The following is a 57003-nucleotide window of genomic DNA, read 5'->3' as shown; positions in this document are numbered from 1 at the left end:
ACGAGCCGAATCGGCCCTGGCTACGGTGGCGGTGCGGCCACGGTGGCCGTGTGGTCGAAGGCGATCAGCGGGTCGCCGGTCAGGGGGTGCCCGATCACCGCCGCCCGCACTCCGAAGACGTCCGCGATCAGTGCGGGGGTGAGTACCTCCAGCGGGGTGCCGGAGGCGACGACCTCACCGGCGCGCAGCACATGGAGCCGGTCGCAGACCGAGGCGGCCGCGTTCAGGTCGTGCAGGGACACCAGCGTCGTGCGGTGCTGGGCCCGTAGCAGGGCCAGCAGTTCCACCTGGTGGCGTACGTCGAGGTGGTTGGTGGGCTCGTCCAGGACGAGCACGTCCGGGTCCTGGGCCAGGGTGCGGGCCAGCAGCACCCGCTGGCGTTCCCCGCCCGACAGGGCCGAGAACGCGCGGGTGCCGTGGCGCGCCATGCCCACCCGGTCCAGGGCGTCGGCGACGATCGCCCGGTCACCGTCGTCCTCGCCGGCGAAGGCCCGCTTGTACGGGGTGCGGCCCATCGCCACCACCTCGCGCACGGTCAACTCGAAGTCGCCGCCCCGCTCCTGGGGCAGCGCGGCGACATGACGGGCGGACCGTGCCGGGGACAGCGTCGCCAGGTCGGTGCCGTCGAGCAGGACCCGTCCGGAGGCGGGACGCAGATGCCGGTAGACCGTGCGCAGCACACTCGACTTGCCGCTGCCGTTCGGGCCGATCAGCCCGGTGATCTCCCCGGGTGCGGCGAACAGGTCCACCCCGCACACCACCGTACGGCCGTCGTAGGCGACCCGCAGGCCCTCCACGTCGATCCTCATCGGGCGCGCTCCAGTCGGCGGTCCAGCAGGAACAGCAGCACGGGGGCTCCGACGAAGGCGGTGACCACGCCCACCGGCAGCTCCGTCGACGGCAGTGCCGTACGGCAGACGATGTCGACGACGACCAGCAGGACGGCACCGGTCAGCGCGGAGACGGGCAGCAGCCTGCGGTGGTCGCCGCCGACGACGAGCCGGCACAGGTGCGGCACCATCAGCCCCACGAAGCCGACGGCACCGGACACCGACACCAGGACGCCCGTCAGGACACTGGTCACGACGAACAGTTCCCGGCGCAGCGCGGCCACGTCCACGCCCAGACCCGCGGCGGTCTCGTCGCCCAGCAGCAGGGCGTTCAGGGCCCTGGCCCGTGCCTGGAGGGCGAGCAGACCGAGGAGCACCGCGGCGGCCGGCAGGGCGAGGGTGCTCCACTGGGCCCCGCCGAGGCTGCCCAGCAGCCAGAACAGCACGCCCTGGGTCTGCTGTTCGTCGCCCACCCGCAGGACCAGGTAGCTGGTGAACCCGGACAGGAACTGGCCGATCGCCACTCCCGCCAGCACGAGTCTCAGCGGGGAGAACGCGCCGCCGCGCCGGGCCACGGCCCAGACCAGGGCGAAGGAGAGCAGCGCGCCGAGGAAGGCGGCGCCGGAGACTCCGAGCCCGAGCAGGCCCCCGGTGCCGGCGCCGAGCACGATGGCGGCGACGGCTCCCAGCGAGGCCCCGTTGGAGATGCCCAGCAGGTAGGGGTCGGCCAGCGGATTGCGCACCAGTGCCTGGACGGCGGTGCCGACGACGCCCAGTCCGGCCCCGACGACGGCGGCGAGCAGCGCACGGGGCACCCGCAGCTGCCAGACGATCAGGTCCTGGGTGCCCGGCCGCGGCTGCCCGCCGGTCAACCGGTGCAGCACCGTGGACCACACGTCGGTGAACGGGACGCCGGAGGAGCCCCACGACACGGCCGCGGTGAGCGCCAGCAGCAGCGTCACGGCGAGCCCGGCGAGCAGCAGGCCGACGGGGACGGTCCTGGTGTCCCGGTCGCCGGGCTCCGGTGCCCTTGGTGCTTTCCCGCGTGCCTCGTCGACGTCCGCCGACGGAGCCGTCCGCATCTACCGCACGTCCTGGAACTCGTCCGGATACAGGGTGCGGGCGATGCGCTCGACCGTCTCCGCGTTGGCGACCGACGGGGTCGTCATCCGTTCCGACCGGATCCGCAGGAACCGCCCCTTCTTGACGGCGGTCAGCCCGCGGGTGGCGGGGAAGGACGTGAGAAACCGCTCGGCCTCGTCGAAGGCCTTCTCGTCCGCTTCGGCGCTGCCCCGGTTGCGTACCGTCAGCTGGATCCAGTCGGGGTTCTTGGCGACGACGTCCTCCCAGCCGGTCTTCTCGAAGGTGCCCTCGCAGTCGCGGAAGACGTTGCGGGCCCCGGCGAGAGTGATCACCGCGTTGGCCACCTGACCGCCGCACACCGCGCTGGGCTGTCTGGTGCCCGCGTCGAAGTCGAAGACGAAATACGTGGGCCGGTCCGCCTCGGGCACGGCCGCCACCCGCTCCCCCACCGCATCCACCTTCTCGCGCATCCCGGCCACGATCTCGTCGGCCCGCTCGGACGTTCCGGTGAGGGTCCCGAGCCGCTCGATGTCGCCCATGACCGCAGACAGGTCCTTCTGAGGTCCGGGGTGTTCGGCGGCACAGGCGGTCGAGAGCAGCTCCACCACCTTGATACCGGCCGCGTCGAACTCCTCGGGGCGGGGTCCGGTGGAGGTGCCGTTCGCGGGCCGGAACGTCTGCACGTAGACGTCCGCACCCGAACCGAGCAGCTTCTCCTTGGGGATGACCGTCCGGCCGAGGACCGGCACGCCGGCGGCCTGGCCGGCGAGCTCGGCGGGCAACGCCCCCTTGCCCGGCGGGAATCCGGTGCCGATCACCTTGGGCCCCGCCCCGAGCCGCAGCAGCATTTCCAGCGCCGACGCGTTGCTCGTGACGATCCTGCCGGGGGGCGAGTCGAAGGCGACTTTCTCACCGTCGCAGTTCTCCACCGACACCCGCGGACCGGCGCCCTGCGCGTCCGGTGACGCGCTCCCGCCGCCGCCCCCGCCGCAGGCGGTGGTGAGCAGCCCCGCGGCGAGCACGGCACCACTGACCGGGCGCCACATTCCGGACACGTTCAACCTCCATGGTCGCGTGCGATCGAGGAGCCCTGTCAGCCGGCTCCGCACAAGGGGTCGTGGTGGCGGGGCGCCGGGTTCCCGGCCGTTCGGGATTTCTGGCACCCGTGCGGGCCCGGCGCTCAGGCACCGGCGAGCGCCGACGCCTCCGCCTCCGCCTCCCCGACCAGTCCGGCCAGCGCGGTCCGGGCCCGCGCGACGCGGGAGCGGACCGTGCCGACGCGACAGCCGAGGATGGCGGCGGCCTCGGCGTAGGGGAAGCCGAGGAGCTGGGTGACGACGAAGGCCTCGCGTCCGTCCGCGCGGATGGTCGCAAGCAACTCCCTGAGCGCGACGCCCTCTTCGAAGCCGGGCAGGTCACGGGGCTGGGCCTCCTCGGCCGCCCGGCACCAGTCCTCCCGGTCGGCGCGCCGGGGCCGGGCCGCGGCGTACCGGAAGCTGTCCACCACGGTGCGCCGGGCGATGGTCAGCAGCCAGACGCGGGCGGCCGAACGTCCCTCGAACCGGGGAAGACCGACCAGGGCCCGTACGAAGACCTCCTGGGTGAGGTCGTCGACGTCCTGCGGGTCGGGGCCGAGGTGGGCCACGAAGGTGCGCACGTCGTGGTGGAGCGCCCGGACGAACAGGTCGGCCGTGTGGGCGTCGCCGTCCCTGGCGGCCAGCGCGAGCCGGGTCGCCTCCGCGTCGGAGGCCGCCGTGTGCCGCCTCCCGGAGCGGCCGACGGCGGAACACCGGCCGGGGTGGGGCCGTTCAGGGGTCATCGCCACCAGCTCCTCGCACCGGGCACCTGCTGTCTGCGGGGGTCTCCTCCCGCCCGGGAGCGCGGCCCCGGGTGTCGTTCGGGTTTACGCGCCCTTGCGGCGAAACGTTGAAGCGGACCGGCCCGCATGCCGCCCGTACGCCGCGCTGTGACACCACCCTGTGACACCACCCTGTGACGCGCGCCACGCGCTCGCCCCGGAACTCACGCCCCGAGCTCCCCGACTCCTCAGGAAACGCGGCTCGATCCCTTCGACGCCGCGCACCGCGAGCGACCTGGAGAACCCGTGACGGCCGAATCCCGACCCAAGTCCCCGGAGGCGGGCGCGTCGGCCCGAGCGCTCGCTCCGCCCCCGGTGCTGTACGGCTTCCTCCTGCTGCTGGCGCTGATGTTCGCGGTGTCGTACGCCGTCGGGTCGGTCGCCGGTCCGGTGTCGCCCGGCATGTCGGGCTCGTCGGACGGTGGAGCCGTGTCCCCGGGGGACGGCGGCGGGGGCGGGTCCGGAGGGGGCCAGGACGGCATGGACGGGATGGGCTGAGGAGAGCACCGATGGACACCGAACCCACTGCCCCGGATCCCGTCACCATGACCACCGACCTGACCGTCGGCGGCATGACCTGCGCGGCCTGTGTGAACCGCGTCGAGAAGAAGCTCGGCAAGCTGGCAGGGGTCACGGCCAGCGTCAACCTGGCGACCGGCCGGGCCCGGGTGGAGCACCCCGCGGACATCGGCGCCGAGGAACTCGTCGCGGCCGTGGAGCGGGCCGGTTACACCGCCGCGGTCCCCGAGCCGCCCGGCGGGGCGCGCCCCGCGGACGACGCGGGCGAGGCCGCGGGACCGGACGGCGGGACCGAGGGCGGGGCCGACCGGGAAGAACGCCACCGGCTCGTGGTCACCGCCCTGCTCTCGCTGCCCGTGCTCGCCGTGTCCATGGTGCCCGCGCTGCAGTTCGTGAACTGGCAGTGGCTGTGCTTCACCCTCACCGCCCCCGTCGTCTTCTGGAGCGCGTGGCCGTTCCACGTACGGGCCCTGCGCGGGCTGCGGCACGCGGCGGCGACCATGGACACCCTGGTGTCCCTGGGTGTGGTCGCCTCCTTCGCGTGGTCCACGTACGCGCTGTTCCTGGGCGGTGCGGGCGAGCCGGGCATGGAGATGGCCTTCTCGCTCCTGCCCGGCGCGGCCACCGACGCCCCGGCGATCTACCTCGAGGCGACCGTCAGCGTCCCGCTGTTCGTGCTCGCGGGCCGCTACCTGGAGGCACGGGCCAGGCGCGGGACCGGGGAGGCGCTGCGCTCGCTGGCACGGCTGACGGCCAAGGAGGTGGCGGTCCGCGAGAACGGCACCGAGCGGCTCGTCCCCGTGGAGGAACTGACCGTCGGGCAGGTCTTCGTGGTCCGCCCCGGTGAACGGGCGGCCACCGACGGCCAGGTCGTGAAGGGCAGTTCCGCCGTGGACCTGTCCCTGGTCACCGGCGAGAGCGAACCGGTCGAGGTGGGCCCGGGCTCGGCCGTGGTCGGCGGAGCGGTCAACGCCGGCGGGCTGCTGCTCGTGCGGGCGACCGCCGTCGGCGCCGACACCCAGCTCGCCCGGATCGCACAGCTGGTGACCGACGCCCAGGCCGGCAAGGCGAAGGCGCAGCGGCTGGCCGACCGGGTCGCCGGGTTCTTCGTCCCGGTGGTGCTGGCGCTGGCCGTGACCACGCTGGGCTTCTGGCTGGGTGCGGGGGCCGACGCGCAGCCGGCCGTCACCGCGTGCGTCGCCGTCCTGGTCGTCGCCTGCCCCTGCGCCCTCGGTCTGGCCACGCCCACCGCGCTCATGGCCGCCACCGGCCGCGGCGCCCAGATCGGCGTGCTCGTGAAGGGGCCGCAGTCCCTGGAGGGCCTCCAGCACCTCGACGCGGTCGTCCTGGACAAGACCGGCACGCTCACCTCCGGGCACATGAGCGTCGCCCGGGTGACGGCGGTCCCCGACGGACTGGGCGAGGACGCCGTACTGCGGCTGGCCGGTGCGGTGGAGCAGGGCTCGGAGCATCCGCTGGGCCGCGCCGTCGCCGCGCACGCGCGCCGGGAGCTGCCCGGCGAGGACCTGCCCGAGGTGCACGGGTTCCGGGCGCTGACCGGGCGCGGGGTGTCCGGGCGGGTGGAGGACCGGCGGGTGGAGGTCCTGGCACCCGGCGACGACCTGTCCGGCCCGCTGGCCGAGGCGCTGGCGGCGGCCGAGAAGGCCGCGCACACCCCGGTACTGGTGTGCGTGGACGGGGTGGAGCAGGCCCTGATCGAGGTCGGTGACGTCGTACGGCCCGGCAGCTACCGGGCCGTGGAGCGGCTTCGGCGGCTGGGCGTGCGCCCGGTGCTCGCCACCGGGGACCGCGAGGCGCCCGCACAGGCCGTCGCCGACGCTCTCGGTGTCACCGACGTGTACGCGCGCCGCAGCCCCGAGGACAAGGCGGATCTGGTGCGGCAGCTGCGGGAGCAGGGTTACCGGGTCGCGGTCGTCGGCGACGGTGTGAACGACGCCGCCGCACTCGCCGGCGCCGACCTCGGCATCGCCATGGGCAGCGGCACGGACGTGGCCATCGGAGCCGCCGACGTGACCCTGTCCCGCGGCAGCATCGAGGCCCTGGCCGACGCGGTGCAACTCGCGCGGCACACCCTGCGCACCATCCGGACCAACCTGGTGTGGGCCTTCGGCTACAACGTGGTGACCGTGCCGCTGGCCATGGTCGGCCTGCTGAACCCCATGCTGGCCGCCGCGGCGATGTCGCTCAGCTCCCTGCTGGTGGTCGGCAACAGTCTGCGGCTGCGCGCCTGGCAGCCCGCGCCCGCACGCAGGAGGATCCGATGACCGTCCCGATGAACACACTCCTGCGGCGCCTGTCCCGGCGCCGGCTGACCGACACCGCGCTGGCCGCCCTCGCCCCCGTCGTCGCGTGCGGCGTCGCCCTCGGCGGCCTGACCGCCTGGGCCGGTGCGGGCGGGGCCGGCCGTCCCACCGTGCGGATCGACGTCGCCTACGGCCGGGTCTTCCTGCCGTTCGGCGAGACGACGGAGACGTCCGCGTACTTCGACGTCACCAACACCGGTGACACCGACGACCGGCTGGTGGCGGTGACCTACTCCGGCCGGGAGGCCGGCCTCAGCCGGCACTTCATGACGCCCAGTGGTGCCGCGTCCAAGGAGTCCCTGGATTCCGTCGGCGTCCCGGCCGGCGACCGCCTGTCCATGTCCCCGCACGGCGTGGACGTGACCCTGACGGCACGGCCCGGCTGGCGCACCGGCGACCTCGTGCGCTTCACCCTGCGCTTCGAACGCCGCGGCAAGGTCGACGCCCTCGCGGTGGTCACACCGCCGGGAGCCGCACCGGCATGAACCGCCCGCCGCCACAGGCGTGTTCCGCCCCCTCAGCGTCCGCCGCGCAACCGGCGCACCGCCAGCACGGTGGCGCACACCGCGGTCACGACACCCGCGACCAGGTGCACCCAGGTGCCGGCCCCGGCGTAGGAGGCCACCGTGTTGCCCACGACGCTGACCACGAGGACCACCCAGAGCACGGTGCGGACCACTCCCCCGTCGGCGCCCTCCTGCGGTGTCCCGCCACGGACAGAGACCGGCGGAAGCTGTGCGGGGTCCGGGTAGGTCATGGCTGCTCCGTGAGGGGTGAGGAGAAACGGTGCGAGGCCTTCGACGCTACGGTCCGTCACACCGGGTGCCGATCCCTCAGGCCGCCGGATCGGTGGTACAGCAGGCTGTACCTTTTCCCGCCGCCCCTCCGCACAGGCCATGACGGCACATAGGGTGACGGCGTACTTGGAGGGCCGGTGAAAGGCGAAACGTGACCGCCCGGCACAAACACAGACCGGCGGCCCCGAGCGGGACCGGCCCGGATCAGTCCTGGAAGTCGGCCGTCCTCGGCAGTCTGTCCGCCGCGCTCGCCGCGCTCAGGCAGCTCGTGGGCGGCTTCGGCACGGCCGTCCTCGCCCTGGCGCTCCTCGGCCTGCTCGCGCTGACGGCCGTCGCCTGTCTGGCGGGCGTCGGGCTGCTGCTCGCGCCCACCCTGCTGCGGGCCGTGCACGCGCTCGCCCGCCGCGAACGCGGGCGCCTGTCCCGCCACGGCGTCGAGATCGTCGCCCCGGATCCGGCGCCCGTGCGGCTGCGGCTCGCCCTGGCCGACGACACCACCCGGCGTGAGCTGCGCTGGCTGGCGGTCCACGCCACGTTCGGTCTGCTCGCCGGTCTGCTCGGGCTGCTGCTGCCGGTCTTCGCCGTCCGCGACACCCTCTTCCCGCTGGTGTGGCCGCTCGCCCCGTCGGGTGCCACGAGCACGTCGCTGGGCTTCGGCACCGCCGACTCGTGGGCGCAGGCCAGTGTGGTGTCCCTGCTGGGTGTGGGGTGGATCGCCATCGTCCTGGGGCTGGGTCCCGGGCTGGCCCGCCTTCAGGCCCGGCCCGCGGTGCGCCTCCTGGCGGCCGGTCCGGGCACCGACCTCTCCCTGCGGATCGCCGAGCTGACCGCGACCCGGGCCGCCGCGCTGGACGCCCACGCCGTCGAACTGCGCCGGATCGAGCGGTCCCTGCACGACGGCACGCAGAACCGCCTGGTCAGCGTCACCGTGCTGCTCGGAGCGGCCCGCCGCATGGTGGCCCGCGACCCGGCGGGCGCGGAGGAGCTCCTCGAACGCGCCCAGTCGGCCGCCGAACAGGCACTGTCCGAGCTGCGGGCCGTCGCACGCGGCATCCTGCCGCCCGTCCTCGCCGACCGCGGGCTGGCCGGCGCGCTCTCCGGTCTCGCGGCGAACAGCGGGGTGCCCTGCCGCACGGACGTCGACCTCCCGGAGCGGTGCCCCGCCTCGGTCGAGGCCAGCGCCTACTTCGTGGTGGCCGAGGCCCTCACCAACGTCGCCAAGCACAGTGGCGCCACCGGCGTCGCCGTCACCGTGCGCAGCCGGGGCGGACGGCTCCTGCTGCGCGTCGAGGACGACGGCCACGGCGGTGCCGACGAGGCGGGCGGGTCCGGACTGACCGGTATCCGGCGCCGTATCGCGGCACACGACGGTGTGCTGCGCCTGACCAGTCCGCACGGCGGACCGACTGTTCTCGAGGTGGATTTCCCATGCGGATCGTGATGGCGGAGGACGACCCCCTGCTGCGGGAGGGGCTGGCGCTGCTGCTGCGCGCGGAGGCGCTGGACGTGGTCGCCAAGGTGGGCTCGGCCGACGAGGTGCTGGACGCCATCGACGCCCACCGGCCCGACGTCGCGATCCTGGACGTGCGGATGCCGCCGACCCACACCGACGAGGGCATCCGGGCGGCCGTCGAGGCGCGCCGCCGTCACCCGGGGCTCGCCGTGCTCGTCCTGTCCGCGTACGTGGAGCAGAGCTTCGCCACCGATCTGCTCACCGACGGCGTCGGCGGCATCGGCTATCTCCTCAAGGAGCGGGTCGGGCGGGTGGAGGAGTTCCTCGACGCGCTGCACCGGGTGGCCGCCGGAGGTACCGCCATCGACCCCGAGGTCGTCTCGCAGCTGTTCACCCGCTCGCGTCAGGACGTACGCCTGGAGCGCCTGACACCGCGTGAGCGGGACGTGCTGGCGCTGATGGCGGAGGGGCTCGGCAACATCGCCATCGCCCAGCGCCTCGTCGTCACGGACGGGGCCGTGCACAAGCACATCCGCAACATCTTCGCCAAGCTGGACCTGACACCCAACCAGCAGGTCGACCGGCGGGTCGCCGCGATCCTGCACTACCTGGAGAACGCCCGCCGCCCCTGACCCGTCCGCCGCCCTCGGGGCGTCATCCGGCCGGACCCGGGCCGCCGACGCCGATCACGGCGCTCACCCGTCGTCCCCAGGGATGCCGGACCGTCTCGGTCCGGTCGGCCAGGCAGCCGACGATGTCCAGGCCACGCCCGCATTCGCCGGGCGCGGGCGGCCGGGGCGGCGCGGACGGCTCGCCGTGGTCGGTGACGTCGATGCGCAGGGTGTCCCCGGCCAGGGCGAGTGCGACCGTCAGGTCGGACCGGCCGTGGCGCACCGCGTTGGTGGCGAGTTCGCTCACGATGAGCACGGCCGCCTCGCCGTGCTCCCCGTGCACTCCCCAGCGGGCCAGGACGGCCGCGGTGAAGCGGCGGGCGGCGCGGACGCCCTGCTCGCGTGCCCGCATGTCCACCACGGCCCGCCTGGGGACCGGGGTGGACGGCGGGTCGGCGTCGCCGCTCTTCGGTAACAGTGCCGGGTGGGACATCGGGTCGCCTTCTCGGAGTCGGGGCAAGACCGTGGCCGAGTGTCCTGGTGGGCCGGACGGGGTGTTACGCGTGCGAGCCGTCCCGCGCGCCGCGCCGTCGCAGTACGGCGACGGCGAGCCCGGCGGCCACGGCGACTCCCGCTGCGATCACCGCGATCAGCGGGCCGGACGAGCCGGAGTCGGACTCCTCGGCGGCGGCCGGTGCGGACGTCGCCGCGTCGACGGAAGGAGCACCGGCGGAGGGAGCCGGGGCGGACGCGGAGGTGCCCGGCTGCTGCGCGCCGTCGGCGGAGCCGGGCGGCGGGCTGGCCTCGGGATCCACGACGAGCACCGGTGCGGGGAACTCCGGTTCCTCGTCGCCGGTCTTGGGCTGGTTCCACGCGACGGAGGTGCCGTTGGAGTAGGTCTGTTCGGTGTTGAAGGTCAGGGAGTACCGGTCCGGAACGGGGCCGACGTTCGCCTGGAAGGTCTCGCTCTGGGCGGGCTGGATCTCGTGCCCCTGCTCCGCCGTCCAGACCAGCTGCGTGCCCTTGCCGCCCGTCCCGGGGAGTGTCTCCTGGTTCCAGCCGTCGAGCTTCGGCACCGAGGTGATCATCAGGTCCGTGGGGACCTCGACCGTGATGCGGACGGTGGTGGCTTCGGCGAGTTCGCTGGGCACGCGGAACTGAAGGGTGGCGGGCTTGCCGGGGATGACGTCGCCGATGACCCGGACGTGGGCCGTGGCGGCGCCGGCCGAGAGCAGGACCGCGCCCGCCGCCCCGGCGACAGTGATCAGTGGGGTGATGCGCCGTCGAGTGCGGCGGGACATGGCAACGTCCTCTCAGGTCGGTGTCGGTGTTGGTGTCGGGAGCGGGGTCAGCAGCAGTCGCAGTACAGGAGGTCGGCGGTCTTCACACCGTGGGTGTGGCCGTTGGCCTGGGAGGCGAAGGCCGCCTTCTGGACGGGGCTCACCGCGCCCTTGACCTCGACGGCGATGCTCTCGCCGTTGAAGCTGCCGAAGGACAGCGCCATGGGCGTCTTGCCCTCCTTGTCGGTGGGGAACGTCCGCAGGAGGGTCTTCTTGCCGTCGGCGGCCACGGAGTAGGCCTGGTAGACGGTGTCCGCCTTGAGCCCGCGCGCCTGGAGCTGGATCATGTCCAGTCCGGCCACGGGGCGGATGGTGGCCTCCAGGACACGTCCCTTGACCGGGTCCAGGGTGTCGCCGCGCTTGCCGTCGGGCAGGGTGGTCGGCACGTTGTGGGCCTGCTGGCCCAGCCCCTGGTGGCCGAGGTTGGGAGCGCCGCCGGGCCGGTTGGTGGCCCGGGGGGCGTAGACGATGGCCTGCGGTTCCTGGCCGGAGGCGAGGGTGTCGACCACCTTGTTGGTGGCCGTGTCGATGACGTCCACCGCGTCGGACTTCTCCAGGCCGATGTAGAGACGGGAACCGTCACCGCTGCCCCAGGCACCGTGCGGGGCGTGACCGCCGTTCTTGATCTTGGTGAGGAGCTTGGGGGCACCGTCGGTCCGCTTGTACACCCAGGTCTCGTCGAGCCCGCCCATCGTCAGGTAGACGAACTTCCCCTTGCGGTTGTCGACGAACTGCGGGTGGTTGGTGTCCGGGCCGGTGTTCAGCACGGTGACGAGCTCATTGCGCCTGAGGTCGAGCACGCTGATCTTGCCGTCGCGCTTGTGCGAGACCCAGATCTGCTTTCCGTCCTGGGAGATGGCCTGGTCCGAGGAGAAGGTGGAACCGAGCCCGGTGATGCGCTTGACGATCTTGTGAGAGCGCACGTTGATGACGTCGACTTCGGCCTTGGTGGTGAAGTTGACGTACGCGTACTTGCCGTCGGGGCTCATGAGCACCTTCGAGGGCCCGTCGCCGACGCGCACGGTGCCGGTGACGCCGCCGTGCTTGGTGTCGACGATGGAGATCGTGTCGCGGCCGCGGTTGGCGACCCAGAACTCCTTGCCGTCGGCGGTGAAGCTGCCCTCGTGGGCGGCGCGGCCCACATCGGTGGTGTTGAGGACCTTGTTGGTCCTGGTGTCCACCATGTGCACCGTGTTGCTCGTGACACTCACCACGGCCAGCAGATGACGGTCCGGCGAGTAGGCCAGTCCGTGCACCCCGGAGTCACCGGTGTACTGCGGGCTGAAGGTGCTGCCGACTCGCTGGTCGCCCAGGGCGATGGTGCCCAGCGTCTTGTTGGTCGAGGGGTCGATCACCGTCACCGTGTTGGACGACTGGTCGGCGGTGTAGATCCGGTCCCGGCCCGAGACCGGGATCGGGCGGTGCTTGTCCGTGGCACTGGCCTTGGCCACCGCCTGCTCGGGGCTTGCCTGCGCCATGGAGGCGGCCGCGACACCGCCGCCGCCCACTCCCAGCGTGGCGATGAGCATCCATGTTGCGCGACGCGCAGTAGACATCTGTGGTCTCCGTTGTCTGTCGACTGTTGATTTCGGGCAGGGCGAACCGCCGGGGCTCCGGGTACGACGAGTCGCCCGAGCGCCCGGTGAACGCGGCGTCAGTTGGTCTGTGGGTGCGGTCCCGGCCGGGCGGTCAGGCCTGCCGGGAGGCGGACGGGGAGGGGTCGGGCGGCGACACGCGGACGTGGGTCACCACGCGCCCCGACTCGTCCTCGACCAGCAGCGCGGTGATGGTGTCCCGGCGCATGGCCGTCATCATGCGGGTGGACACCTCGTCGTCGGAATCGGCCCGTACGCTGCCGCCCGGCATGCGCGTGCCCTCGGCGTTGACGGTCACCATCCGGTAGGTCTCGCCCTTCTTGAGCCCGGACAGCACCACCGGCACCTCGGTGCCTCCGGGGCGCTCGACCATCCCTCCGTCACGGACGAGCTCCACGGACGCCGTCGTCGCGGGCGGCGGCTGGTCCTGGTCCAGCGTGAGCGGGACGACCGCCGCGGCCGCCGTGACGAACGCGGCGGACACACCGAGGGCGATGCGTCGCCGGTAGCGGGGCCTGGGGGCGGGCTCCGGCTCGGCCACGATCCGGCGGATACGGTCACCCAGGTCGCTGGAGGGCCCGGTGCGCGCCGCCGGTGTCCGCGCCCCCGTCCAGTCGGCGAAGGGGTCGACCCGCCGCATCGTGCGGACCACGTCCTCGGCCTCGGCGGCCTCGCGGGCGCAGTCGGGACACTGGTCGACGTGCCGGGAGAGTTCCTCCGGCAGAGGCGTCCCGAGCAGCAGGTGTTCGGTCAGGAGCGGCCGGAAGGGTACGCATTCCTTGTTCATGGTGCCAGCCACCCGTTCTCCTCGAGGATGAGCCGCAACGACCGCACGCCGTAGTACAGCCGGCTGCGCATGGTGGACGCCGGGACTCCCAGCTCCTCACCCAGTTCGGCGCAGGTACGACCGCCGAAGTACACCTCCACCACCGCCTCCCTGTGCTGCGGGCTCAGCCGCTCCAGCGCCTCCCCCAGCTGGATCCGCTCCAGGAGCTGATCGACGGGGTCGAACGCCGAGGACGACTCGGACACGGCGTCCCACGAGGAGAAGCCGGTCCCTTCGCGGACCTTGCGCCGCCGGATGGCGTCCACCACCGCGTTCCGGGCGATGGCGAACAGCCAGGTCCGCATGGATCCCTGACTCGGGTCGTAGCCGCGGGGCGACTTCCAGGCGCGGACGAAGGTCTCCTGGACGACGTCCTCGGCGAGCTGCCGGTCGTCCAGCGCCTTGAACGCGAACCCGAAGAGTTCACCGCCGTAGAGATCGTAGGCGGCCTGCACCTCGCGGTCGGTGCGCAGTGCGGTCGGCTCCGTGTCCTTCGACGCGAACCGTCCGCGCAGCCACTTCACGGGGCTACCGCTCACCGACACGGCCGTCCGTGTCCGATCCGTGCCAGGGGGCCATGATGCCGTCCATTTCCGCAGACGATGTGGTCACCAGGGGATACGCGGCCTTCGACATCCGTGTTGAAAGAGCTTGAAATTTTGTTGGTACGACGGAAAACACGCAGGTCACATCCTTGCATTCGCTGATCCCGGGTGCACCGGGACACGTGAGAGGCCCGAGCACCGCGGGAAGCGGTGGCACGGGCCCGGTCACAGTCACAGGGGTGCGGCGGCGCCGACGCCACCGTCACGGGGGGGGGCGTCAGGGGCGCCGACGGCGGTCGTCGGCCGCGGTCAGACCTCCACCTTCTCGGCGGCGGGGCCGGCGGCCTTGGTCCGGTCCGTGAACCGGCCCTCCGACTTCGCGATCACGAGAGCGGCGAGCGAGTTGCCGGTGACGTTCAGACCGGTCCGTGCCATGTCGACCACGAAGTCGACGGCCAGCAGGATGGCGATCCCCTCGGCGGGCAGGCCAATGGTCGCGCCGGCGGAGAAGAGCACGACGATCGAGGCCGAGGGAACGCCCGCGATGCCCTTGGTCAGCAGCATCAGCACCAGCAGGGTGGTGATCAGACGCGGCACCGTCAGCTCCACGCCGTACGCGTGGGCGAGGAAGACCACCGCGAGGCCCTCGTACATCGTGGCGCCGTCGGCGTTGAAGGAGTAGCCGAGGGGCAGGGTGAACGAGGACACCTTCCGGTCCACGCCGAACTTGTCGAGGCGCTCGATCAGCGGCGCGAGGACCACCTCGGAGCTGCGCGTCACGAACGACAAGAACAGCAGGTCCCCGACCGCGCGCAGCATCCGGACGTACGGCACCCGGAACACGACGGCGATGAGCGGGAACAGCACGACGAGGACCACGAGGACGGCGGCGTAGAAGACGAGGACGAACACCGCCAGCTTCACCACCAGGTCCCAGCCGTAGTGGGCGGTGTTGTACGCGACGAACGCGACGACGGCCAGCGGGGTCAGCTTGATGATCCACGTGATCATCTGGAACATCGCGTCGGCGACGGCGTCGAAGACCGCGACCACGGGCTTGGCCTTGTCGCCGATCTTGGTCAGCGCCATCCCGAGGAAGACGGCGAAGAAGAGGATCGACAGCAGCTCCCCCTCGCCCGCCGACGCGAACACGTTCTCGGGAATGATGTGCAGGAACAGGTTCTTCAGATCGACGCTCCGGCCTATTCCCTCGGTGTCGGCAGGGTCGACCGATCCCAGATTCGCGCCCTTTCCAATTCCGGAGACAAAGGCGGCGAACAATGTGAACGCCAGAATCACCGTCGTGACGATCTCGAAGTAGAGCAGCGCCTTGGTGGCCATGCGCCCCACGGTCTTCGCCGATTCCATGCGTGCCACGGACACGACGATGAGCGGGAAGATCAGCGGAACAATGGTCATCTTGATCAGCCGGATGAAGCCGTCTCCCACGATCTTCAGCTCGTCGGAGAAGGCCGGCGCGGCCACGCCCAGCAGGGCGCCGACCACGAGCGCGATCAGGACCTGCACGCCGAGGGGCGGCAGCGTGATCCGTCGTCGGCGGCCCTCGGCGGGCGGCGCACTCTCCGCGACGACCGTTCCTGAATTCGACATGAGCAACAGGTCCTTTCCCTTGCCGGTGAGGAGACATTTGGCGGGATCGGACCCCTCAGGTCAAGAAGAAGGAACGTGTCATGCGTTCTGCGCATGACCGGTGCCGAAACAGACATTGGACAGCGGTTCACCCGGCGGCTTAACTGTTGGCACATTCGCCCGAGGTCACCTGTAGAGGAGCATTCCATGGTCCAGACGGCACGTTTCGCGCGGTTTCCTCTGGGACAGTTCCCGACCGCCCTCGAACCGATGGAGCGGCTGACCGACCATCTGCGGCAGAGCCATGCCTCGGTACCCAACCTGTGGATCAAGCGCGACGACTGCACGGGGCTCGCCACCGGCGGCAACAAGACCCGGAAGCTGGAGTTCCTCGTCGGTGAGGCCATCCAGCAGGGCGCCGACGTCCTCATCACCCAGGGCGCCACCCAGTCCAACCACGCCCGGCAGACCGCCGCGGCGGCCGTCCGCGCCGGCATGGAGTGCAAGCTGTTCCTCGAGAAGCGCCAGTCACGCGACGAGGAGTACGAACTCTCCGGCAACGTACTCCTGGACGAACTGCTCGGGGCGGAGGTCGTCGACCGCGTACCGGCCGGGACCGACATGCAGGAGGCCATGGAGATGCTGGCCGACGAACTGCGCGCGGCGGGCAGGCGCCCGTACGTGATTCCCGGCGGCGGTTCCAACCCGCTGGGCGCGGTGGGCTACGTCCTGTGCGCCCAGGAACTGGAGGCCGCCCCCGTGCCCGTCGACTGGATCGTGCACGGCACCGGGAGCACGGGCACCCAGGCCGGCCTCGTCGCCGGGCTGCGGGCGATGCACAGTCCGGCGAAGGTGCTCGGCGTCAGTGTGCGGCAGCCGGAGGAGAAGCAGATCTCCGCCGTCCTGGGTCTGGCGGAACGCACCGCGGCCCTGATCGGGGCCGAGGGCGCGGTCACCCGGGACGACATCCTGGTCGACGACCGCTGGGTCGGCGGCGGCTACGGCGTGCCGACGGACTCCATGGTCGAGGCGGTCCGCCTCGTCGCCTCCACCGAGGGTGTCCTGCTCGACCCCGTCTACTCGGGCAAGGGCTTCGCCGGTCTGCTGGGCAACATAGCCGAGGGCCGCTTCGCCACCGACGACAACGTCGTCTTCCTGCACACCGGCGGGAGCGCGGCGCTGTTCGGCTACCGGTCCACGTTCCAGACGCCGTGAGCGGGCCCGAGCACCTGGTCGGCATCCTCGGCGGCATGGGACCGGCGGCCACCGCGGAGTTCTACGCCAAGCTGATCCGGCGCACACCGGTCACCCGCGACCAGGACCACCTCCGGGTCGCGATCTGGGCCGACCCGACCGTCCCCGACCGGGTCGGGGCCGTACTGGGCGGCACCACCGACCCCTACCCGGCCATGCTGGAGGGCGCGCGGCGACTGCGCGACCTCGGAGCGACCGTCGCCGTGATGCCGTGCCACACCGCCCACGTCTTCCTGCCCGCCCTCGTCGAGGACTCGGGGCTGCGGTTCCTGGACATGGTCGGCGAGACGGTGGCCGAACTGGAGCGGCGGGACGGCGCGGCGGGCGGGATCGGCCTGCTCGGCACGCGCGCCACGCTGGCCTCGGGTCTCTACCAGAACCGGTTGCGCGCGGAACGCTTCGACGTCGTGCTGCCGCAGGAGCCGACGCAGTGGCAGGTCGACCTCGCGATCAAGAAGGTCAAGCAGGGCAACCCCAGGGCAGCCGGCCAGCACCTCGACAACGCGGTGCGCGCGATGGCCCGCACCGACGCGAGCACGATCGTCCTGGCCTGTACCGAACTCCCCCTGGCGGCACGCCACCTGACCGCGGCGGGCGGCCCGGCACTCCTCGACCCCACCGATCTGCTGGCCGACGCGGTGATCCGGGAGTGCCACGGCACACCGCCCGCGGCGGGCGGGTACAAGGCCGGCTAGGGGCGCCGGGACCCCGGCCGGGGCGGGGGACCGGCCGGGAGGGGCCGGCCGGGTGCCGTCCGGCGACCTGACACGCGGGACGGCACCCGGGCCGGTCGAGGACCTGCCCCGGTCAGGAATCGGTCATCGCGAGTTCGGCGGCCCGGTGCCAGATGGCCGCCGCACGCGAGGGCACCTTGTCGCTCGGCACCCGGTACAGCCGGATCTCCAGTCGCGCCGTCAGCGACGCGTCGCCGGTCTGCCGCAGCGTCCCCGCGGCCAGTTCGGCGGCCACCAGCCGGGCGGGCAGCCAGCCGACGCCCAGACCCGCGCCGATCAGCGCCGCGAGCCCGGAGGTGAAGTCGCTCTGCGCGACGGGTGCGAGGTGCAGATCCCGGTCCGCCAGGACCCGCTCGGTCACCCGGCCGAGGAAGGCGCCCTGGCTGTGCGTGACCACGGGGACCGGGCGGGCCGCGGTGCCGGGCAGCGCGAAGCCGGGCTGCCCGTCGCGCACCGAGGTGTACGGGGCGAGCACATCGTCCGCCAGCACCATCCACTCGACGTCGGCGACCGGGATGCTCAGCGGCAGGGACGGATCCGCGTAGGCGAGCAGCAGGTCGCAGCCGCCGTGGAACAGCGCGTCGTAGGCGTCGAGCGTGTTGGACGGCAGCAGGACGCAGGGCACGGGCCCCTGTTCGCCGCAGCGCGCCCACCACTGGGCGAAGAACGTCGTCGCCAGGGTGTGGGTGACCGCGACCCGCACGGCACCCCGCGGTGCCCGTTGCCGGCCGCGGATCTCGTCGCGGACCGCGCCGATGGCGGCCACGGTCTCGATCGCGCCGGCGCGGACCTTGACGCCCGCCGGAGTCAGGCTCACGGGGTAGGTCGAGCGGTCCACCAGCGGCTCGCCGAACCAGATCTCCAGCGCGCGGATCCGGCGGCTGAAGGCGGGCTGGCTCACGTGCTGCGCCTCCGCGGCGCGCGTGAAGCTGCCGTGCTCGACGAGTGCGAGGAAGCTTTCCAGCCAGCCGATGTCCACGAACGGAGTCTAGCGAGACCGTGTGCGGACAGCCGCAGGCAAGCGAACGACAACGTCCGGCCAAGGGCGTGCGAAGAGTATGGGTTCCAATCTCCCGGTCCGGGACGGGAGTGACCCCCACACGACCGGCGGCACGAGATTGGTCACCACCCATGCACGGGATCACGGAGGCGGGCATCCGCCCCGCCCGACCCCGGCGTCCCACCCCGGACGCCGACCGCGACGGCTTCGTCCGGGGCGTCTACGACGAGTACGGCCCCTCGCTCCTGCGCTACGCGGCACGGCTGCTGGGAGGGGACTCGCACAAGGCGGAGGACGTCCTCCAGGAGACCGCGGCCCGCGCCTGGACGCACGCGGACGTCTTTCGCGGTCATGACCAGCACCTGCGACGGTGGCTGTTCACCGTGGTCCGGAACCTGGTCACCGACCATCACCGGGCCGCGGGACTCAGGCCCCTGAAACTCGTGCCCGCCGAGGAACTCGACGCCGTCTGGGAGCGTCCGGACCACGAGCTCACCCTCCACGTGGTGCACAACGCGGTGCTGGACCTCAACGAACAGCAGCGCACCGTGATCGGGCTCGTGTACTACCTGGAGTACACGGTGGACCAGGCCGCGGAGTACCTCGGCATCCCGTCCGGCACGGTCAAGAGCCGCGCCTTCTACGCCATACGGGCGCTGCGCAAGGCGCTGGAGGACCAGGGGGTGCTCGACGGCTGACGCGGCGCCCGGCACGGACCGAGATTTCTGTCCCGTCCGGTGAACCGAACCACTGACCAGCCCGTTGTGCGGGGTGTGGGAAGCCGGATGTCGCTCTCGCCTGTGGGGGGCGGCGCTTCCGGCGGTGACGCCGCGCACGGTTCCCCGGCCGCGCGTGGCACGGCTCTGGCGGATTCCTTGCCGCATCCGCCAGGGCCGGGGGCCGGCTGAGCCGGCCGGTGGGAACACCGATGGAGTGGGTGTTCCGGGCCGGCTCAGCCAACACACCTTCCCGGCGTATCGGAACGCCTGTCGGTACGCCCCGTCGGCTCAGCCGACGCCGGTCAGCGGCAGTGCCACGGCGACGCACAGCATGACCGCGGCCGTCACGGCGGGCGCCCACAGACGGAGCCCCCGGTCCCCCTGGCCGTCGTGGTAGAGGAAGGCCGCGGCGGTGAGCAGGAAGAGCCCCGCGGCGGCGACGGCCCCGGCCACCATGAGGTAACCCGCCGTCAGCAGCCCCGCACCGCCCAGCAGTTCGAGAGCACCGATGCCCTGGCACGCCGCCGGTGAGAAGCCGCACGCGGCGGCGGGGGTCCGCAGAGGTCCCCGGCCGGCGAGCTGCCCCGTGCCGCTGACCACGAACACTCCTCCGTACAGCACGGTCACGGCCGTCAACGCGATATGCACTTGTCCGGTCTCCCTCTCGCGGCGATGACGGCCCGGGCAGCGGTGCAGTACCGCCCGGACCGTCATCGCGTCAACGGTGGGAACCGTCCCTCGGTTCACACGGTTCGAGGGACCGGCACATCACATTGAGGGACCCGCGCATCACAAGGAGGAGGTCAGGTACTGGAGGGCAAGACTGGTGACCGAGACCACGACCCACAGACAGGCTCCCAGCAGCAGGGGTCTGGGTCCGGCGCGGCGCAGTCCCCGCAGGTCGGTCGTCAGGCCGATCGCCGAGAGCGCCACCGTGATCATGAAGACGCACAGGGTGGTCAGGCCGGGGTGGGCCCGGTCCGGGATGAGTCCGAGGGTGTTGACCAGCGCGGTCAGCAGGAACCCGACGAGGAACCAGGGGACCAGCTTCAGGACGTTCAGACGCGGACCGGCGTCCGGCTCACCGGCGCCCGGCCCACCGTCACTCGGACCGCCGACACCCGGCCCGCCGGTGCCCGCGGCGAGGGCGCGGCGCTTGGTCAGCGCGGCCAGCCACAGGCAGATCGGGATGATCAGGAGGGTCCGTGTGAGCTTGACAACGACCGCGTACTGCCCGGCCTCGTCGCCGTAGGTCGCGGCGGCGGCGACGACCGAGGACGTGTCGTTGACGGCGGTTCCGGCGAAGAGCCCGAAGGCCTGCTGGCTCATGTCCAGCAGATGGCCCAGGACCGGGAAGACGAGCACCGCGGCGATGTTGAACAGGAAGATCGTCGACACCGCGTAGGCGACCTCGGCGCTCGCGGCGCCGATGACCGGGGTGACCGCCGCGATGGCGGAGGCACCGCAGATGCTGGTGCCGACGCCGATCAGGGTGCGCAGGTCGCGTCCGATGCCCAGCCTGCGGCCGACGAAGTACGCGGCGGCCAGACAGGCCACCAGGGACCCCAGCATGACCGGAAGCGAACTGCCCCCGACCCGCACGACCTGGGTGAGCGAGAGCTGGCACCCGAGCAGGACGACCGACAGCTGAAGGACGAACTTGCTCGCGGTGGTGATGCCCGGCTTGAGCCGCTCCGCCGGACGCCGCACGGCCGCCAGGGCGACGCCGATGACGATGCCCGCGACCGGGCCCCCGACCAGGGGGAACCAGCCGCCCACCACGGTGGCCACCGCGGCGACGGCCACCGCGACGGCCAGGCCCGGCAGCCGGTCCACGAGGCGCCGCGACCACGGGCCGCCGGGTTCCGGCGCGGCCGGTGCACCGGTGGTCCGTTCCGTCGCCCTCCCGCTCCGGCCGGGGTTCGCACTGCCGCTGTCATCATTCATGGCGCCACTGTGGGCAGCCCTCTGACCAGGCCGGTAGCCCTCTCATGGTGGGGAGGTCATAAACAAGGGGAATGAGTGCACGGGCTGACTCGCCGGTCAGCCGTTCCTACGCTTGCGGCATGAGTGGTCTGCCGGATGTGGAAGCGCTGCGACTGCTGGTGCTCGTCGGAGAACTGGGCAGCCTGGGCAAGGCCGCCGCCGAGCTCGGCATCGCCCAGCCGTCGGCGAGCAAGCGGGTGGCGACCCTGGAACGCAGGCTGGGTCTGGCGCTGATCGAACGCACCCGGCGCGGCTCCACCCTGACCACGGACGGTCAGGCGGTGGCCGGCCGGTCGCAGCGCGTGCTGGACGAACTCACGGCGCTCATGGCCGACGTGGAGGCCCAGCGCGGCCGGCTCAACGGCACCCTGCGGGTGGCGGCCAGCATGACGGTCGCGGAGTACCTGGTGCCGCCCTGGATCGGCGAGCTGTGCCAGGAGCACCCGCATCTGCACGTCGGTCTTCAGGTCACCAACAGCGAGCACGTCCCGGAACTGCTGCGCAACGGGGCGGTGGAGATCGGGTTCATCGAGTCGCCGCACGTGCCCCGCGACCTGACCTGCAAGACGGTGGCCACCGACCGGCTGATCGTCGTCGTGGCGCCCGCCCACCCCTGGGCCCGGCGCCGCAGACCCCTGCTGGCGGCCGAGCTCGCCGCCACTCCCCTGGTCGTCCGCGAACGCGGCTCGGGCACCCGGGTCGCCCTGGAACGGGCCCTGCGCCGCGCCGGGGCGGAGGAGACCCGCCCGCTGCTGGAACTGGGTTCGGCGGCGGCCGTGCGGGGCGCCGTGATCGCGGGCACCGCGCCGGCGGTGATCAGCGAACTCGCGGTGGGCACGGATCTCACCGACGGCCGGCTCGTCCAGGTGGACGTCGACGGGGTCGAACTGCGGCGTGTACTGCGGGCCGTGTGGCCCTCGGGCCGGTCTCTGATCGGCCCTGCCGCCGACCTGCTCGCCGTCGCGACGCGGCGGCGGGCGTGAGCGGTGCGCGTGACCGGGTACGGCCCGTCCGGTCGGGACGAACCGTACCCGGGCGGCACAGCCCCCTGGGGGGAGTAGGGGCGTGCCACTGCGGGCGAACGCGACACCCACGCAGAGGGATACGCACCTCTCCCGCCGTGTGTTGAAGGCGATCGCCTCACAACGGCAGGGTTATGCCCAGCTCCCTCATCGCGATCGACGGGGGCCCGCCCTCCGAACGCTCGGTCTTGTATCCCCTGACCCGGGCGTCGAGGGTGCGGGGATCCACGGCCTCGGCCGGTGCGCCCTTGGTGTACAGGCCCTCGGGCTCGGCGTCGCGGTCGTGGGGCAGCAGCCAGAACACCCGCCGCCGGAACGTGCCGGAGGAACGGGACGCCTTCGCCCTGGGGCTCAGCCGGGCGTATCCGACCATGCGTCCGTCGCGGTGGTAGGCCGGTTTGCCGCCGCGGGTGGGCAGCCGGTCGAGGCTCTGACGGACGTAGTCGAGCGGTCCGATGTCCTCCAGCCACACCAGTTCGGTCTCATGGCTGATCTCGTCCTCAGTGATCAGGGAACTCATGCCGCCGCTTCCCCCTCTTCCTCGGTGAGCAGACCGATACCCGGGTAGTGCTTGCGCTGGTTGGACAGGATCATCTCCTTCGGCGAAGCCAGCCCGACCAGTTCCCGAGTGCGGGTGGCGAACGCGCGTGACGTCATCGCGGGCGCACCTTCACTCTGGCACCACACACGATACGCGGCGTAGAGAGCCGTCTGCTCGGCGCGCAGTTCGCTGCCGAGGCGGCAGCACTCGTCGTAGAAGCGGCCGGCGTGGTCCTCGGTCTCGGCGTAGGCCGTCGTGGCGATCCGCACCCGCTCGGGTCCGGTCAGGTCGCGGTCGCCCGAGAGGTAGCGGCGGGCCCCGTCGATGAGCCACCCGAGGATGCCCGGGCCCTCCTCGGTGACGAGGATGTCGGCGAGATTGTCGATCTTCCGGTCGTCGGACACGGTGCGTTCGAAGGGGATCAGCCGCATCCGGCGCCAGAACGCGAAGCCGCCGGTGCCCACTTCGGGGCGGTGGTTGCCCAGCAGCCACAGCTTGTGCGTGGGCTGGAAGCTGAAGAAGTCCTGCCGCATGCGGCGGGCCTTGATGCGGTCTCCGCCGGTGAGCAGCTTGACCCGGGCCTCGTCGAACTTGTCACCGTGCTTGACCTCGGAGCAGACGATGACGCGACGGCCGTGCAGCTCCGCGAGGTCCGTCGGGTGGCCCTCGTAGGGGCGGGCCATGAGGAATCCGGGCGGAGCGGCGTCGGCGTAGTCGCCAAGGAGCTTCATCAGGACGTCCAGCAGGACGCTCTTGCCGTTCTTGCCGGAGCCGAAGAGGAACGGCAGGATCTGGCCGCCGACGTCTCCGGTGATGGAGTAGCCGAGCAGCAGTTGGAGGTAGGCGATCACTTCCCGGCCCTCGGCGTCGTCGCCGAAGGTGTCGGTCAGGAAGCGCACCCAGCGCGGCGCGGGTCCGTGGTCGGGACCGACGGACGTGGACCGGGAGTGGAAGTCCTTGTTCGGGTCGGGCTGCTTGATCAGGCCGGTACGCAGGTCGACGATGCCGTCGGGCGTGCACAGGGCGTAGGGGTCGGCGTCCAGCAGGGCGGCGTTCAGGACCATGCCCGGGGCGGACTTCGCCTGGGCGAGCATCGCGTTCATCCCCGTCGTGGACAGGGCCCGGCGGCGGTGCGTCTGCAGGGCCTGCGCGGTGTGGATGCCTCGCGGGTCCTGGACGGTGATGGCCTCCGCGAGGTCACCGGCCGCCCAGAGCACGGTGTCGTCCTCGTCGATCTGCCAGCGCGTGGTGTCCCAGCGGTACCAGCCGATCCCGGGGACGTGCCGGTAGTCACGGCCGTAGAGCTTCACGAACAGCTTGGCGTTGCCCCGGTCGGTGAGGGTGTCGGGCAGCAGTCCCGACGCCGTCGCCTCGCCGTACGCCGTCGCCTCGCCGTACGCGGCCGGCTGGCCGCCGGACTGGACGGGCAGCGGCACCGCCGTGCCCTGCGAACGGATCTGCGCCGCGACGGCATCGGGGTCGAAGTCGAAGAGGACTTCGTTACGGGGCGATGTCATGGGCGCCTTCCCCGTGAGGGCAGTGGATGCTCGCGGCCTGCCGAGAGGCCGCTGTTGATGATTCCTTCCGCCCGGCGTTCCTGACCCGGGCGCGCCGCTGCTGCGCTCTCCCGCAGAGCGCGCCGTGCGGCCTCTTCCCCGATCCGGCCCGCCGCGACGAGGCCGCCCAGCGTGTACGCGGCCCGGTTGAGGGCGTCGGAGAAGCCCGCGCCCTCGGAGACCCTGCCGCAGGCCTCAACGGGCGCCAGAACGGCGGCAAGCACGCCCTGGGCGCCCGTGTGGGCGCCTCCGGCCGCGAGCACCGCCTGTTGGGCGCGCAGCGGCACGGGCCGGGGCGCGGGGACCGCGGCGGCGGACAGGTGCCCGGTGCGCTCGAGTTCCTGCTCCAGCCAGACCGGGAGGACGGCGGGCTCGCGCACGTCTCCGACGGTGGTGTAGTCACCGTCCCGGGTCCGGGTGCCCGGAGCGACGATGTAGCCGCCGTGGGCCCGTACGTCGACCTGCCAGGCGAGCGCGCGGCCCGAACTCGACCCGGACGAACAGTGCCAGCGCCGGTTGGCCGTGGCCCGGTACCAGACGTGCAGGCCGCCCGAGGGCGTGCGCACCCGCAGTGTCGTGTCGTCGTCCGCGGGACTGGGGCGGCCGCGGAGGGCCGCGAGGACCGCCAGCGTGTGGAAGCCGTTCGAGAGCCCGGTCAGGTCCACGTGGTCCGCGATGGGAATGCCCGGCAGGATCCGTTCCCGGCCCGGAGGCCGGGTGGGGTGCGCGTCGATGTCGATGACGACCAGGCGGGCGGGTCCGCACGCGATGCCGATGCCCAGCCCGGGGCGGCCACCCCACCACTGGGCGATGCGTCGTTGGTCGAGGGTGGCCGCGTGGAAGCCGTGACACCAACGGCCCTCGGCGTGGCAGGGACACCGCGCCGGCTGGTGGGAACCTTCGCGGCAGCGGGCGCAGTTGGCCACCGGGGTCTTGCACCCGGGAGCCAGCGGATGCACCGGCCAGCCACGGCGGGCGAACCAACTCGCGGTGGTCAGTGCGTCCCCGGTGTCGGCGGCAGAGCCCGGTCGCTTGGCTTTGTTGGAAGAAACCCGCAGCTCAACGGACACGCACACCCCTCATAAGCGACCGAAGCGACTCAACGACAGACATAGCCTATCCAACGCGTCGCACAAGGTCGTGGAACGTGATCCGGCAATGCGCGGCCTGTTGGGACAGACGTTCGAGCCGCAGGCTCCGTCCAGCGACTGAAGGGAAATCGGCAGCGACCGAAGGCCGTTCAGTCGCTCTCCACGGTCTCTTGAAAAACCGCAGGTCACAGGCTTGCCAGAGCCAAAACAGCGACTGAAGCGACTGAAGGCCTCTATATATGACGCACACGCGCACACATGAGGAGCTCATATACCCGTACCTTCAGTCGCTTCAGTCGCTGCAAGCTTTCGACAACCCGTCTGACCTGCGCTTTTGTCTGTGCCGCCACAGCGACTGAACAGTCGCTGAGTCGCTGTCCTTCAGTCGCTGCCCCGGCTGGCCCGTCTTTGAGGCCCCGTGAGGAATCCGAACTGAACCAAACAGCCGGGGGGCACGTTCCAGTCCCTGCGCGCGCCTGTGCCCGTCTGCTGCCTGGCGCCACGCCGTGACCGGCTCCCGCCCCCGAAGGATTACGCGACAGTGAACAGAAGAAGCACAGGAGCCCTCTGTGCCAGCGTCCTTGCAGTGTCCATGGCTACGGGTTGCGGAATCATCGGTAGTGATGAAAACCGCGTCACACTGGGCAGCACGGCCCAGCTCGAGTACAGCGCCGACGCACCTGCCCCGCTGGACCCCGCGGCCGCCTACGACCTGGGCGCATGGAACATCATGCGCAACGTCTTCCAGACTCTGCTGAGGCCCCCGCTGATGGCCGGCGGCAAGCCGTCTCCCGAGGCGGCGGAGCAGTGCTACTTCACCGATGACGAAGAAACCGAATTCTCCTGCACTCTCCGCGAAGGACTTCAATTCTCCGACGGCGAACCAGTCACGTCCAAGGACGTGAAATATTCCATAGAACGCGTACTGCGGATCAAGTATGCCGGAGGCCCTTTCGGGCTGCTGGAGAACGTGTCCAGCGTGGAAGCACGTGACGACCGGAGAATTGTCTTCCACCTCAAACGCCCGGACGCCACCTTCCCCTACAAACTGTCCACACCCGTCGCCAGCATCGTCAGCGACAAGTACTACCCGTCATCCAAGGTACGGAAGGGATTCGAGGTCGACGGAACGGGTCCGTACACCATGAAGGTGCACTCAAAGGGAAAAATCGGAGAATCGATCACATTTGACAAGAACAACAGGTACAAGGGAAGTCTCGAGGTAAAGAACACGGGAATCGACCTGAAGATCTTCAAGAGTGCCGAGGACATGAGCAGGGCTCTCAAGAAGAGCGAGATCGACGTGATCACCCGAGGTTTCACCTCCACTCAGGTGCGCGAACTGCAGTGGCAGGAGGACGACACCATCAACCTCTACAAGCTGCCGAGCCTCGAAATCCGCTACCTCGTCTTCAACTCCAAGAACCAGGCTGTCGCCAAGAAGTCCGTCCGCCAGGCGATGGCACAGCTGATCGACCGCTCGAGCATCGTGCAGAAGGTCTACCCCGACACCGGGAAGGAGTTGCACTCCATCATCCCGGCGCACATGTTCGGGCACGTGAACTCGTTCTCCAACAACTACGGCGAACCGAGTGTCGAGAAGGCGAGGAAGCTGCTGGCCGCCGACGGGGTGAAGACGCCGGTACGCCTCACCCTGAACTACACGACCGACCACTACGGGCCGGCCACCAAACAGGAGTTCAAGGAGATAGAGCGCCAACTGGACGCGTCGGGCCTGTTCGAGGTGGACGTCACGGGCACCGAATGGTCCCGGTTCGGGACCGAGCGGCTGGGCCAGGACTACCCGGTGTACGGAATGGGATGGTTCCCCGACTATTCAGACGCCGACGGTTTTCTCGCGCCCTTCCTCGGCAGGCGCAACGACTTCGGGAACGAGCCGAGCCCGCGCGTGCGCGACGTACTGCTCCCCCGGGAGCAACGGCAGAGCAACCGTGCCCGTGCCGTCGAGGACCTGGAGGCCATCCAAAATTCGGTCGCCGACGACGTCTGGTTCCTCCCTCTCTGGCAGGGGGTTCAGTTCGTCGCCGCGCAGAACTACGTCACGGGAGTGGAGCTGGCCGTCAACAGCTCCTCGGAGCTCCAACTGTGGGAGCTGCGACGGGGTCTGCCGGCCGAGTGAAGCGCCTCGACCGAGCCACGCCGGACGCTCCCCCGCAGGGACGCACCCGACTCGCCCAGCCCGCTTGCCATGCACAAGACAGCGACTGAAGCGACCGAAGTTCCCCATAAGGGCGAGGCCGAGCCTCCATGCATCGCCAGCAACCCGGAACTTCAGTCGCTTGAGTCGCTCCACCCTTCACGATGCCGCGCTGACCTGGCAATTTTCCGATCCGAGCGACTGAAGCGACCGGATCGCGAGCCACTCGCGCGGCAGTTGGAAACCGGCTGTCACAGGAGAAGTCGTACGACCGCGCCGATCAGTTCCCCACCAGGTCGTACGGTTTCGTGGCGGCGGCCGCGATGGCTCCGGCCAGAGCCTCGGGTCGGGACAGGAACGGAGCGTGCGACGCCTCGAGTTCGGTGACCGTGGTCGGGGACACCGACACGGCGTCGATCTCCTTGACGAAACGGCGTTGCATCGCAGGGGGAATGGCATTGTCCAGGGTGCACACCACGTAGGCGTGCGGGATGCTGCCGAAGCGGTGCCCGGTGACCGTCATCGTCTCGCTGAGTATCTGGAGGGGGGAGTCCGGACTCAGCAGATCGATCGCGGCGTCCGCCGTGCGATCGTCGACGTCGTTGTAGAAGGCTTCCTTGATCCCTGCGCGCCGGTCGGGATCGCGGGGGTCGACGCGCAGGGCGCCGACCCCCGCGGGGTCACCCACCACGAGCGACGGCACGTGCGAGTCGGACATCTCCGGGCGTGCGTTGTACTCCCCCGCCGGCGTTCCGCTCACCGGAGCGTACGCGGCCACGTAGACCAGGCCGCCCACGAGTTCCGGATCGAGTTCCGCGACCGCGGTGGCGACGGTTCCCCCCATGCTGTGCGCCACCAGAAGACAGGGCCGGCCGCCCCCGATCATCCGAATCCTGTCCATGAGGTCCGCCGCCGCGGACGAGGCGGTGACATGGGCCACCGGTGACGGCTCGGCCTCGAAGGCCGCCCTGTCGAACGGCCTTGTCCCGTAGGCACGCGGTGCGGGATTCCGCAGCCCGTGCCCGTCGAGATCGAGCGCGACCGACGGGACCTCGAGGGCGGCCAACTGCTCGACCACGGGACTCCAGCACCAACTGCCGTGCCAGGAGCCGTGTATCAGGATGACAGGCATGGGACTGCTCAACGTCTGCCTCACTCGTGTCCGTCCGGGAGGGCGAGGAGGGCCGACACCTCGGCGGCCGCTCGGACACCGCGTGCCCGGCGCTTCGGGCGTGATCGCGTGTCACAAGGTAGGACGGTCGGCCCGCCACGTTTGTTCCTCCGGGCGTCGTGACCGCGCACACATCCCGGACGCGGCGCGCCGGGCACCTCTCCCCCACGCGTCCCCCACGCGTTCACGCGTCGCGGCGTCCCGGAAGGAACTGATCGAGCACGACTGCGAGGAACTTGGTGTGATCCGGAAGACCGGACTCACGCACCAGCCGGTCGATGATCGCCCGCTGAGCCTTGGTCGGCTTGTACTGCAGCTGGACGGGGCCGAGGCCGCGCAGGTCCGAGTCGTCGGGCTTGACGGTGACGGCGAACAGCTTCGACTGGAACTTGGGCGCGCGCCGTGCGTCCTCGACGACCTGTGCGAGTCCCCTCTCGGCGGCCGCCTCAACGGCGACCAGCACGATCTGGGTGTGCGTGATGTCGTGCTGCTTACGGTACTTGCGGAACCGCGCCGCCACGTTCTGGGACACGTAGAACCCGACGGGCTTCGCCGTGTCCGCGTCGTTGAGTTCGGGCTCGGGATCCGGCTCCTGTACGGCCTCACGGGCGGGCTGGGGAATCACCGGCGGTGCGGCCAAAGGCGTCGGCATCGGCGTCACCGGCGCCACGGGCTGGCTCTGCGCCGGGGCCGGGGTGGCCCAGCCGGCGAGCGCGCTCGACGAGGCCGCAGAACCACCGCCTCCACCTCCGCTGAACAGATTGCCGACTCCCTCGTCGGACATGCTCTGTTCGTCGTCCGCGTCCACGCGCTTCTTGCCCTTGGGCGGGGTCATGCGGCAGCTTCCTTCCTGAGCTCGAGTGCCCTGGCGAACATCTCTTCCGTGAATCCTTCGTAGTCGGAGACGAGTCCTTCGACGGTTTCAGGGATGGCCCGGTCACCTTCCCTGCGCCGGTCGGCCAGCTCCTGGACCAGCAGCCCGCGCTTGCGCACGAGGCGTGCCACCGACTCGGTGTGTCCGATGAGGTGCTTGAACATGTGGGCGTCCTCGCCGAGCACCTTGTGAACCTGTTGCCGCACATCGGCGTGGATACCCGTGTAGGTCCGCCCCGTGTCGAACAGGAGTACCCCGAGAAGCTCCAGGTGCGGGTTGAGCTGGCTGACGAACCTGACGTAGGAGAACTCCAGGCCGATCTGCGCGAGTCCGTCCTCGGCGCCTCCGTCGCTCTTCACCGGGATGATCAGCCAGCGCGCGGTGGAGAGGGCGAGCCGCTGCAGCGACGGGTTCTCGGGCGGGGTGTCGAGAATGATGATCTGGTACTCGTGTGCGATCGGCAGCAGGCACATCAGCAGCCGCAGATACGCGTGCGGCCCTTCCTTCGCGAGCAGCGTGTGGAAGAAGATGCCGAACTCGTCACCGAGGGCCGGACCGCCCATGACGACGTCCAGGTTCTCCCGCACTCCTCGCTGAGGCGTGAGAGGCGTGCCGGTACGCAGGGACTCGAGGAGCCCCGCTCCCCCGTCGTTCCACTCCGCCCGCTTGTAGCCGAGTTCACGCGCGATGTTGCCCTGCGCGTTGCAGTCGATGATGAGCGTGCGCAGCCCGCTGCGGGCTGCTTTGCCCGCAGCGTTGGCCGACACCGACGACTTGCCCACACCGCCCTTGCCGTTGCCGAACATGAAGATGTGCGACAGCGAGGCCCACGGGATCTGGGGCTGGTGCTGCTGACTGTCAGGTGCCGCGAAGGGACTGGCCATGGTCCTCTCTCAGTTCTCAGTGTCGTTCAGGTCCGGGGAAGTCCGGCTGAAGGCGGGCTGGTGGGGCAGATCAGGCGCTGAAACGTCCGTTTTGGCGAGGTTCGCCCGAGCGAAAGTTCTCTCAGAACGATTCTGAGCCCGAAAACGCTCGACCCTGATGCCGAGTACCCCTCAGAACCCCCTTCTGAGGGCCGGCGCAGCTCCCCAACCCTCCATCTGGGCAGGTGAACGAGGGGTTTGGTGATAGCGCTCAAACGTGATACCCCGCATCTCCACTCGCCGGGCCGTCCACTGCCCGGCAAATTGACTCATCAGCCAAGCCGTCAGCGGTGATTCCAGCAGGATGCACAGCCGCCGTTCCCACAGATCCATTCACCCCCAGCGGAGTTGCGACGCAAAGCGATGCACAGACTAGCAGGGTGATCATGATGTGTGTACGACGACATGCCCAGCGGCAGACTTGAGGGCCGAGATGCACACAAGCCACGGAGCCCGCCGCCCCGTCGGCCTGACAACGACCCCGCTCCCCCACACGTCAACGTGCCCGGCGACCTACCCCGAGGCGGACAGACAAGCCGTCAGGCGTACCGACCTGCCATCCCGCCTACCGGCCCGCCAGCTATCAAGTAGGCGACCGGACGACAGGGCCGACGGCTGCACCGACAGCCCACGAACCCCGCACGGAAACCAGCCGACGTGCGTCGCTGCCAACCCCCACCTGTCCCTGAAACCGTGCTACCCACCAAGCGGCGAAGCGGGTGGCCAAGGAAACCTCCACAGCGGGAGGCCACTCCCCCGCCGCTCATGCTGACCACTTGGCACGCACGCAGATTTCCGACCAACCCTCCAAGCCACGTGACCTCCTGACGCACAGTCCCACGAACAGGCCTGCCAGGCATCCCGCACACCCGCTGGGCAGCACGCAAGCCCGTCCACCGACCTGCTCCCGTACCCACACTCGCACTCTCTGTCCCGTAGGGACCCTCACCTACGAGCGCACCGGCAATCCCACGTGGGAACCGGCTCGGCACCGGATGCGCAAGCCAGTGAACATCTCGACCCGGAGACCGACTCGCGGGGGTGCATCCAACTCTGTCGCCCTGCCGACACGTGTACTCATAGACACCTCGGCCCGGCGGCACACTTCCAGTCCCGCCTCCCTCGCCATTTACCCTTGGACAGGTATCCAGGCACCCACGCTCACTTGCGGGCAAGTCTCCACACCCGTGTCGCTGCCTGCACTTTGGCGACCCTGCTTGCACACTCCCGGTCAGACCAACGAATGAGCTTGCAACTCGGCATCGCCTCAAGCCCGTACAAGCGTCATCATCAGGGTGCTGACCAAAGCCAACATCCACACCCACATCGAAGCAAGCTGCAAGACGGAAGCACACACCTTGACCAAGGCGGTGGCCTGAGTTTGGGCCAGCGTTTGACTGCAAGCTTGCTCCAATGTTTGCAGACTTGTTTGTTTCCCCAGGTCAGAGGGCATATTCACACGCTCGAACACGGTCCACACTAGCGGCGAAGGTGCCGGTTGGTCTAGCACCTCGCGTCTTGCCTATGGGGGGCAGAGGGGGAGTGCGTAGGCCATCGATGATGCCCGCATTGCCCTGCACGGCGGCAGGCAATGGAAAGCCAATCGTGCGTCATGGTTGACAGACACAACCACGAACTTGCACACACACCCTGGCGTCGCGCCCTACCGATGCACTCTTCGACGTGACGGAACTTCACAGTGAGGCTGCTACGAAGCGGCTGTACTCGGCTTGATGTCTGCTGCTTGACCACCTCTCACCGGTCAAGCAGCAGGTACCAGGATCCATACGCGTCACGCACCTCCAGGGCCGTCATGCTCCGCTGCCCCAACGCTCAGCAGCACCAACAGAGTGGCCGTCCCTGTGGAGAGTGGACCTGACGCATGCTCGGAGAGCGCGGTGCGTGCCGGTGCCACGATGAGACCGGAAGCATCCAATATGCTCGGCCTCACGGTGGGCAGGCGAAGGTTGGTTGGCATTAATCTCCGTGCACTCGACCGCCGCTATGTGCGGCAGCTCTGCCACTCGCTCCCTGCCCGACGGGTCCGACGCATCCGCTGCCGTCGAAAGCGACCCTGCGGTGGGAATCAGGATGCGCAGGTGCCGACCGACGCAGTGCGCCGACATGGAGTCGTGGCGCCTGAAGACTCCAACGAGCCGCACCTTGACCGGCTACGCCTGTGCTCCCGTGCACCTCGATGACCTTCGCCTGGCCTGAAGGTCCGTCCCGGACGTCAAGGATCGGGAGCAGCTGCTCCCGAAGTGAAACTCCTGATGTCCCGACGGCTTCGCAAAGCAGACCGCAGTCAGGCGATGGACCGGGCTCATGAGAGGAAGAAGGAGGGGAGGGACTCGCAGAGCCTGCAGGAATGTCCTGCCGTGGAGAACTCCACCGGGGTGCCTCTCCGGGCGTACGCAGGTGCCCTCTCTGCCGCACCAAGCGTTCCCCGCGTGGAACGGATCCCCTCGTCGCGTGACGTTCGGTTCCACGGGGACACGTCGCGCACAGACCCGCATTCGTCGATCGGATCTCCCTCCACGGCGCCCGCCCATACGGCCGGTGACCGGACAGGACCTTGCTGCGAAGGGATGCGGACGCGTACGTGGAGGTGGGGGAGTGGTGCGGTCAAGGCGCATGTGAGCAAGCCTCTGCACCCAGCTCGGCCGTAGCCCCGTCCGCCTTCAGGCGGGGGCCCGCATCTCGTCTTGCACGGCACTCGGAGCGGCAGCCCGCATCTCTGGTCCGTGCGCCCACTGCTGCTGCGGGCGTTCCTTACGGCTTGCGCCACGCGTTGTCCCAGCCCGGGCCGATGACATAAGCGGGTTGGTCCCAGCGCGGGGAGACCTGCCTCCTCGGAGGCCGCCAGCGGTTCCGCCCCTGCGGGCTGCCCGAGCGGGAGGCCTGTCCGGGTTGGAGCTCCGGAGGCAATCTGGGAGAGCCTCAGAGCGCCCCGGTCGGTGGTTTCGCCCCGCGCTCAGAGAGGCTCTCAGAGAAGTTGTTATGGATTCAACCATCTTCCGGACGTGCGGTTCGGAAGGCCGACGAGTCGATGAGCGCGCCCTCCAGGCCGTATCCGTTGGTCGGTGCTCCGGGCGGCGTCGGCACCCGGGACGGAGAACCGCTCATGCAAGGGCTACGCAACGCCGCAAATGTATGCTGAGTGGACTCTCCGTAAACGGGTCCCTGTCGTGATCGCCATAGCCTGTGGTTCTCCTTCGAGATCCCGACTTCGGCCGGCGGTCACTCACCAATCGGAGGGCACGCTCCCTACGAACGTCCCGGACACCCTGCGACGGTCGATGAGACGCAGAAGTGCGGTTCTGCGGGGCCCGGGACGCGATTGCATGGGATGTACCACGCTGCCGATCGGGTCGAGGGAGGCTATTCCATCGTGCGCGCTGGTAGACACGTTGCCGGGCGGGTGGGTTGGGTGGTGACGGTCGCCGCGTCGGCCGCCCTGGTCTCCGGGTGCGGTGACAGCCGGGGCGGTCCGCCCTCGCGGCCCGACGGGGGGCCCGCGATCACAAGTTGCGTGACCTCAGCCGGAGTTCTCGTGGCGGATCTGAACGGCGACGGCGCGGCTGACCGGGTCTCCGCTCCTTCTCCGCCGGGGGACGGCCTGACCCTCACCTTCGGGGCCGAGGACGGACGGGTCACGAAGGTACGCCCCCGAGACCTCGTCGGGCACGACGCGCAGGACGCTGAGGACGTGCTGGCCGTTGTGGCCGACTTCGACCGGGACGGCTGGAACGACCTGTTCGTCGTCGCCACTCCTGAGTCCGGCGGTGACGACCCGCGGCCCCCCGACGTCTCCGAACTGCGGCTCGGGCCCTTCTCGGCGCGCGGACGCGGCCAGAGCGATCACCATGTTTCTCTGAGTGAACCACGTGCCCTCGCCGTCGCCGACTACAACCACGACCGATACCCGGACCTCGCGTCTTACGGTCACCAGGGCGACGGTGTCTACGAGGTTACGGCCCGCCTCGGCGGCGAGAAGGGACTCAACGCGGAGACCGACGCGACGAACCGGCGATACAGTGAGGACGTCACCGGGACCGACGATCGGGGCTCCGTGCCCCAGGCCCGTCCGACGGCGTTCCAGCCGCCCTGCGACGGCGGCAGCGGCTGATGCGAGACGCGCGACCGGGACCGCTGCTGTCCTTGGCCACGGTGCCCACCTGCTCGGCGTTGAGCAGAGCGGTCCCGTCATCAGTCTGATGCCGATCTTCCTGGTGGGCATCATGTTCGGGCTGGCCACGGACTACGAGGTCTTCCTCGTCTCCCGGATCCGCGAGTTCCACCTGCACGGCGAACGACCCCGCCAGGCGGTCGTCTCCGGCTTCCTCGGCGCCGAGGATCCCTTGATCAAGATGCTCGCGTTCGGCCTGACCGTCGCGGTCCTCCTCGATGCCTTCGTCATCCGTATGACGCTCGTCCCCGCCGCACTGGCCCTGTTGGGCGACCAGGCCTGGCGGCTGCCGACCTGGCTCGACCGGATCGTGCCCCACATCGACGTGGAAGGAGCCGCCCTGCTCCGTGAGCAGAGTGTCCGGCCGTCCGCGACCGGGGATGACACCGTGCCGGCAGGCACCGGTCCGGCGAGTCAGCGGTAGTACTCCTGAGCTGCCGACGGCAGCCACTCAGCCGGACCCTGATCAGACTGCGACCGGTTCGAACGGGCCCCGACCGCGACCGGACCGGGAGCCGCGTCCAGGTCATCGGCATCTGCCTCCCGGCGCAGGGAGAACGCCTCGGAGCAGTAGACCGGGGGAGGGAGCCACTCACACACCCGCGATGGCCGCGGGCATTACTCGCAGAAGCAAACACTGATTCCACCGCCACCTCGCCCGGCTGGGGAGCGCGCCTCGGGGCACTGCGTGTCGCTCCCCGACCGCCCTGCTCGACCGTCCGTTCCTGACGCCTTCCCGCAGCGGCGCAGCCGCCGTGCCTGGGGCGCATCTCCTGGGAGCCCCGTACGACCCCTGACGGGCCGGTGGATGCAAGCCGAGCGGCTCCTGCGGGCCGGGACGGCACTCGAGCGCCCAGGAGCTTCTGAGACGCACTCACGTGGGTCCCCGGCCAGGCGGGGCGTAGTCCCCACCCTCGTCCCTCATCCTCCTTCCGACCCCGGACGGGCCTGGAAACGCTTCGGTCCCGTTCAGTCCCGCTTGAGTCCCGTACGAGAAAAGTGCAGGTCAACGAGGTGCCCGCCCCTGAAGCACGGGCCCAACGGGACTGACGGGACTGAACCCCCTTGTTCCTTAATCGTGTGCGTGTGCGTGTATGCGCACGCGTGTACTAATGGAGGAGTCACATACGTACGTAGCTTATAAGGGGAGACCTCAGTCCCGTCAGTCCCGTGATCGTTTAGCGCACCCACTCTGACCTGGACTTTTCCTCACGGGACTGAAACGGGACCGAAGAGCGACGGGACTGAACGGGACTGAACGGGAGTCAGGGCACCCCGAGCAGGTTCCCCCGCAGTCAGCGAGCCCCAGCGGCCGGCTGCGGGACTGACGGGACCGAAGTTTCGCGACACGGCAGTGGCCCCCCTTGCGGGGGATGCCTGTGCGCTAGTCTCATGGCCGCAACATGAGAATCTCAGTCCCTTCAGTCCCGTAGTTCCTGGCAGCAACCTCACTGACCAGGATGTTTACGAAGGGACCGAGCAAGGAAGAACGACCGGCGACCATCCCGCGACAAGGACCATCAGTGGCACGCCAGCCTCCGGCAAGCCCGCCGCCCCCGCCAGGGGCTGTCGGCACGGTCAGCGCTGCCGACGTGGCCCGGTGGTGTGCCGGGGCGGGCTGGCCGGTCCACCCGCTCGCTCCCCGCCAGAAGACCCCCGCGGCCAACTGCGAGGCGTGCCGGCGGGAACGGCACGCTCCGGGAACCTGCCGGTGCATTGCCGAGGGCCGGTGGTGTCACGGCTTCCACGCGGCCACCACCTCCCTCGAGCGGATCGACACCTGGTGGGGTGCCCACCCCCGGCTGGGTGTCGGCGTGTCCTGCGGGCCCGCGAACCTCGTCGTCATCGATGTGGACGCGCACGCCGCCGAGGTCCCCGACCGCTCCCGGCTCCTGCCGGGCATCCCCATCGGCCCCCGGGTCGACCTCGCAGGCCTCGCCACGGGCTTCGACACGCTGGCGCTCCTGGCCGCGCTGCGCGGTCGGCCCAGTCCCGCTGACGACGCCGAGACGCTACGGGTACGGACCCCGTCGGGCGGACTCCACATCTGGTACCGCAACCCGGACCCGCAGACCCGCTACCGCTCGTCCACGGGCTCCAGTCCGAAGACCGCGCTGGCCTGGCAGGTCGACGTCCGCTCCGACAACGGGTACATCGTCGCCCCCACCACCCGCACCGCGGCGGGCGCGTACGAGGCGGTGGGGGAGACCCGGCACCCGGCCCCGCTCCCCGACTGGCTCGCCGCCGAGCTGGCCCGCACCGGGCACACCCCGACGCCCGGGACCGCCCCTGCCCCGCTGCCCCTGCCCCGGGCCCGCCGCCCCGCCGCCAAGTCGGCTTCCCGCATACTGGACCCCCTCCTGGACGAGGTGGCACGGTGCGCGGCGACTCCCGAAGGGGCCGGCTTCACCGAGAAACTGAACCGGGCCGCCTACGCTGCCGGGGGACTGGTCCAGGGTGGGCACCTGAACGAGGCCGACGTGCGGGAGTTGCTGCTGCGAACGGCCCGACAGGCCCGCCCGTACCAGGAACGCCGGAACCTGACCATCATCGAATCCGCTCTGTCCGCAGGCGCTCAGCGCCCGTTCCACCCCCGAGGACGCTCATGAGCAGCGCCGAGCACGGCCGGTTCGACGCCGTCGCCGCCGCCGAGCAGATCCAGCAGCAGAGCTTCGACCTCGAGCTGCCCGCAAGCCGTCCGGCCCCGTCTTCGGGGCAGCCGAGCCTGCCCGCGCAGCAGACCGAGGCGCCGAGCGCGAGCGTCGTGGTCGCCGACGGCGGCGGAGCTCCTTCGGGACTGCTGCCCGACGAACTGACCGACCGCGCCAACGCCAAGCTGTTCGCCCGCCTCTACAGCGACCGCTTCCGGCACGTGGAGGGCCTCGGCTGGTACTGCTGGGACCAGTACCGCTGGAAGCGCACGGGCGGCGAGAAGGCGGCGCTCTGGGCGGCCGGTGACATGGCGGAGCAGATGCCGGACACCGACCCGCGCGCCCACTTCAGTCCCCGCGAACTGGCCCAGCACCGCAGGCGCACCCAGTCCACCGCCGGGATGAAGGCGCTCCTGCACCAGGCCCAGGCCGCACCCGGCCTCAGCCTCGACCCCGACGTCCTGGACGGCGACATCTACGCGCTGTGCACCCCCGCCGGGGTGGTCGACCTCAAGACCGGCGACCTGCGCAAGCCGGACCCCGTCACCGACATGCACTCGCGCGCCACGACCGTGGCCCCGCAGAAGATGCCGATCCCGCGCTGGGACAGCTTCCTGAGCGACACCTTCGGGGACGACGACAAGGGGCTGGAGACCACCCGCTTCCTGCACATCCTGCTCGGCTACTCGATCACCGGCGACGTCGGTGCGCAGATCCTGCCCTTCCTCTACGGCTCCGGCGCCAACGGCAAGTCCGTGCTCCTGGACGTGATGACCCAGATCCTCGGCGAGTACGCGAACGCCGCGCCCCCCGGATTCCTCATGGAGAAGGGAAAGTTCGCCGAGCACTCCACCGAGCTGACCGAGCTGCACGGCCGCCGCATCGTGGTGTGCAGCGAGCTCAAGCCGAACGACAAGTTCAACGAGGCCCGGGTCAAACTGCTCACCGGTGGTGACAAGATCACCGCCCGGCGCATGCGCCAGGACTTCTTCAGCTTCACGCCCACCCACAAACTGTGGCTGCTGGGCAACCATCGGCCCGAGGTCGGCACCGGTGGCCACGCCTTCTGGCGCCGGATGCGGCTCATCCCGTTCGAGCGGGTCGTGCCGAACCACCGAAAGATCGACAACCTGGCGGTGGAGCTCGTACGCGACGAGGGGCCCGGAATCCTGCACTGGCTGATCGAGGGCGCCAGGCGTTACCTGGACACCCGCGACCCGCTGCACGGCCCGTCCTCCGTCCGCCTGGCCACGGCCGCGTACGAGACGACCGAGGACCACATCGGCCGCTTCATCGGCGAGTGCTGCACCAAGGGCCAGGACGGCAGGCCCAATCCCGACCTCCGCGTCGAGCAGAAGCTGCTGTACGAGACGTACTGCCGCTGGTGCGCGGAGGAGAGCATCCGGGCCGCGTCCAGCCGCGCCTTCGCCGGCCGCATCCGCCAGGAGCTGGGCCTCTCCTCCCCGTCCGAGATGATCAAGAACAACGACCGCAAGCTCTACCCGGGCCTCGCTCTGCTGCCCGACGCCATGGGGGGCGGACGGTGAGGATCAGCGACGGCCTGGGCCGGTGTGGTTCCTGCCCGTACCATGGTGTGGACGACCACCGCGTGAGCGGCGGTCGGCGGGGGCAGAGAAGAATCGGTGTGACCGCCACACAAGCAGGCCGGTGCGCGGCCGAAGAAATTGAGGAGGGTCCGCGGCCATGAGCTCGATGCTCCAGGACAACCAGCTCACCGACGAGGAAGTCGTGGTGTGGCTGGAGAGCACGGAGAACCTCGACTACGTGCGCCAGGCCCTCGACAAGTCGACACGGCGACGCGGCAAACCGCGCTACGAGCGCGACGGCCGCATGATCGGCTACGCGAACCTCATGCCCGACGCGGGCAAGGACCCCGACAGCGGACTCTTCGAGCGGCGCACGTTCTTCCTCCTCCCGCACGACCGTCCGAACGACCCGACCGGGCCCTACGAAGTCGGTGCCCCCGGCGAGGCGGTCGACCCGCGGACCATCTCGCCCGGCCGGGTCGGCATGAAGACGCCGCGCTCCCAGAGAGGCCGCACCTCGGAGACCGTCGCGTCGTGACGAGGTACGGGTCCCCTGGACCGTGCACCCGTACCACCGTCTCCGCCTCGCCGGGCACCCGGCCGAGAAGAGCGACGCGTCAACCGCTCTTCAGCGGTTCATTCTTCGCGCCTGCCCGGCAGACTGCACGACGGGACCTCGTTCACGACCCAGTCCGTCAGTGTCCGAACGGTTCCGTCCTTCTCGAAGTCCGCCACGAGAAGCAGCGTCGGGTCGGGACGCTGCACATCGTCGATGCGCTTCTTGTTGCCGTCGGCCGTCGCGTCGTGGCCCGTCGGCCGTGATCCCTCCGCGACACGGACCGGGAGGCGGTCCGGGTAGATGCGGACCTTACCCGGATCGGACGGGTAGGTCAGCACGGCCTTCGCGAGGGCCCACCCGCCCGGATACCCCGCGGTGCAGTCCTTGTCCCCCTGCTGGGCGACCGCCCGGATACCGAGCTCCTTCAGCTGTTTCTGCAAGCCGGGCAGCCCCTCCGGGCGGTTCAGGTCGACGATGACCGAACCGTCGTCCTCCTCGGTCACGGCGTAGGCGGGCGAAGCTCCCGAACCGCTCACTGACGGCAGGATCACCGCTGCCGCGGCGGCGGCCGTGGCCACTCCCGCGGCCATCAGCGGGACACGCAGACGACGGACGGGAGCCGCGGCGACGGACGCGGGTGCCGTGGCCGTCGCCATGGCCGACAACTCGGATGCCAGACGGTCCTTGAAAGCGGTGGGCGTGTTCATGAGGCGACCTCCAGGGGGAATTCGATGCGGTCGGTACGTTCGGTGTGCGCGGTTGCGGGCGTGAGTTCGGCACTCAGCGCGCGTCTGGCACGGTGCAGTCGGACCCGTACGGTGGCTCGGTTGATGCCGAGCACTTGAGCTGCCTCGCGCGGGGTGAGACCGTCGACGGCCACCAGATCGAGCACGTCACGCAGCGGTTCGATCAACGCACTGTGCCGCTCGATCAGTTGACGCGCCGTCCGCCCGGCGTCGATCTGCTCGTCGAGGGCCGCGATGTCGGTCTCGTCCAGCAGCCGGTGCCCTTCCAGCCGGGACATCGCCTGGCGCTCGCGCGCGCTTCCCCGGTAGTGGGAGGCCAGAACCCTGCGCGCGATGCCGTACAACCAGGCGCCGGGCTCGCCCCGCCGCGGGTCGTACTGCGCGGCACTCTCCAGGGCCGCCAGGAAGATGTCCGCGGTGAGATCGGCGGCGAGCTGTGGACAGTTGGTACGCCGGGTCACGAAGCCCAGTACGGAGTGAAAGTTCTCGTCGTAGAACACCGCGAAACCACAGGCATCGCCGGCGGGCGGTGCCGCCCTGCTCGCATCCTGTCCGGATTCTGCGATCCGTTGGGATATCAAGGGCATCCGTTCCTCCAAGGTGGTCGGCGATCCCTCCACCCCTTCTTGGACGCTCGCCGCAGAACTGTTTCACCGACGCCGTCGCGGGAGCGGAGACCACGGCGCTCGCCTTCGGGCCACGCCGCGCCGCGACTGGCTCACCAGGAAGGCTGCTCGGAAGAGGGCGAAGTCGCCGACGGGTCGGTGCCCCGCGCGACGTCGCGCGGGGCAGGCAGATCAGGGCCGGGCGGTGCGTTGCGGATCAGCCGGTCGGCGGCGTGATCCGCTCGCTCTTGAGAGTGCCGCGGGTGGCCGGCGGGCATCCGAGCCGGCCGCGGGTGACGATCAGGAGGATGCCCGCGGCGGTGACGGAGGCGAGCAGGAAGGCGAGCTTGGGGGTGGAGTCCGACAGGGTGGGGAACACCTCGGACCAGGCGATGGAGAGGAAGTTGTTGACGCTGGTGTGCAGCAGCATGGCCAGGATCAGTGCCTGGCCCGTGTGGTTGAACACCCAGGTCATCACGAAGCTGAAGGCCGTGGTGGTGACGAGGAAGACCGCCACCTCGCTCCAGGTGGTGCCGGGCCAGCCGCCCCACTCGGTGAGGAACAGGGGCAGGTGCCAGACACCCCAGAGCGGGCCGAGGATCAGGGTGCCGAAGAAGGGGCCGTAGCGGCGCTGGAGGCGGGGCATGGCGAAGTCGCGCCAGCCGGGCTCCTCGGCGATACCGGTCGTGATCATCTGGAGGACCAGGCCGGGGAGGTAGGCCACCAGCACCGCGACGGGCGGCATGGTGGGGTTCTCACCGGACAGCGCGGTGGTGGCGAGGGTCAGCGCGGCGGGCACGGCGATGATGATGCCGACGTACCAGTACCAGCCGAGCCGCCACTTGGTCATCCGGCCCGTCCAGGCCCGGAGCCCCGGACGGCCGTCGCAGACGAGGGTCACGAGGAACGCCGACAGGATCGGGCCCAGGTAGGCACCCGGGAGCACGCCCAGGAGCTGGCTGGTGCCCAGCGCTGCGGGGAACTCGAAGTGCAGTACACCCAGACCGTTCTCGGACAGGATGTAGGGAGTCCATCCCACCCAGCTCAGCAGGAACGCGAGGGAGAAGAACCAGACCAGTGGACGCCGGCGGATCCGTCCCCGCAGCCCGGACCCGTCCATCGGGCCGGTGGAATCCGACGGCCGGACCAGCTCGTCAGGTGTGTGGATGCTCACCACATGTCCTTTCATGGATGCCCTTGTGCGACGTGCTCAGCACATCAAGTGCGGGGCGGCGGATCCATGACGTGCGTGCCCCGAACCGCGGTACAGGAGGCACTACCGAACGCGGCGCCTCCCACCACACGCACCCTGGTCGCACTGCCCGGTCCGCAGCCCTTGACCGGCGACCTGCTGACCGCGTCCGGGCCCACGGCCGCCGGCGAAAGGGGCAGGCCGGGGCACAGGCGCAACGATCGCCGGTCAGCGGAAGCGGGCGGGAGCGGGGCCGGCAGCCGGGCCGTCCTATTCGGGGGTGACGACCACGGTGCCTGTGCGCTCGAACTCCAGGTAGCGTTCGGTCCGCTTCGCCGTCTCGGAGTCGAACTCCCGCTCCATCAGGTGCAGGGCTCCGTCGATACCCGCGCTGACACCGCCCGCACTGACCAGGTTGCCGTCGTCCACGACGCGTGCGTCGCGTACGTCTGCTCCTTGGTCTCTCAGGTGAGCCCGTGCCCCGGCGTGCGTGGTGCAGGGCCGCGTTCCGACCACGCCCGCCGCGTGGAGCAGGACCACTCCGGTACACAGTCCGTAGAGGGTCAGGTTCGCGTGTCCCGCGGCCTCACGCAGCAGACGGGGCAGCTGACCGTCCTTGATCTCGGCCCAGATGCCGGGACCGTCCGTGCGACGGAACCCGCCCCCGGGTACGACGATCACGTCGGCGTCCGAGGGGTTCCAGGGGTCCGGCACGTCGATCCGGGTGCCGAATCTGGCCCGGACCGGCCCGGGGTGGCCGGCCGTGACGAGACGGAAGTCGACCGGTGATCCCATGGCCGCCGTCGCGCCGAAGACCTGGAGCGGCCCGAACACGTCCAGTTCCTCCACCCCGTCGAACACGACGATGTGGATGCGCAGGGTGCCGTTCTCACGTCCTCGTGGTGCGGGGCCGGCCGGTGGGGGAGTGTTGCCGCTGCGGTTGGCTTCTGGCATGCGGATGACTCTCCTCGTGCGGGTTTCGCGTGCGGTGACGTTCAGGTAGTCGCCCCGCGCGGGCCGCTGGTTCCACGCATCGGCACGGGGCGCGGCACCCTCCGGTCGTCGTCGGGAAGGCCCTGGTGGTGGAAACCGTGCCCGGCTCGGTCGAGGCCATGGGGTTGGCCGAGGAGGCTGCCTGGTGGCTTCACGCCTGGACGATGATGGTGCCTATGGTCGATTCCGGGCCGGGCCCTTGCGGACGGTCGACCCTCCACCAACCCAGCACGTCCTGGTACTCGGGCTGCGGGACCGCACGTCCTTCGGCGGTCATCAGGCGGCCCTGATATCCCTGGGCGTACCGCGCTCGAACCGGGTAGACGCCGGGTTCGTCGGGCACAACGAGTTCGCACGACACATGCACCCACTCCGCCGGGCCTGCGTTGTCCTCCGCGAGCGCCTCGACGGGCGTGCCGGCATTGACCACCTTCAAGCCGCCCCCGCTGCGCTGCTTGCCGTTCCACACCGACGCCTGGGCCCGGTCCTGGCCCGCCAGACCAACGATCACCTGGTTGACGGCGTTGCCGCACTCCGAGCAGTCGTGCAGCACGTCGAAACTCACGCTGTGCGAGCCTCCGCCGCGAACGCGCACCGTGCCGGCCCGGCCATCGATCTTCACGTTGCGGATCTTGAACCGAAACCCCTTCCCGCCTTCGTATGGCTCGACCATCTCGGTGTCGGGAGCAAGAGCGGTGGTTCGGTGGGCATCGCCGTGACTCATCTTGTCGGTCATGGGCGAAGTAAACAGGTGACCACTGACAAGGACGGACCCGCCCTTGAACGAGGTCGGCACGTCAGCGTCGGGACACAGCTCCTCGGCCGCCGCACGGGACGCGCTGTCCCGGACCACTCATGCACGTGCCAGACGGCGTCTGCCTGCTCCGGCTGTGGAAACGCACATTCCGATCACTCCTGGTAGTTCCCGCAGGGAGACTGCGGTGGGTTCCTTTGGGGGGCCGTAGGCTTCCAGGCGTGCCTGCCGGACGTCGGGGGCTCGGCGCGACGCCAGCGTGTAGTCGTCGTTCAGCAGCACCAGGAGCTTTCCGAGGACGCGGGTGCGGTGACTGCTGCTGCGTCGGTGCAGGTGGAAGTTCTCGTTCAGGGATGTGCTGTACCTGGCCGGCTGGCGGTCGATTCGACGGCCGATCGCCTGTAGGAGTTGCCGGGCGTTGTGGAAGTCGCCTTGCCAGAGCAGGGCCGTTCCGTCGCACGCCTGTCGGTAGGCGTCGTCGGGTTTCATCCGGTCGTCGGCGGTGACGGTTCGCCGGGGCAGAGGGATGGCGTTCTCGGAATGCCGGCGGGCGGACCGGGGGGTGTTGTCAAGAGGGATACCGACGCCCGGTCCGTGCCGCTTCAGTCCACCCGTCGGGCGGCGACGGCGTCGTCACCGAAGGACGCCGTGAGTGCCCGTGCGATCAAGTCGGGCAGTTTGGTGTGTCCGTCGTCTTCGACCCAGCGCGTCAGCGCCGTGTGCATCGCGGCGATGCAGGCACTGGTCGCGGCCTGGGCGCGGAACGCGGCGTCGCGACCGGTCGCGTCATCCCCGAGGGCATCGACGATGGCCTGTTGCAGTGCGTACTGGCTGTCCAGGTGCCGGGCCCGTAGCGCGGGCGTCGAGACCATGAGCCGGAGGCAGTCCAGCAGGAACCGTTCATTCGCCGCCTGTTCGTCTCCGTTGCCGCCGGTCCAGTTCGTGGCCGCGTCGATGAGCGCGCTGCCGACGCGGCGCACCAGGGGGTGCGCTGCGGATGACGCTGCAACGTGCTCGGCGATGAGCTGGGCGGGCTGATCGATGAGGACGAGGTCCTCCTTGGTAGGGAAGTGCCGGTACACGGTCATTGCGGAGACGCCGGCGGCCTTGGCGACGTCGGCCACCGTCACCGCGTCGTAGCCGTGGTCGGTGAACAGTCGCACCGCGTGCGCCTGGACCAGGCGCCGCGTCTCTGAACGCCGTCGTTCCCGCAGGTTTGGTTGCCGCTCACTCATGTGCTAGACACTACCATAATGTTAGTAACTAACATTCAGATGGGTGAAGACGTGGGCGATCTGATGGGCAGAACGGCTCTGGTGACGGGTGCGTCGCGCGGCATCGGGCAGGCAATCGCGACTCGGCTGGCGGCCGAAGGGGCCACGGTCATCGTGCACTTCGGCACGGACGAGGCCGGAGCCGCGGCAACGCTCGACGCGATGGAACACGCCGGCGGGACCGGCTTTGCCGTCCGAGCCGAACTGGGCGTGGACGGCGACGTCGAGACACTCTTCGCCGGCGTGGAGGCCGGCTTGGGCGGTCGGCCGCTCGACATCGTCGTCAACAACGCGGCGGCCGCACCAGCCGGCGCGCTCGGCGTGACGACGCGGGCGGAGTTCGACCACTTGTTCGCGGTGAACGTGCGGGCACCGTACTTCATCATCGAGCGTGCACTGCCTCTGTTGCGCGAGGGCGCCCGGATCATCTCGATCTCGTCGGTGGCAACCCGGATGGCCAACGCGTCCCAGACATCCTTCGCCATGACGAAGGGCGCGATCGAGACGATGACCAAGACCCTCGCTGCCCAACTCGGTCCTCGTGGGACAACGGTGAACGCGGTCGCTCCTGGGGCCACCAGGACAGCGAGCAACGGAGCCGTCTTCGACGTGCCGGGCCTCACCGAACAGATCTCCGGCATGACGGCACTCAGCAGGCTGGGCGCGCCCGACGACGTAGCCGACGTGGTCGCCTTCCTCGCCTCCGATGCCGCCCGCTGGGTCACCGGGCAGATCCTCGACGCGAGCGGTGGCCTGTTCCTCGGCCCACGCATCTGACAACAAGGACTTGGCGAGGGCAGCGCATCGCGCAAGTCCACGCAGCGTTCCGGCTCCGCGGCATCCGGCCACGGAGTCCGCGCAGGAACTCGTTCGGCGGACCGACTCGGCCGGAAACTGCGCTGCCCGAAGCCGTGGACCGTTCGATTTCTCCGGCGCTTCGAGTGCCGCCCGACCTCGTGTACAGGTGCTGTCGGTTCTCGTGTACAAAGTCACACCAGCCAGGCCAGGGTCAACGAGCTGGCTTCGTCGTCCACTGGCTGGTCCGAGGACTCTTGCGAGTGAGGCGTGGGGTCATCGTAGTGATGAGTGCCCAGTTCAGGTGTGCTTCGGACTGCTGCGGGAGGCGTTCGTAGTCGCGTGCGTTGCGGCGGGCGTTCCACGCAGCAGTCGATCGTGTGCTCGGCTTTCCAATGGCCGGGCGGGAGGACGAAGCCCTTGGCGTCCTTGGGGCGGGAGACGGTGCGCAGGTGAGTCGGAGACGGTCGCGGGCCCAGTCCACGAGGTCGGTGAACGGATAGCCGTCCCCTCGAGTCCAGGTGGTCGGCGTCAGGTTCTCCGCGGCGACGACGTCGCGGACGTGCCGGATGCCCCGGCCGACCTGCGAGCGGGCAAGGCGGGTGGCGGCCATGAGCTGGTAGGTGTGCAGGCCGGCGGGGCGTGCTTCCATCAGGGCGACGCGGACCAGGTCGCTGTAGTGCTTGGCCAGGGGCCGGGCCTCCCGGCACCGAGGCACGGCTACTCCTCACCCTGGAGTAGCTGGACCAGCTGCTCGTCCAGGGCGAACTCACCGTTGTCGAGGGCTCCTTCGAGCCAGTCTGCCGCCGCGCGGACCCTGCCGATCTGCCATCGGACAGTCTCGCGCTCGTCCTGGGTGAACTCCTGCCCGCGCAGCTGCGGAACGAGCCGGCCCAGGGCGGCCCCGAAGCCTTGACAGGAGCCGACCAGGTCGAGGTCCTCGACGGTGCGCTCGGTCTTCCGGGCGGCCGGTGTGCGCTCCCGGATCCGTTCGCGCGTGTCGTTGGAGTTGTCGAACTGCGCACGGCTGACGAGCATCCGGGTGGTGTCGTCCCTGGTCAACTCAGGGGACGGCCCGCACCCGGTCGGCCGGGTGACATGCTCGGTCACCGCAGGCCGCTTCAGCAGATCGGTGGCACCCTGCGCGCGACCTCATCATCCCGGGTCAGGTCAGCGACGGCCTGGACCTTCTCGTCCACAGCGACCGGGCGGTCGACCCGCTGGCCGACGACCCGCTTCGCACCGTCGGGCGTCCACTGCCTCGCCCCCGTGCGCGGGTGGAACGGCGCATCCTCGATCGCCGCCCACCGCTCGTCCTCATCGACGACCGAGGCCAGGATGCGATGGACCGTGAACGACACCCCGTCCTTTCGGCGTTCCTTGGGCCACCGGTTGGCGGTGTAGCTCCAGTCCTCCACCGTCCGCCGTTCGACACCGATGCCGTCCGCGAATATCTGCTGCGACTCCTCCACCGTGAACAGGTCGTCCGTGCCGTTCGGCATCGATCCGCCCACCGAACGCATCCGCTCGATCTCCAGCGCCATCCTGATCGTCCTCGCCACAAGCCCCGACTCGTACTCGTGCCCAGCCACCCTCGACCACTGGACCACACGTGAACTCGATGTCGTGGTGGACGAGTTGACGGGGTCAGTTGGGGGGATGGGAGCGCGGCCAGAGCGTCGTGGGCGGGCGGGACGTTGTAGACGCCACCGCCGATACGCCGTGTCCGTCGTCGCCTTGACCGAGCGCGACGCCCACGAGGGGGAAGGGGAATCGGGGGGCCTCCATGCCTTTCGTCAAGCGGCGCGCGCGTTTCGGGTTCGTAGAAGGTGCTGTCGGGGAGCATCGCGACAGCACACTGGTGCGGTGGCCGACCAGGCAAAGGGGGCTGGGGTGTGGGTCTTTCCGAAGACCGCGCTACGCCACCCGCTCGGCGATCGGACCATCTCCGCGAGGCCTGCCCCGGCGCCAGCCAGGTCGCAACTCGGGGGGCGGGACTCAGGAAGGGGTGCACGCCTCGGCGATCGATACGCTGTTCTCGTAGAGGTGATGCCGGGTGATCCGGCCCTCCTCGACGGTGAGGCGCAGCGCGAAGGGGCCCTCGAAGGACTTCCCCGTCGCGCGCACGGTCCCCGAGAGGTACCCCATCAGGACGGCGTCGGTGCCGTCGACGAGGAACGTGTCGACGGAGGCCCGTGCATCCTCGGCCACCGTGTGCTCGGCCAGCTCCGTGAACTGGGCGGCGCATTCGGCTCCGGTGGAGCGTGGCCGGATCCACGGGACGGCAGGGTTCTCGGCGAGTAGCCAGTCGACGTCGTCCGCGAAGAGCGCGACGAGCCACTCGACATCCCCGGCCATCCGGGCGGCGAGGAACTCCTGGACGACGTGGCGGGTGGTGTCGGCGACGGAACTCGCGGTGAGGTCAGCGGTTTTGATGGGCATGGTTGCTCCTCGCGCCTTAGATGCCGGAATCCTCGTCGGGATCTCGTTGACATGTAGCACGCTGCCGCAGCAGGGGAGCGTGGTCGATTACGTCAGAGGTAATGGCCGGGTGGAGGGCTTCTGCGTCCGTCGTCAAGGCCTGGCCTGTCGGCTGTGTTGGGTGTGTTTGTGATGTCGGTGGTGGTGGGTGTCCGGCTCACCGTTAACGCTGCCAGGCCGTGTCGGCGGTATCGGTTAGTGACCGCAGTGTTGTCATGCCTCGTGAGGTGAGCGAGGAGACGGTTCCTGGGAAGCAGTGTTGGTTTTGTTTTCCAGTCTTTTCACCTGCTTCCTTATCGGAGTGTGGAGGAGAATGTGATGTTGGGGGAGGTGTATCGCGGGCCGGGCGCGGGCGGGGCGCTGCCGGTGGCGGTGCGCGGTGAGGTCACGGCCGGCCGGTTCTACGACCGGGGTGACATCGCCCGCGGCGCCAGAGTGGCGGTGCTGGGCGACCAGGCCGCTCGCCTGCTCGGTGTCACCCGGGTGGAGGACGCGCCCGCGGTTTTCTTCAACGGTCTTTCTTTCACCGTGATCGGGATCCTCGGCGGAATCGAGCGTGAGCAGCGCCTGTCCACCTCGGTGATCCTGCCGCCCACGACGGCCAGGGACCGTCTGGGCCTGGACACGGTGAACCGCGTCCTGGTCAACACTTCCCTCGGTGCCGCGCAGCAGGTAGCCCGGCAGTCTCCCGTCGCCCTGGCACCGGGCAGCGCCAAGGCGCTCACCGTCCTGGCTCCGCCCGATCTGTCGAGGGCACGCAAGGGTGTCCAGGGCGACGTCAACGGTCTGTTCCTGGTCCTCGGGCTCGTCTCGCTGATCGTGGGTGCTCTCGGTATCGCCAACGTCACGCTGGTCACCGTGATGGAACGGGTCGGAGAGATCGGGTTGCGGCGTGCCCTGGGCGCCTCGCGCCGGCAGATCGCCGCTCAGTTCCTCCTGGAGTCGACGACGATCGGGCTGCTGGGGGGCGTGATCGGTGCCGCGCTGGGGGTTGTCGTCGTGGTGGCCGTGTCGGCGGTCAAGGACTGGACTCCCGTACTCGACGGCCGGCTTGCCGTCGGCGCTCCGGTCGTCGGCGCGGTGGTCGGCCTGCTGGCGGGTGTGTATCCGTCGCTGCGGGCTTCCCGGATGGAACCGGTCGAGGCGTTGCGAGCCCCGTCGTGAAGACTGCCCCCGGGGACCGGCGCGGGGGCGTACTGGACGGCCCGCCTGCCGTCCGCAACCGCGTTTCTCGTGCCATGAGTTCGGCTGATCGAGGGTGACCGGGGACTGGCACGGCCGTGGCCGCGGGAGGACGAAGGGGGACATTGTTCTCGGCGTCTTCGGGCGGGAACGGCGGCCCGTGTGGGAGTGAGGTGGATCACTGGAACGCGTCCGGGGGCGTGGAGAGAACAAGGTGTGAGGAACTCAGACAACGACCTGCGGCGTCGTGTGCGCACCGGTGACCGTGAGGCGTTCGCCGAGCTGTACGAGGCGTTCGCCGGCGCGGTGTACAACCATGGTCTGCGGCTGACCGGTGACTGGTCGGCGGCGGAGGACATCATGTCCGAGACTTTCCTGGCCGCGTGGGGCAACCGTGCCGCGGTGCACGAGGAGGGGGGCACTCTGCTGCCGTGGCTGCTGGGCATTGCCACCCACAAGGCGGACAACGCACGGCGCAGCGTGCGCCGGCGGCAGCTGTTCCTGACGCGCCGGCCGCAGGCCACGGCGGTGGAGGACTTCGCACCGGAGGCGGCCGGGCGTCTGGACGACGTGCGCCGGCTGCGTGCCGTTCAGGCCTGCCTGGGCCGGCTGCGGCGCCACGAGCGGGAGGTGCTCGCCCTGTGCGTGTTCTCCGGTCTGGACTACCGGCAGACGGCTCAGGCGCTGGGCATCTGCGTCGGCACCGTACGGTCCCGTCTGTCCCGCGCGCGCAAGAAGCTCGCCCGGCTTGCCGAGGAGAACATGGAACTGCCCACCGTCCGCGGAGAGATGACAGGTGCGGCTGCACTCGCGGCCGTGCCCGTGCGGAAGGAACTCACATGAACGGCAGGCCGAACCCGAACCCGGCTTCTTTCGAGCCCTCGGACGAGCGCGAGGAGATTGCCCGTCTGCTGCCGGCCCCGGCCGACTGGGACCTTCCGCGCGGGCGGCACCTCCATCACAAGGACCTCTTGATGCGACACATCGACCGCGACCAGGCCTCCACCACCGTCACCACCACCGCCGCCCCCACCACCGCCGCCCCCGCCGCCCCCACCACCACCGCCACCACCGCCGCCCCCGCCGCCACCACCGCCACCGCCGCCGCCGCCGCCACTGCCGCCCCCACCACCGCCGCCGCCGCCACTGCCCCCACCACCCCCGCCGCTGTTGCCCGGCCGGGGCGCCGACGGCTGCGCCCCGTACTCCTGGCGCCCGTGACCGCGCTGGCCCTGGCCGGTATCGTGACCGCGGCCTTCGCCCTGAACGACGGCGACCGCAAGCCCGCCGCCGGCACGTCGTCCGACGCGGCCGCGGACATGCAGCCCGTCTCCGCTCTCCTCGGGCAGATCTCCGACGCCGCGGGCAAGCGTGACACTCCCACGGTGCGGGACGACCAGTTCTCCTATGTCAGGGAGAAGGTCCGCGAAGCCGACCTGTCCAGTGGGAAGGCCGTCGTCGGCCCGCTGCACGACTACGAGCTGTGGCTCTCCCAGGACCCCGAGCCCGTGCAGAAGCAGGGCCTGATCCGCAGCGACGGCAAGACCGTGCCCCTCAACGCCGAGTTCGGCGACACGAACGGCACACCGGCCGGCTTCAGCCGCCCCACCTACCAATGGCTGGCCTCGCTGCCGACCGACCCCGGCCGGCTGCTGGACCACCTGTACGCCAAGGCACCGCAGGCCGAGAACAGGGAACGCGACCAGGCCGTCTTCGAGCAGATCGGCGACCTCCTCGACCAGGTGATGCCGGCACGTACGGCCGCCGCGCTCTACCGGGCCGCAGCGAAGATCCCCGGCGTCACCGAGACCCCTCGGGCCCAGGACGCCGTCGGCCGCCGGGGCCTGGGCATCGCCCGCAGCGACACGAAGAACGGCGTCGTCACCGAATGGGTCTTCAGCACACAGGACTTCACCTACCTCGGCCACTCCACCCGCCTGACCAAGGACACGCCCTACGCCGAGGCGGGGACGCTCCTGGACAGCTCGGCCCTCCTCAAGAGCGCGGTCGTCGACAAGCCCGGCCGGCTCCCCGGCAGCGAGAAGAAGTAGGAACGGCCGGACCGGTCGGTCCTGCGGCTGTCGCCCGGTCCGCCCATGCTCCGCACGTGGGACTGGAGGACCGCGGTGTTCTGCCGGACGCGGAGCGGGAACGGCCCCGGCCCGTCCCGCCGGAGCGGTACGGGCCGCGGAAGGACGGCGGGTCCACGTGTGCCGTCGGCGCTGCCGGCCGACGCGGTCGGCGAGATCGACGGGGGCATCCCGGTGAACCCCACCAGTGCGCGCCGCTCCGCCCCGCAGCCGCCGCACCGGCCGGCCTGTTCGCGGCATACGGGCCGGCCCTCACCGTGCCGCCCGCGCCCCCACCGGCATCCGCCCCTGCACCGCCGCCCCCGGGCCCGCCGCCGGCCGTCCCGCCCACAGCGCATGGAACAGCGCGGGACACACAACCCGCCGAACTCCCGGCCCCGCCTACGCCCTCCCACGGCGGCGCGGGCTCGGCGAACGCCTCCTGCAGGGCGGCAGCCGGCAACCGACCACCGTGGTCCGGCGGGTGCCGGTGTCCGGCCAGCCAGGCCACATCGCGTCGGTAGATCGGGTCGAGAGGCCCAAGCCCCCACGACCGCCGGCCCGCCGCCGTACAGATCTCTCCGACTACCGCAGCGAGAGACCGCTGCCGCCGGGTCAGCTCTCCGCCCCCTGTGCAGTCGGCGAGCACCCCGTGGCCATCGGCCGGCCGGAGCATCGGCTGAGGAGCATGCGCCCGCACCCCGCTCGGCACATGCCACCGCAGTCCAAGCGGCCGGGCGTTCCGGCCCGCTGACGCGTGGATTCGCGGTCGAGGAGCACCCCACGCAGTCGCGCCGCTGCGGACCCGTAGTGCACCAGCGGCCCGGTGGTGGCCGACCGCCACCGTCCCGGCGCCCGCCGCTTGCCTTTGCGGGCCGGGAAGGCTTCAGCGGCGGACAGTTTTCGAAGACCACGTGGGCGGCCGCCCATGACCGCCTCGGACACTCAGTCGCCCCGCCCGCAGTCCGAAACAGCACGTCCACCGAATCGGCTTCGGACCGCCACGCCCTCGCTCCGCCACGCCCTCGCTCCGCCCCACCCAGCATCCTGCATACAGAACCAAACGGCTTATCAGCCCGTCCGGTACTGGGCGCGTGCCGCATCGGCGAACATCAGCTGCGCCCGGACCGTTCTGCAGCCCAGGTGTAGCCCAGCTCTGCGAGGGCGGCCCGCTGATCCGCATCCAGCCGGTCACGCCTGGCCTTTTGGTTACTCAAGAACACACCCAGCCTGATCGCCGAACCGTCAGGCAGCTCCTCAACGTGTGCCCTCCCGACGACGGTTCTGCCTTCCCGCTGGATGTACTGGGTCAGGGCTGCCAGACCGCGTTGGAACGCGTACTGCGCCTTGGCCGGGCGGCCCTTCGTCGCACGCTGGGGCGCCGGGGCGGGTGCCGGCGTCTCAGCGGGCTGTACGCCCAGCGCTGTCAACCGCTGCTGCTGTCCCTCGGAGAGCTCCACCCAACTGCGGCGTTGCCGCTGAAGCCATTTGCCGAGGTCGTCGCCGTCCATGAGGACGCCGGGTGCGATGTCGGGCAGGACTCCGCCGGGTTCGTCGGCGGCGAGGTGGGCGAGGTGGCGGTGGTGGCGTTGCCAGTCCAGTGGCCAGGGGCAGTCCCAGTCGGGGTCAATCGAGGCCAGCTGCGCGTCCCGTGTCCGCGCCCGTTCGGGGTTCTTGCCGAGGCCGCCCTTACGCCTGAGATTCGCCAGTAGCTGACCGATGGGGACAGGCTTGCCGTCGGCGGGATCGCCCCACAGGGCGTCCTGCCTCGGGGCCATGTGCCCGTGCGCACGGTGGTACGAGCGCAACACCGCCAGCTTCGTCTCCCAGGCTTCTTCGCCGGGCTCCCAGACCGTGCCGGCCTCCGGCGCGTCGAGCAGCGTCTTGCGCCGCTCCTCGAGCTCCCCGGCCCGCCGCGCTTTTCGCTGCTGGTGCACCCACCGCCCCAGCGGAAAGGCCCTCGTGACGCCGACCTCGACCTCGGTGTCGTAGGGGACGGCGTGCAGGCCGGTGATCTGGTGCTCCTTCCGCCACCGCAGCAGCGCCTGATAGCCCTCCAGCCAGACCAGCGACTCCGGCCGGTAGACCCGGGTGCGCAAGAACGCCGCGATCGTCGCGGCGTCGCGCGGGGTGGAGAAGTGCAGCAGAGCCGACTCGACCGAACCGTCGGTGCCGCCCTGATCCTGGTCGCCTCCGCCCTCTCCGCCGTCGGCCGCGATGATCCGCCCGTCCTCGTCGCGCCGGATGTGAACCCTGCGCTTGCCGCTGGTGAGCGCACGCGAGGCGAGCTGCTCGACCAGGCGCTCGTCATGCGAGCGCAGGCCCTGCAGCACGGCTACAAGGGGGCGGTACGAGGCGCTGGCGACCATGTCGGCCGGGTCCTCGCCGGGCTCCAGGAACACCGGCACGATGATCCGCGCGACCTTCGTGGAACCGTCCCGGTTGAGCCGAAGAGCCCGGCCGATGTTCTGCACGATCTCGACCTGCGAGCCGCGGGTGTCGGCGAAGCAGACGGCCTCGACTCCCCGTTCGCCGGTGATGTCCACGCCCTCCCCAAGCACGCGACAGCTGGCGAGGAACGCCCGGTGCACACGGCGGCCCTCGGCGTCGATGCCGTTGGCGAACTCGTGCAGGGCTTCGCGTCGTTCGGTGACGAGGTGGTCGCCGCACAGCCACGCCGACCACACCCGCTCCGGCGGCACGTGGCGTCCTGCTTCCAGCTCGTAGAACCAAGCGCCGGCCGACGACGCGGGCAGCTTCTCCGCGGCCGCCAGGTCCTCGCCGGAGGCGTCGCGCGCGTACAGCGCGGCTGCGGTCTTCGACAGCTTCTCCGCGAAAACGGCGGCCTCCTCGACCTTCTGGTGGAACGTCATGACCGTACGCAGGTTGTACGCCGCCGCGTGCTCCAAAAGCGCGGTCTGCAGCAACGCCAGGCGCCGGCCCCGCCGCGCCTCCTCCGACTCCCCGACGATGGGGGAGGGGTCGCGGATCTCCAGGACGTCGATCTCGAACCCGGCGAGGATGCCCCGCTCGATCGCCTCGGAGAGCCCGAGCTCGGCGCCGGGAAGCCAGGCCCCGAAGATGCCGTCCGGGTCGTCGGCCATGCTCGCGAGCTCCACCTCCACCCCGCCCGCGCCCCTCTGCGGGCGGGGCGAGGCGAGGATCCGCGGGGTGGCGGTGAGGTAGAGCCGGAAGGCGGCGGGGATGCGGGCATGGTCGTGGATCGCCGCCCACGGACGGCCAAGATCACCCGCGGTTGAGTGGGCCTCGTCCACGATGGCGAGGTCGAACGGGGCCATCTGCTGGCCGTAGAGCCGCTCCCCGCCCGCCAGAGCGGCTTCCACCGGCCCGCGAACCGTCCGCCGGCCCGTCGGGTCCTCCGGGCCCTCGCGGTCCACCAGGGAGGCGTAGGTGGCGAACACGACCACGGGCCCGGACCCGGCCCAGAGCGCGAGCTGGATCGCATTCGTGGTGGCGCGCACCCCCAGCGCGTTCAGCACCGCGTCGTTCTCCAGCGAGCACACCGCCACCATCGGCGCCCGATGACCGACCACCCGCCACGCCTGCGCGGTCTGTGCGAGCAGGTCCAGGGTGGGCACGGTCACCAGGATCCGCCCGCCCGGGAAGCACTCCAGCGCGCTCGCGGCAGCCGTGATCGTCTTACCGGATCCCGTGGCGGACACCAGCGTGCCCCGGGCCCCCTGCCCCGGCACAGAAGATCTTGCATAAATTCTGACCCATTCTCGAATGGCTGCTTTCTGGGTCACCTGATGTTCCCGGAGACTGATCACAGAACTCATCCTTGTCTTTTCCCGGATGACATCACATTCCTCCACCACGACCCCGACGAGACTGCGGACGCGTCAGAGGCAGTGGTAGAGGCGGGGCAGGGGTACCTGTCGATCCCGCCGCGTGCGGGCAGCTCGTCCTCGAAGTCGCAGGCGGCGACGGCTTTAAAGCCACCGTGCCACAGTGCTTCGAGCACGGCCGTGACGGCCTGAACCACCTCGTCCGGCGTTCCCGCGGGGGCCTCGCACTCCAGCACGGTCGGCCACTGAAGGAAGTCGAAGGGATGGGCCCGTCGGCCGATGCTGTAGTCGTTGTGCTCGCTTCCACGCGCACCGGCCCGACGGTCAGCTCCGCACCATCCTCCTCAACGAAGCCGAGGGCGTCTCGAAGCCAACCCACGACCCGCGGGGCGGACACGGCGTCCACGTAGATCGAGGCGTCGCTGTAAGCGGAGTCCGGGCCGAGGGGCGAAGACCCGCGATCATTCGTCACGCGGCGCTCCCTGCGGATCTGGCCGGGGTGAGGGAGAAGGAGCGCTGGAGCAGCCGCTTGGCCGGTTCGTGGTGGTAGTACTCGGCGATCTGCAGGGGAGTCTCGCCGTCGATGGCCGGCAGGCGCGGATCGGCACCGTAGGCCAGCAGGATCGCCGTGGAGGCGGTGTTCAGCGGGTAATCCGCCTGCACATGGCCGTCGCCTTCCAGGTCGATCGCATGAGTCAGCAACGTGAGCTCGAAGCACACCTCGCCCGGGTCCGCCCCAGCGCCCAGGAGCACGGCGAGGGTCTCGTAGCCACTCATCTCCACGGCCTGATGCGCCGGTGTCCACGGCTCCACCTCAGGCCAAGTGCTACGCCACAGCGCATCGGAACCCATAGCGCCCCTTCCCTTCTCCACCGGCCTTGCTGGGCCGTGGCTATCACATCAGTGGACGGACCACGGGCATAAGACGCCGAAGCTGCAGCGGCCCCCGACCCTGCTACCGGTGTCCCCACATTACGCCAACTCTACATGCTGCATCACATCGAGAGACAGACTCGCGAAACCCTCGACAGAGCCCCCACTCAAGATCCCGTCCGACCTCCGGCGTGCATCGCGCATCGCGGGTACACGGTGCCGCATGGCACCGAAGACCGAACGCATCCAGTTCCTGCGGGCCGCGCGGCAACTGCGCCGTATCCGCTCCTTCTACGCTGCGGCCATCCTCCTGTGGGCAGGGTCCGCGGCCTGGACCGGCTGGCAGGCCCCAGGTAGCCGGCAAATGTGCCCGGGCCGTCCTCTTCCTGATCGTCTTCACCGCCCTGCTCGTCACCGCGACCCTCGCCCTGCGGCACCTCGCCGTTCCCGCAACAGGCCGGCCCGGGCACCACGCTGCCCCGCACAAGCTGCCGAGCACCCGCCGTCACGCTCCCGCCTGAGAGCCCAGCCCATCACTCTTCCCGCGAGTCAATCCGGGCGTGGACTCCGCCCGCAGGGGGCGGAGTCCACGGTCTGCTGACAGCCCGCTACCGGAGCACCACACCCCTGTCCCTGTAAGCGCTCGGGCCGAAGGCCCGTTGACGGGCCCGCGCAGCGGGTCCGTCCTGTGGCGCGCAGCGCCACTAGGCGGCTGGAGCGCAGCGCAGGCCACCGCAGCTCCGGGAGCGCAGCGGACGGAGCGTCACCAACCCGGCGCAGCCGGGTTGGTGAGCTGGACGAGCAGCGTCCAGCCAGCGCTTCCGCGGAGCGGAAGCGCAACACCCGCGCGCAGCGCGGGTGTTCGCTTGCCCATCGCGCAGCGA

Annotated in this window: 49 protein-coding genes and 2 pseudogenes; 19 read left to right on the top strand and 32 right to left on the bottom strand. The window is 70.4% G+C overall.

The window, feature by feature from the left end:
- Positions 1–20: 20 nt before the first annotated feature.
- From OHA99_RS36230 to OHA99_RS36215, 4 genes are all read right to left on the bottom strand, one after another.
- Entirely contained in the window at positions 21–809 is a 789-nt protein-coding gene (locus OHA99_RS36230; RefSeq protein ID WP_331727776.1) for an ABC transporter ATP-binding protein, read from the bottom strand.
- The gene (locus OHA99_RS36225; RefSeq protein ID WP_331727775.1) at positions 806–1912 is read right to left on the bottom strand and encodes an iron ABC transporter permease; all 1107 of its coding nucleotides are present in this window, start codon (positions 1910–1912) and stop codon (positions 806–808) included. The genes OHA99_RS36230 and OHA99_RS36225 overlap by 4 nt, the downstream gene beginning before the upstream one ends.
- Positions 1913–2959, bottom strand: a complete 1047-nt coding sequence (locus OHA99_RS36220; protein ID WP_331728218.1) for an ABC transporter substrate-binding protein — start codon at positions 2957–2959, stop codon at positions 1913–1915. It abuts the gene before it with no gap.
- Between the two features lie 134 nt (positions 2960–3093).
- Positions 3094–3732 (bottom strand): sigma-70 family RNA polymerase sigma factor, encoded by a 639-nt coding sequence (locus OHA99_RS36215; RefSeq protein ID WP_331727773.1) that lies wholly within the window; start codon positions 3730–3732, stop codon positions 3094–3096.
- A gap of 285 nt (positions 3733–4017) precedes the next feature.
- On the opposite strand from OHA99_RS36215, the gene OHA99_RS36210 reads away from it, so the two are divergent.
- The 3 genes from OHA99_RS36210 to OHA99_RS36200 are packed head-to-tail and all read left to right on the top strand — an operon-like array spanning position 4018 to position 7099.
- A complete protein-coding gene (locus OHA99_RS36210; protein ID WP_319123334.1) occupies positions 4018–4269 on the top strand; it encodes a hypothetical protein in 252 nt (83 codons plus the stop codon).
- Between the two features lie 11 nt (positions 4270–4280).
- On the top strand, positions 4281–6575 hold the full coding sequence (locus tag OHA99_RS36205) for a heavy metal translocating P-type ATPase (protein ID WP_331727767.1): 2295 nt from the start codon (positions 4281–4283) through the stop codon (positions 6573–6575).
- A complete protein-coding gene (locus OHA99_RS36200) occupies positions 6572–7099 on the top strand; it encodes a copper chaperone PCu(A)C (RefSeq protein WP_331727764.1) in 528 nt (175 codons plus the stop codon). Before OHA99_RS36205 ends, OHA99_RS36200 begins: the two co-directional genes overlap by 4 nt.
- Before the next feature lie 32 nt (positions 7100–7131).
- Here OHA99_RS36200 and OHA99_RS36195 read toward each other — a convergent pair whose 3' ends face one another.
- The gene (locus OHA99_RS36195) at positions 7132–7371 is read right to left on the bottom strand and encodes a hypothetical protein (RefSeq protein ID WP_331727761.1); all 240 of its coding nucleotides are present in this window, start codon (positions 7369–7371) and stop codon (positions 7132–7134) included.
- Between the two features lie 275 nt (positions 7372–7646).
- Between OHA99_RS36195 and OHA99_RS36190 the strand changes: the two genes are divergently transcribed.
- Both OHA99_RS36190 and OHA99_RS36185 read left to right on the top strand, forming a co-directional pair.
- Entirely contained in the window at positions 7647–8852 is a 1206-nt protein-coding gene (locus OHA99_RS36190; protein ID WP_319123388.1) for a sensor domain-containing protein, read from the top strand.
- On the top strand, positions 8840–9496 hold the full coding sequence (locus OHA99_RS36185; RefSeq protein WP_164386884.1) for a response regulator transcription factor: 657 nt from the start codon (positions 8840–8842) through the stop codon (positions 9494–9496). Before OHA99_RS36190 ends, OHA99_RS36185 begins: the two co-directional genes overlap by 13 nt.
- Before the next feature lie 22 nt (positions 9497–9518).
- Here OHA99_RS36185 and OHA99_RS36180 read toward each other — a convergent pair whose 3' ends face one another.
- The 6 genes from OHA99_RS36180 to OHA99_RS36155 all read right to left on the bottom strand — a co-directional run bounded on the left by OHA99_RS36180 (position 9519) and on the right by OHA99_RS36155 (position 15392).
- Complete coding sequence (locus OHA99_RS36180) at positions 9519–9968, bottom strand: ATP-binding protein (RefSeq protein ID WP_165687579.1); 450 nt, start codon at positions 9966–9968, stop codon at positions 9519–9521.
- Positions 9969–10032: 64 nt separating this feature from the next.
- Positions 10033–10776: a DUF1775 domain-containing protein gene (locus tag OHA99_RS36175; RefSeq protein ID WP_329433972.1), complete on the bottom strand. Its 744-nt coding sequence runs from the start codon at positions 10774–10776 to the stop codon at positions 10033–10035.
- A gap of 47 nt (positions 10777–10823) precedes the next feature.
- Positions 10824–12371: a YncE family protein gene (locus tag OHA99_RS36170; RefSeq protein WP_329433974.1), complete on the bottom strand. Its 1548-nt coding sequence runs from the start codon at positions 12369–12371 to the stop codon at positions 10824–10826.
- Between the two features lie 133 nt (positions 12372–12504).
- A complete protein-coding gene (locus OHA99_RS36165) occupies positions 12505–13209 on the bottom strand; it encodes a hypothetical protein (RefSeq protein ID WP_331727748.1) in 705 nt (234 codons plus the stop codon).
- Complete coding sequence (locus OHA99_RS36160; RefSeq protein WP_239650207.1) at positions 13194–13775, bottom strand: sigma-70 family RNA polymerase sigma factor; 582 nt, start codon at positions 13773–13775, stop codon at positions 13194–13196. The genes OHA99_RS36165 and OHA99_RS36160 overlap by 16 nt, the downstream gene beginning before the upstream one ends.
- 315 nt (positions 13776–14090) lie before the next feature.
- Positions 14091–15392, bottom strand: a complete 1302-nt coding sequence (locus OHA99_RS36155; RefSeq protein ID WP_331727740.1) for a dicarboxylate/amino acid:cation symporter — start codon at positions 15390–15392, stop codon at positions 14091–14093.
- Between the two features lie 186 nt (positions 15393–15578).
- Between OHA99_RS36155 and OHA99_RS36150 the strand changes: the two genes are divergently transcribed.
- Together OHA99_RS36150 and OHA99_RS36145 are read left to right on the top strand one after the other, a co-directional pair.
- Entirely contained in the window at positions 15579–16586 is a 1008-nt protein-coding gene (locus OHA99_RS36150; RefSeq protein ID WP_331727737.1) for a D-cysteine desulfhydrase, read from the top strand.
- Positions 16583–17320: an amino acid racemase gene (locus OHA99_RS36145; protein ID WP_331727734.1), complete on the top strand. Its 738-nt coding sequence runs from the start codon at positions 16583–16585 to the stop codon at positions 17318–17320. The genes OHA99_RS36150 and OHA99_RS36145 overlap by 4 nt, the downstream gene beginning before the upstream one ends.
- 112 nt (positions 17321–17432) lie before the next feature.
- Here OHA99_RS36145 and OHA99_RS36140 read toward each other — a convergent pair whose 3' ends face one another.
- Complete coding sequence (locus tag OHA99_RS36140) at positions 17433–18338, bottom strand: LysR family transcriptional regulator (RefSeq protein ID WP_331727731.1); 906 nt, start codon at positions 18336–18338, stop codon at positions 17433–17435.
- 152 nt (positions 18339–18490) lie between these two features.
- Here OHA99_RS36140 and OHA99_RS36135 point away from each other — a divergent pair, with 152 nt between their 5' ends.
- A complete protein-coding gene (locus OHA99_RS36135; RefSeq protein WP_331727728.1) occupies positions 18491–19057 on the top strand; it encodes a sigma-70 family RNA polymerase sigma factor in 567 nt (188 codons plus the stop codon).
- 309 nt (positions 19058–19366) lie between these two features.
- Here OHA99_RS36135 and OHA99_RS36130 read toward each other — a convergent pair whose 3' ends face one another.
- Both OHA99_RS36130 and OHA99_RS36125 read right to left on the bottom strand, forming a co-directional pair.
- Complete coding sequence (locus OHA99_RS36130; protein WP_331727726.1) at positions 19367–19726, bottom strand: DoxX family protein; 360 nt, start codon at positions 19724–19726, stop codon at positions 19367–19369.
- A 141-nt stretch (positions 19727–19867) separates the two neighbouring features.
- On the bottom strand, positions 19868–21025 hold the full coding sequence (locus tag OHA99_RS36125) for a YeiH family protein (protein ID WP_331727723.1): 1158 nt from the start codon (positions 21023–21025) through the stop codon (positions 19868–19870).
- 119 nt (positions 21026–21144) lie between these two features.
- Here OHA99_RS36125 and OHA99_RS36120 point away from each other — a divergent pair, with 119 nt between their 5' ends.
- The gene (locus OHA99_RS36120; protein WP_331727720.1) at positions 21145–22047 is read left to right on the top strand and encodes a LysR family transcriptional regulator; all 903 of its coding nucleotides are present in this window, start codon (positions 21145–21147) and stop codon (positions 22045–22047) included.
- Positions 22048–22204: 157 nt separating this feature from the next.
- Here OHA99_RS36120 and OHA99_RS36115 read toward each other — a convergent pair whose 3' ends face one another.
- The 3 genes from OHA99_RS36115 to OHA99_RS36105 are packed head-to-tail and all read right to left on the bottom strand — an operon-like array spanning position 22205 to position 25142.
- Entirely contained in the window at positions 22205–22606 is a 402-nt protein-coding gene (locus OHA99_RS36115) for a DUF6009 family protein (RefSeq protein ID WP_164386892.1), read from the bottom strand.
- Positions 22603–24144 carry a phage/plasmid primase, P4 family gene (locus tag OHA99_RS36110; RefSeq protein ID WP_331727714.1) on the bottom strand — a complete coding sequence of 514 codons (1542 nt, stop codon included), beginning with the start codon at positions 24142–24144 and terminating at the stop codon, positions 22603–22605. Before OHA99_RS36110 ends, OHA99_RS36115 begins: the two co-directional genes overlap by 4 nt.
- Entirely contained in the window at positions 24141–25142 is a 1002-nt protein-coding gene (locus OHA99_RS36105) for a bifunctional DNA primase/polymerase (protein WP_331728215.1), read from the bottom strand. The genes OHA99_RS36110 and OHA99_RS36105 overlap by 4 nt, the downstream gene beginning before the upstream one ends.
- A gap of 673 nt (positions 25143–25815) precedes the next feature.
- Here OHA99_RS36105 and OHA99_RS36100 point away from each other — a divergent pair.
- Positions 25816–27414, top strand: a complete 1599-nt coding sequence (locus OHA99_RS36100; protein ID WP_405699104.1) for an ABC transporter substrate-binding protein — start codon at positions 25816–25818, stop codon at positions 27412–27414.
- 298 nt (positions 27415–27712) lie between these two features.
- Here the strand turns inward: OHA99_RS36100 and OHA99_RS36095 are convergent, their stop codons facing one another.
- The 3 genes from OHA99_RS36095 to OHA99_RS36085 form a co-directional block, all read right to left on the bottom strand.
- Positions 27713–28564 carry an alpha/beta hydrolase gene (locus tag OHA99_RS36095; RefSeq protein WP_331727708.1) on the bottom strand — a complete coding sequence of 284 codons (852 nt, stop codon included), beginning with the start codon at positions 28562–28564 and terminating at the stop codon, positions 27713–27715.
- 223 nt (positions 28565–28787) lie between these two features.
- Positions 28788–29438: a hypothetical protein gene (locus tag OHA99_RS36090; RefSeq protein WP_164386895.1), complete on the bottom strand. Its 651-nt coding sequence runs from the start codon at positions 29436–29438 to the stop codon at positions 28788–28790.
- Entirely contained in the window at positions 29435–30361 is a 927-nt protein-coding gene (locus OHA99_RS36085) for an AAA family ATPase (RefSeq protein ID WP_331727703.1), read from the bottom strand. Before OHA99_RS36085 ends, OHA99_RS36090 begins: the two co-directional genes overlap by 4 nt.
- Before the next feature lie 3592 nt (positions 30362–33953).
- Between OHA99_RS36085 and OHA99_RS36080 the strand changes: the two genes are divergently transcribed.
- The 5 genes and pseudogenes from OHA99_RS36080 to OHA99_RS36060 all read left to right on the top strand — a co-directional run bounded on the left by OHA99_RS36080 (position 33954) and on the right by OHA99_RS36060 (position 39325).
- Positions 33954–34529 (top strand): VCBS repeat-containing protein, encoded by a 576-nt coding sequence (locus OHA99_RS36080; RefSeq protein ID WP_331727700.1) that lies wholly within the window; start codon positions 33954–33956, stop codon positions 34527–34529.
- A gap of 34 nt (positions 34530–34563) precedes the next feature.
- Positions 34564–35013: pseudogene (locus OHA99_RS36075) on the top strand (MMPL family transporter); the annotation flags it as partial.
- Positions 35014–36181: 1168 nt separating this feature from the next.
- On the top strand, positions 36182–37198 hold the full coding sequence (locus tag OHA99_RS36070) for a bifunctional DNA primase/polymerase (RefSeq protein ID WP_331727697.1): 1017 nt from the start codon (positions 36182–36184) through the stop codon (positions 37196–37198).
- The gene (locus tag OHA99_RS36065; RefSeq protein ID WP_331727694.1) at positions 37195–38787 is read left to right on the top strand and encodes a phage/plasmid primase, P4 family; all 1593 of its coding nucleotides are present in this window, start codon (positions 37195–37197) and stop codon (positions 38785–38787) included. The genes OHA99_RS36070 and OHA99_RS36065 overlap by 4 nt, the downstream gene beginning before the upstream one ends.
- Positions 38788–38944: 157 nt before the next feature.
- The gene (locus tag OHA99_RS36060; RefSeq protein ID WP_153182149.1) at positions 38945–39325 is read left to right on the top strand and encodes a DUF6009 family protein; all 381 of its coding nucleotides are present in this window, start codon (positions 38945–38947) and stop codon (positions 39323–39325) included.
- Positions 39326–39423: 98 nt separating this feature from the next.
- Here OHA99_RS36060 and OHA99_RS36055 read toward each other — a convergent pair whose 3' ends face one another.
- The 7 genes and pseudogenes from OHA99_RS36055 to OHA99_RS36025 all read right to left on the bottom strand — a co-directional run bounded on the left by OHA99_RS36055 (position 39424) and on the right by OHA99_RS36025 (position 44871).
- Positions 39424–40053: a hypothetical protein gene (locus OHA99_RS36055; protein ID WP_331727685.1), complete on the bottom strand. Its 630-nt coding sequence runs from the start codon at positions 40051–40053 to the stop codon at positions 39424–39426.
- On the bottom strand, positions 40050–40679 hold the full coding sequence (locus tag OHA99_RS36050; RefSeq protein WP_331727682.1) for an RNA polymerase sigma factor: 630 nt from the start codon (positions 40677–40679) through the stop codon (positions 40050–40052). The genes OHA99_RS36055 and OHA99_RS36050 overlap by 4 nt, the downstream gene beginning before the upstream one ends.
- Before the next feature lie 235 nt (positions 40680–40914).
- Positions 40915–41817 (bottom strand): type II CAAX endopeptidase family protein, encoded by a 903-nt coding sequence (locus OHA99_RS36045; RefSeq protein ID WP_331728212.1) that lies wholly within the window; start codon positions 41815–41817, stop codon positions 40915–40917.
- A 342-nt stretch (positions 41818–42159) separates the two neighbouring features.
- On the bottom strand, positions 42160–42843 hold the full coding sequence (locus OHA99_RS36040) for a DJ-1/PfpI family protein (RefSeq protein WP_331727679.1): 684 nt from the start codon (positions 42841–42843) through the stop codon (positions 42160–42162).
- 190 nt (positions 42844–43033) lie between these two features.
- Positions 43034–43618, bottom strand: a complete 585-nt coding sequence (locus tag OHA99_RS36035; RefSeq protein WP_405699099.1) for a hypothetical protein — start codon at positions 43616–43618, stop codon at positions 43034–43036.
- A gap of 168 nt (positions 43619–43786) precedes the next feature.
- A pseudogene (locus OHA99_RS36030) lies at positions 43787–44215 on the bottom strand (methyltransferase); the annotation flags it as partial.
- A 23-nt stretch (positions 44216–44238) separates the two neighbouring features.
- Positions 44239–44871 (bottom strand): helix-turn-helix domain-containing protein, encoded by a 633-nt coding sequence (locus OHA99_RS36025; RefSeq protein WP_331727673.1) that lies wholly within the window; start codon positions 44869–44871, stop codon positions 44239–44241.
- Between the two features lie 51 nt (positions 44872–44922).
- On the opposite strand from OHA99_RS36025, the gene OHA99_RS36020 reads away from it, so the two are divergent.
- Entirely contained in the window at positions 44923–45687 is a 765-nt protein-coding gene (locus OHA99_RS36020; RefSeq protein WP_331728208.1) for an SDR family oxidoreductase, read from the top strand.
- 738 nt (positions 45688–46425) lie between these two features.
- Here the strand turns inward: OHA99_RS36020 and OHA99_RS36015 are convergent.
- From OHA99_RS36015 to OHA99_RS36005, 3 genes are all read right to left on the bottom strand, one after another.
- Positions 46426–46767 (bottom strand): DUF6192 family protein, encoded by a 342-nt coding sequence (locus OHA99_RS36015; protein ID WP_405693367.1) that lies wholly within the window; start codon positions 46765–46767, stop codon positions 46426–46428.
- Positions 46768–46826: 59 nt separating this feature from the next.
- Positions 46827–47249, bottom strand: a complete 423-nt coding sequence (locus OHA99_RS36010; protein ID WP_194280235.1) for a DUF6192 family protein — start codon at positions 47247–47249, stop codon at positions 46827–46829.
- Positions 47250–47703: 454 nt separating this feature from the next.
- On the bottom strand, positions 47704–48147 hold the full coding sequence (locus OHA99_RS36005) for a nuclear transport factor 2 family protein (RefSeq protein WP_331727670.1): 444 nt from the start codon (positions 48145–48147) through the stop codon (positions 47704–47706).
- A gap of 357 nt (positions 48148–48504) precedes the next feature.
- Between OHA99_RS36005 and OHA99_RS36000 the strand changes: the two genes are divergently transcribed.
- The 3 genes from OHA99_RS36000 to OHA99_RS35990 all read left to right on the top strand — a co-directional run bounded on the left by OHA99_RS36000 (position 48505) and on the right by OHA99_RS35990 (position 51419).
- Complete coding sequence (locus OHA99_RS36000; RefSeq protein WP_366471720.1) at positions 48505–49350, top strand: ABC transporter permease; 846 nt, start codon at positions 48505–48507, stop codon at positions 49348–49350.
- 255 nt (positions 49351–49605) lie between these two features.
- On the top strand, positions 49606–50211 hold the full coding sequence (locus tag OHA99_RS35995) for an RNA polymerase sigma factor (RefSeq protein ID WP_153182130.1): 606 nt from the start codon (positions 49606–49608) through the stop codon (positions 50209–50211).
- Entirely contained in the window at positions 50208–51419 is a 1212-nt protein-coding gene (locus OHA99_RS35990; RefSeq protein WP_331727664.1) for a CU044_5270 family protein, read from the top strand. Before OHA99_RS35995 ends, OHA99_RS35990 begins: the two co-directional genes overlap by 4 nt.
- A 1130-nt stretch (positions 51420–52549) precedes the next feature.
- Here OHA99_RS35990 and OHA99_RS35985 read toward each other — a convergent pair.
- Both OHA99_RS35985 and OHA99_RS35980 read right to left on the bottom strand, forming a co-directional pair.
- Positions 52550–55237: a Helicase associated domain protein gene (locus tag OHA99_RS35985; RefSeq protein ID WP_331727662.1), complete on the bottom strand. Its 2688-nt coding sequence runs from the start codon at positions 55235–55237 to the stop codon at positions 52550–52552.
- 477 nt (positions 55238–55714) lie between these two features.
- Positions 55715–56023 (bottom strand): ankyrin repeat domain-containing protein, encoded by a 309-nt coding sequence (locus OHA99_RS35980; protein ID WP_366471724.1) that lies wholly within the window; start codon positions 56021–56023, stop codon positions 55715–55717.
- Positions 56024–57003 lie beyond the last annotated feature (980 nt).

This window comes from Streptomyces coelicoflavus (genome assembly GCF_045041415.1).
In the GTDB taxonomy this organism is placed as follows: domain Bacteria; phylum Actinomycetota; class Actinomycetes; order Streptomycetales; family Streptomycetaceae; genus Streptomyces; species Streptomyces coelicoflavus.
The sequence above is the reverse complement of the archived record's forward strand: the minus strand, read 5'-3'. Positions and strand labels throughout refer to the sequence as shown.

What these genes read in the sequence shown, in the direction of transcription:
- OHA99_RS36035 (WP_405699099.1), bottom strand. Translation starts at nt 43,618, where the DNA reads ATGACCGACAAGATGAGTCACGGCGATGCCCACCGAACCACCGCTCTT.
- OHA99_RS36055 (WP_331727685.1), bottom strand. Translation starts at nt 40,053, where the DNA reads ATGAACACGCCCACCGCTTTCAAGGACCGTCTGGCATCCGAGTTGTCG.
- OHA99_RS36225 (WP_331727775.1), bottom strand. Translation starts at nt 1,912, where the DNA reads ATGCGGACGGCTCCGTCGGCGGACGTCGACGAGGCACGCGGGAAAGCA.
- OHA99_RS36215 (WP_331727773.1), bottom strand. Translation starts at nt 3,732, where the DNA reads ATGACCCCTGAACGGCCCCACCCCGGCCGGTGTTCCGCCGTCGGCCGC.
- OHA99_RS36110 (WP_331727714.1), bottom strand. Translation starts at nt 24,144, where the DNA reads ATGACATCGCCCCGTAACGAAGTCCTCTTCGACTTCGACCCCGATGCC.
- OHA99_RS36175 (WP_329433972.1), bottom strand. Translation starts at nt 10,776, where the DNA reads ATGTCCCGCCGCACTCGACGGCGCATCACCCCACTGATCACTGTCGCC.
- OHA99_RS36010 (WP_194280235.1), bottom strand. Translation starts at nt 47,249, where the DNA reads ATGGCGCTGGAGATCGAGCGGATGCGTTCGGTGGGCGGATCGATGCCG.
- OHA99_RS36060 (WP_153182149.1), top strand. Translation starts at nt 38,945, where the DNA reads ATGAGCTCGATGCTCCAGGACAACCAGCTCACCGACGAGGAAGTCGTG.
- OHA99_RS35985 (WP_331727662.1), bottom strand. Translation starts at nt 55,237, where the DNA reads ATGAGTTCTGTGATCAGTCTCCGGGAACATCAGGTGACCCAGAAAGCA.
- OHA99_RS36095 (WP_331727708.1), bottom strand. Translation starts at nt 28,564, where the DNA reads ATGCCTGTCATCCTGATACACGGCTCCTGGCACGGCAGTTGGTGCTGG.
- OHA99_RS36120 (WP_331727720.1), top strand. Translation starts at nt 21,145, where the DNA reads ATGAGTGGTCTGCCGGATGTGGAAGCGCTGCGACTGCTGGTGCTCGTC.
- OHA99_RS36200 (WP_331727764.1), top strand. Translation starts at nt 6,572, where the DNA reads ATGACCGTCCCGATGAACACACTCCTGCGGCGCCTGTCCCGGCGCCGG.
- OHA99_RS36205 (WP_331727767.1), top strand. Translation starts at nt 4,281, where the DNA reads ATGGACACCGAACCCACTGCCCCGGATCCCGTCACCATGACCACCGAC.
- OHA99_RS36180 (WP_165687579.1), bottom strand. Translation starts at nt 9,968, where the DNA reads ATGTCCCACCCGGCACTGTTACCGAAGAGCGGCGACGCCGACCCGCCG.
- OHA99_RS36050 (WP_331727682.1), bottom strand. Translation starts at nt 40,679, where the DNA reads ATGCCCTTGATATCCCAACGGATCGCAGAATCCGGACAGGATGCGAGC.
- OHA99_RS36170 (WP_329433974.1), bottom strand. Translation starts at nt 12,371, where the DNA reads ATGTCTACTGCGCGTCGCGCAACATGGATGCTCATCGCCACGCTGGGA.
- OHA99_RS36125 (WP_331727723.1), bottom strand. Translation starts at nt 21,025, where the DNA reads ATGAATGATGACAGCGGCAGTGCGAACCCCGGCCGGAGCGGGAGGGCG.
- OHA99_RS36025 (WP_331727673.1), bottom strand. Translation starts at nt 44,871, where the DNA reads ATGAGTGAGCGGCAACCAAACCTGCGGGAACGACGGCGTTCAGAGACG.
- OHA99_RS36065 (WP_331727694.1), top strand. Translation starts at nt 37,195, where the DNA reads ATGAGCAGCGCCGAGCACGGCCGGTTCGACGCCGTCGCCGCCGCCGAG.
- OHA99_RS36000 (WP_366471720.1), top strand. Translation starts at nt 48,505, where the DNA reads ATGTTGGGGGAGGTGTATCGCGGGCCGGGCGCGGGCGGGGCGCTGCCG.
- OHA99_RS36230 (WP_331727776.1), bottom strand. Translation starts at nt 809, where the DNA reads ATGAGGATCGACGTGGAGGGCCTGCGGGTCGCCTACGACGGCCGTACG.
- OHA99_RS36005 (WP_331727670.1), bottom strand. Translation starts at nt 48,147, where the DNA reads ATGCCCATCAAAACCGCTGACCTCACCGCGAGTTCCGTCGCCGACACC.
- OHA99_RS36090 (WP_164386895.1), bottom strand. Translation starts at nt 29,438, where the DNA reads ATGACCCCGCCCAAGGGCAAGAAGCGCGTGGACGCGGACGACGAACAG.
- OHA99_RS36045 (WP_331728212.1), bottom strand. Translation starts at nt 41,817, where the DNA reads ATGGACGGGTCCGGGCTGCGGGGACGGATCCGCCGGCGTCCACTGGTC.
- OHA99_RS36155 (WP_331727740.1), bottom strand. Translation starts at nt 15,392, where the DNA reads ATGTCGAATTCAGGAACGGTCGTCGCGGAGAGTGCGCCGCCCGCCGAG.
- OHA99_RS35990 (WP_331727664.1), top strand. Translation starts at nt 50,208, where the DNA reads ATGAACGGCAGGCCGAACCCGAACCCGGCTTCTTTCGAGCCCTCGGAC.
- OHA99_RS36220 (WP_331728218.1), bottom strand. Translation starts at nt 2,959, where the DNA reads ATGTGGCGCCCGGTCAGTGGTGCCGTGCTCGCCGCGGGGCTGCTCACC.
- OHA99_RS36115 (WP_164386892.1), bottom strand. Translation starts at nt 22,606, where the DNA reads ATGAGTTCCCTGATCACTGAGGACGAGATCAGCCATGAGACCGAACTG.
- OHA99_RS36085 (WP_331727703.1), bottom strand. Translation starts at nt 30,361, where the DNA reads ATGGCCAGTCCCTTCGCGGCACCTGACAGTCAGCAGCACCAGCCCCAG.
- OHA99_RS36150 (WP_331727737.1), top strand. Translation starts at nt 15,579, where the DNA reads ATGGTCCAGACGGCACGTTTCGCGCGGTTTCCTCTGGGACAGTTCCCG.
- OHA99_RS36185 (WP_164386884.1), top strand. Translation starts at nt 8,840, where the DNA reads ATGCGGATCGTGATGGCGGAGGACGACCCCCTGCTGCGGGAGGGGCTG.
- OHA99_RS36135 (WP_331727728.1), top strand. Translation starts at nt 18,491, where the DNA reads ATGCACGGGATCACGGAGGCGGGCATCCGCCCCGCCCGACCCCGGCGT.
- OHA99_RS36040 (WP_331727679.1), bottom strand. Translation starts at nt 42,843, where the DNA reads ATGCCAGAAGCCAACCGCAGCGGCAACACTCCCCCACCGGCCGGCCCC.
- OHA99_RS36195 (WP_331727761.1), bottom strand. Translation starts at nt 7,371, where the DNA reads ATGACCTACCCGGACCCCGCACAGCTTCCGCCGGTCTCTGTCCGTGGC.
- OHA99_RS35980 (WP_366471724.1), bottom strand. Translation starts at nt 56,023, where the DNA reads ATGAGTGGCTACGAGACCCTCGCCGTGCTCCTGGGCGCTGGGGCGGAC.